The organism is Kribbella sp. NPDC104218 (assembly GCF_055584105.1).
Genome location: NZ_JBVJMQ010000001.1, coordinates 1,564,907 through 1,618,165 on the forward strand (window position 1 = coordinate 1,564,907; position 53,259 = coordinate 1,618,165).

At 69.4% G+C, this 53,259-nt stretch carries 59 protein-coding genes and 1 riboswitch (2 of these 60 only partly in view); of the genes, 26 read left to right on the plus strand and 33 right to left on the minus strand.

Going from position 1 to position 53,259, the window contains the following annotated elements; all coding sequences use genetic code 11:
* Positions 1 to 914 carry the 5' portion of a histidinol-phosphate transaminase gene (gene hisC / locus ACZ6ZD_RS07410; RefSeq protein WP_465669330.1) on the minus strand. The gene continues 187 nt to the left of window position 1, outside the view, so only the first 914 of its 1,101 coding nucleotides appear in the window; it begins with the start codon at positions 912 to 914; its stop codon lies beyond the left edge, outside the window.
* A 109-nt stretch (positions 915 to 1,023) separates the two neighbouring features.
* On the opposite strand from hisC, the gene ACZ6ZD_RS07415 reads away from it, so the two are divergent.
* Complete coding sequence (locus ACZ6ZD_RS07415) at positions 1,024 to 1,896, plus strand: dimethylarginine dimethylaminohydrolase family protein (RefSeq protein WP_465669332.1); 873 nt, start codon at positions 1,024 to 1,026, stop codon at positions 1,894 to 1,896.
* 41 nt (positions 1,897 to 1,937) lie between these two features.
* On the opposite strand, the gene ACZ6ZD_RS07420 is transcribed toward ACZ6ZD_RS07415, so the two are convergent.
* Together ACZ6ZD_RS07420 and ACZ6ZD_RS07425 are read right to left on the minus strand one after the other, a co-directional pair.
* Positions 1,938 to 2,552 (minus strand): PEGA domain-containing protein, encoded by a 615-nt coding sequence (locus tag ACZ6ZD_RS07420; RefSeq protein WP_465669334.1) that lies wholly within the window; start codon positions 2,550 to 2,552, stop codon positions 1,938 to 1,940.
* Between the two features lie 13 nt (positions 2,553 to 2,565).
* On the minus strand, positions 2,566 to 4,140 hold the full coding sequence (locus tag ACZ6ZD_RS07425; protein WP_465669336.1) for a phage tail tip lysozyme: 1,575 nt from the start codon (positions 4,138 to 4,140) through the stop codon (positions 2,566 to 2,568).
* A gap of 139 nt (positions 4,141 to 4,279) precedes the next feature.
* On the opposite strand from ACZ6ZD_RS07425, the gene ACZ6ZD_RS07430 reads away from it, so the two are divergent.
* Complete coding sequence (locus ACZ6ZD_RS07430; protein WP_465669338.1) at positions 4,280 to 4,948, plus strand: GntR family transcriptional regulator; 669 nt, start codon at positions 4,280 to 4,282, stop codon at positions 4,946 to 4,948.
* Between the two features lies 1 nt (position 4,949).
* Here the strand turns inward: ACZ6ZD_RS07430 and ACZ6ZD_RS07435 are convergent, their stop codons facing one another.
* The 8 genes from ACZ6ZD_RS07435 to ACZ6ZD_RS07470 are packed head-to-tail and all read right to left on the minus strand — an operon-like array spanning position 4,950 to position 13,693.
* A complete protein-coding gene (locus ACZ6ZD_RS07435; protein ID WP_465669339.1) occupies positions 4,950 to 6,986 on the minus strand; it encodes a glucosidase family protein in 2,037 nt (678 codons plus the stop codon).
* Positions 6,983 to 8,197 carry an enolase C-terminal domain-like protein gene (locus ACZ6ZD_RS07440; RefSeq protein WP_465669341.1) on the minus strand — a complete coding sequence of 405 codons (1,215 nt, stop codon included), beginning with the start codon at positions 8,195 to 8,197 and terminating at the stop codon, positions 6,983 to 6,985. Before ACZ6ZD_RS07440 ends, ACZ6ZD_RS07435 begins: the two co-directional genes overlap by 4 nt.
* Positions 8,194 to 8,943 (minus strand): SDR family NAD(P)-dependent oxidoreductase, encoded by a 750-nt coding sequence (locus ACZ6ZD_RS07445; RefSeq protein ID WP_465669343.1) that lies wholly within the window; start codon positions 8,941 to 8,943, stop codon positions 8,194 to 8,196. The genes ACZ6ZD_RS07440 and ACZ6ZD_RS07445 overlap by 4 nt, the downstream gene beginning before the upstream one ends.
* Before the next feature lie 10 nt (positions 8,944 to 8,953).
* The gene (locus ACZ6ZD_RS07450; protein WP_465669345.1) at positions 8,954 to 9,763 is read right to left on the minus strand and encodes a carbohydrate ABC transporter permease; all 810 of its coding nucleotides are present in this window, start codon (positions 9,761 to 9,763) and stop codon (positions 8,954 to 8,956) included.
* Complete coding sequence (locus tag ACZ6ZD_RS07455) at positions 9,750 to 10,625, minus strand: carbohydrate ABC transporter permease (protein WP_465669347.1); 876 nt, start codon at positions 10,623 to 10,625, stop codon at positions 9,750 to 9,752. The genes ACZ6ZD_RS07450 and ACZ6ZD_RS07455 overlap by 14 nt, the downstream gene beginning before the upstream one ends.
* Positions 10,622 to 11,887 (minus strand): ABC transporter substrate-binding protein, encoded by a 1,266-nt coding sequence (locus tag ACZ6ZD_RS07460; RefSeq protein ID WP_465669349.1) that lies wholly within the window; start codon positions 11,885 to 11,887, stop codon positions 10,622 to 10,624. Before ACZ6ZD_RS07460 ends, ACZ6ZD_RS07455 begins: the two co-directional genes overlap by 4 nt.
* 22 nt (positions 11,888 to 11,909) lie before the next feature.
* Positions 11,910 to 12,605 carry a FadR/GntR family transcriptional regulator gene (locus ACZ6ZD_RS07465; protein ID WP_465669351.1) on the minus strand — a complete coding sequence of 232 codons (696 nt, stop codon included), beginning with the start codon at positions 12,603 to 12,605 and terminating at the stop codon, positions 11,910 to 11,912.
* Positions 12,602 to 13,693 carry a DUF4185 domain-containing protein gene (locus tag ACZ6ZD_RS07470; RefSeq protein WP_465669353.1) on the minus strand — a complete coding sequence of 364 codons (1,092 nt, stop codon included), beginning with the start codon at positions 13,691 to 13,693 and terminating at the stop codon, positions 12,602 to 12,604. The genes ACZ6ZD_RS07465 and ACZ6ZD_RS07470 overlap by 4 nt, the downstream gene beginning before the upstream one ends.
* Before the next feature lie 101 nt (positions 13,694 to 13,794).
* Between ACZ6ZD_RS07470 and ACZ6ZD_RS07475 the strand changes: the two genes are divergently transcribed.
* Together ACZ6ZD_RS07475 and ACZ6ZD_RS07480 are read left to right on the plus strand one after the other, a co-directional pair.
* Complete coding sequence (locus tag ACZ6ZD_RS07475; protein WP_465669355.1) at positions 13,795 to 14,181, plus strand: phage holin family protein; 387 nt, start codon at positions 13,795 to 13,797, stop codon at positions 14,179 to 14,181.
* A gap of 11 nt (positions 14,182 to 14,192) precedes the next feature.
* The gene (locus ACZ6ZD_RS07480) at positions 14,193 to 14,603 is read left to right on the plus strand and encodes a low molecular weight protein-tyrosine-phosphatase (protein ID WP_465672640.1); all 411 of its coding nucleotides are present in this window, start codon (positions 14,193 to 14,195) and stop codon (positions 14,601 to 14,603) included.
* Here ACZ6ZD_RS07480 and ACZ6ZD_RS07485 read toward each other — a convergent pair.
* Positions 14,600 to 15,811, minus strand: a complete 1,212-nt coding sequence (locus ACZ6ZD_RS07485) for a pyrophosphate--fructose-6-phosphate 1-phosphotransferase (RefSeq protein ID WP_465669357.1) — start codon at positions 15,809 to 15,811, stop codon at positions 14,600 to 14,602. The two genes, ACZ6ZD_RS07480 and ACZ6ZD_RS07485, sit on opposite strands and share 4 nt — an antisense overlap.
* Before the next feature lie 203 nt (positions 15,812 to 16,014).
* On the opposite strand from ACZ6ZD_RS07485, the gene ACZ6ZD_RS07490 reads away from it, so the two are divergent.
* The 5 genes from ACZ6ZD_RS07490 (at position 16,015) to ACZ6ZD_RS07510 (ending at position 21,071) form a co-directional block, all read left to right on the plus strand.
* The gene (locus ACZ6ZD_RS07490; RefSeq protein ID WP_465669359.1) at positions 16,015 to 16,707 is read left to right on the plus strand and encodes a response regulator transcription factor; all 693 of its coding nucleotides are present in this window, start codon (positions 16,015 to 16,017) and stop codon (positions 16,705 to 16,707) included.
* Entirely contained in the window at positions 16,704 to 18,269 is a 1,566-nt protein-coding gene (locus ACZ6ZD_RS07495) for a sensor histidine kinase (protein WP_465669361.1), read from the plus strand. The genes ACZ6ZD_RS07490 and ACZ6ZD_RS07495 overlap by 4 nt, the downstream gene beginning before the upstream one ends.
* 96 nt (positions 18,270 to 18,365) lie before the next feature.
* Entirely contained in the window at positions 18,366 to 19,763 is a 1,398-nt protein-coding gene (locus tag ACZ6ZD_RS07500; protein WP_465669363.1) for a S1C family serine protease, read from the plus strand.
* A 95-nt stretch (positions 19,764 to 19,858) separates the two neighbouring features.
* A complete protein-coding gene (locus ACZ6ZD_RS07505; protein WP_465669365.1) occupies positions 19,859 to 20,368 on the plus strand; it encodes a DinB family protein in 510 nt (169 codons plus the stop codon).
* 4 nt (positions 20,369 to 20,372) lie between these two features.
* Positions 20,373 to 21,071, plus strand: coding sequence for a pirin family protein (locus ACZ6ZD_RS07510; protein WP_465669367.1), 699 nt, complete (start codon positions 20,373 to 20,375; stop codon positions 21,069 to 21,071).
* Here the strand turns inward: ACZ6ZD_RS07510 and ACZ6ZD_RS07515 are convergent.
* Positions 21,068 to 21,397 (minus strand): L-rhamnose mutarotase, encoded by a 330-nt coding sequence (locus tag ACZ6ZD_RS07515; protein WP_465669369.1) that lies wholly within the window; start codon positions 21,395 to 21,397, stop codon positions 21,068 to 21,070. The genes ACZ6ZD_RS07510 and ACZ6ZD_RS07515 overlap by 4 nt on opposite strands.
* Before the next feature lie 129 nt (positions 21,398 to 21,526).
* On the opposite strand from ACZ6ZD_RS07515, the gene ACZ6ZD_RS07520 reads away from it, so the two are divergent.
* From ACZ6ZD_RS07520 to ACZ6ZD_RS07555, 8 genes are all read left to right on the plus strand, one after another.
* The gene (locus ACZ6ZD_RS07520; protein ID WP_465669371.1) at positions 21,527 to 23,434 is read left to right on the plus strand and encodes a penicillin-binding transpeptidase domain-containing protein; all 1,908 of its coding nucleotides are present in this window, start codon (positions 21,527 to 21,529) and stop codon (positions 23,432 to 23,434) included.
* Between the two features lie 61 nt (positions 23,435 to 23,495).
* Entirely contained in the window at positions 23,496 to 23,837 is a 342-nt protein-coding gene (locus tag ACZ6ZD_RS07525; protein WP_465669373.1) for a TFIIB-type zinc ribbon-containing protein, read from the plus strand.
* Between the two features lie 21 nt (positions 23,838 to 23,858).
* A complete protein-coding gene (locus tag ACZ6ZD_RS07530; protein ID WP_465669375.1) occupies positions 23,859 to 24,323 on the plus strand; it encodes a GNAT family N-acetyltransferase in 465 nt (154 codons plus the stop codon).
* Positions 24,324 to 24,397: 74 nt separating this feature from the next.
* Complete coding sequence (locus tag ACZ6ZD_RS07535) at positions 24,398 to 25,384, plus strand: ABC transporter ATP-binding protein (protein ID WP_465669377.1); 987 nt, start codon at positions 24,398 to 24,400, stop codon at positions 25,382 to 25,384.
* A complete protein-coding gene (locus ACZ6ZD_RS07540; protein WP_465669379.1) occupies positions 25,381 to 26,193 on the plus strand; it encodes an ABC transporter permease in 813 nt (270 codons plus the stop codon). The genes ACZ6ZD_RS07535 and ACZ6ZD_RS07540 overlap by 4 nt, the downstream gene beginning before the upstream one ends.
* Positions 26,190 to 26,975 carry an ABC transporter permease gene (locus ACZ6ZD_RS07545; RefSeq protein WP_465669381.1) on the plus strand — a complete coding sequence of 262 codons (786 nt, stop codon included), beginning with the start codon at positions 26,190 to 26,192 and terminating at the stop codon, positions 26,973 to 26,975. The genes ACZ6ZD_RS07540 and ACZ6ZD_RS07545 overlap by 4 nt, the downstream gene beginning before the upstream one ends.
* A gap of 50 nt (positions 26,976 to 27,025) precedes the next feature.
* The gene (locus ACZ6ZD_RS07550; RefSeq protein WP_465669383.1) at positions 27,026 to 28,096 is read left to right on the plus strand and encodes a DNA polymerase IV; all 1,071 of its coding nucleotides are present in this window, start codon (positions 27,026 to 27,028) and stop codon (positions 28,094 to 28,096) included.
* A gap of 38 nt (positions 28,097 to 28,134) precedes the next feature.
* Complete coding sequence (locus ACZ6ZD_RS07555; protein ID WP_465669385.1) at positions 28,135 to 28,968, plus strand: alpha/beta hydrolase family protein; 834 nt, start codon at positions 28,135 to 28,137, stop codon at positions 28,966 to 28,968.
* Between the two features lie 10 nt (positions 28,969 to 28,978).
* On the opposite strand, the gene ACZ6ZD_RS07560 is transcribed toward ACZ6ZD_RS07555, so the two are convergent.
* The gene (locus ACZ6ZD_RS07560) at positions 28,979 to 29,626 is read right to left on the minus strand and encodes an ANTAR domain-containing protein (protein WP_465669387.1); all 648 of its coding nucleotides are present in this window, start codon (positions 29,624 to 29,626) and stop codon (positions 28,979 to 28,981) included.
* A gap of 70 nt (positions 29,627 to 29,696) precedes the next feature.
* The gene (locus ACZ6ZD_RS07565; protein WP_465669389.1) at positions 29,697 to 30,383 is read right to left on the minus strand and encodes a GAF and ANTAR domain-containing protein; all 687 of its coding nucleotides are present in this window, start codon (positions 30,381 to 30,383) and stop codon (positions 29,697 to 29,699) included.
* A 214-nt stretch (positions 30,384 to 30,597) separates the two neighbouring features.
* Between ACZ6ZD_RS07565 and ACZ6ZD_RS07570 the strand changes: the two genes are divergently transcribed.
* From ACZ6ZD_RS07570 to ACZ6ZD_RS07580, 3 genes are read left to right on the plus strand one after another with little or no spacing between them, the layout of a single operon-like run.
* Positions 30,598 to 31,011 carry an STAS domain-containing protein gene (locus ACZ6ZD_RS07570; protein WP_465669391.1) on the plus strand — a complete coding sequence of 138 codons (414 nt, stop codon included), beginning with the start codon at positions 30,598 to 30,600 and terminating at the stop codon, positions 31,009 to 31,011.
* Entirely contained in the window at positions 31,008 to 32,303 is a 1,296-nt protein-coding gene (locus tag ACZ6ZD_RS07575) for a PP2C family protein-serine/threonine phosphatase (protein ID WP_465669393.1), read from the plus strand. The genes ACZ6ZD_RS07570 and ACZ6ZD_RS07575 overlap by 4 nt, the downstream gene beginning before the upstream one ends.
* The gene (locus tag ACZ6ZD_RS07580) at positions 32,300 to 33,313 is read left to right on the plus strand and encodes a cobalamin B12-binding domain-containing protein (protein ID WP_465669395.1); all 1,014 of its coding nucleotides are present in this window, start codon (positions 32,300 to 32,302) and stop codon (positions 33,311 to 33,313) included. Before ACZ6ZD_RS07575 ends, ACZ6ZD_RS07580 begins: the two co-directional genes overlap by 4 nt.
* Here ACZ6ZD_RS07580 and ACZ6ZD_RS07585 read toward each other — a convergent pair.
* The 6 genes from ACZ6ZD_RS07585 to ACZ6ZD_RS07610 are packed head-to-tail and all read right to left on the minus strand — an operon-like array spanning position 33,256 to position 39,994.
* Positions 33,256 to 34,140, minus strand: a complete 885-nt coding sequence (locus ACZ6ZD_RS07585) for an amidohydrolase family protein (RefSeq protein WP_465669397.1) — start codon at positions 34,138 to 34,140, stop codon at positions 33,256 to 33,258. The two genes, ACZ6ZD_RS07580 and ACZ6ZD_RS07585, sit on opposite strands and share 58 nt — an antisense overlap.
* Positions 34,137 to 35,654: a sugar ABC transporter ATP-binding protein gene (locus ACZ6ZD_RS07590; protein ID WP_465669399.1), complete on the minus strand. Its 1,518-nt coding sequence runs from the start codon at positions 35,652 to 35,654 to the stop codon at positions 34,137 to 34,139. The genes ACZ6ZD_RS07585 and ACZ6ZD_RS07590 overlap by 4 nt, the downstream gene beginning before the upstream one ends.
* A complete protein-coding gene (locus tag ACZ6ZD_RS07595; protein ID WP_465669401.1) occupies positions 35,651 to 36,646 on the minus strand; it encodes an ABC transporter permease in 996 nt (331 codons plus the stop codon). The genes ACZ6ZD_RS07590 and ACZ6ZD_RS07595 overlap by 4 nt, the downstream gene beginning before the upstream one ends.
* On the minus strand, positions 36,643 to 37,809 hold the full coding sequence (locus tag ACZ6ZD_RS07600; RefSeq protein WP_465669403.1) for an ABC transporter permease: 1,167 nt from the start codon (positions 37,807 to 37,809) through the stop codon (positions 36,643 to 36,645). The genes ACZ6ZD_RS07595 and ACZ6ZD_RS07600 overlap by 4 nt, the downstream gene beginning before the upstream one ends.
* Complete coding sequence (locus ACZ6ZD_RS07605; protein WP_465669405.1) at positions 37,806 to 38,894, minus strand: mandelate racemase/muconate lactonizing enzyme family protein; 1,089 nt, start codon at positions 38,892 to 38,894, stop codon at positions 37,806 to 37,808. The genes ACZ6ZD_RS07600 and ACZ6ZD_RS07605 overlap by 4 nt, the downstream gene beginning before the upstream one ends.
* A complete protein-coding gene (locus ACZ6ZD_RS07610) occupies positions 38,891 to 39,994 on the minus strand; it encodes a sugar ABC transporter substrate-binding protein (protein ID WP_465669407.1) in 1,104 nt (367 codons plus the stop codon). Before ACZ6ZD_RS07610 ends, ACZ6ZD_RS07605 begins: the two co-directional genes overlap by 4 nt.
* Positions 39,995 to 40,117: 123 nt before the next feature.
* On the opposite strand from ACZ6ZD_RS07610, the gene ACZ6ZD_RS07615 reads away from it, so the two are divergent.
* The 4 genes from ACZ6ZD_RS07615 to ACZ6ZD_RS07630 all read left to right on the plus strand — a co-directional run bounded on the left by ACZ6ZD_RS07615 (position 40,118) and on the right by ACZ6ZD_RS07630 (position 42,752).
* On the plus strand, positions 40,118 to 40,813 hold the full coding sequence (locus ACZ6ZD_RS07615; RefSeq protein ID WP_171674134.1) for an FCD domain-containing protein: 696 nt from the start codon (positions 40,118 to 40,120) through the stop codon (positions 40,811 to 40,813).
* A 28-nt stretch (positions 40,814 to 40,841) separates the two neighbouring features.
* Complete coding sequence (locus tag ACZ6ZD_RS07620; RefSeq protein ID WP_465669410.1) at positions 40,842 to 41,690, plus strand: fumarylacetoacetate hydrolase family protein; 849 nt, start codon at positions 40,842 to 40,844, stop codon at positions 41,688 to 41,690.
* Between the two features lie 82 nt (positions 41,691 to 41,772).
* Complete coding sequence (locus ACZ6ZD_RS07625; RefSeq protein WP_465669412.1) at positions 41,773 to 42,378, plus strand: class I SAM-dependent methyltransferase; 606 nt, start codon at positions 41,773 to 41,775, stop codon at positions 42,376 to 42,378.
* Complete coding sequence (locus ACZ6ZD_RS07630) at positions 42,375 to 42,752, plus strand: VOC family protein (RefSeq protein ID WP_465669414.1); 378 nt, start codon at positions 42,375 to 42,377, stop codon at positions 42,750 to 42,752. The genes ACZ6ZD_RS07625 and ACZ6ZD_RS07630 overlap by 4 nt, the downstream gene beginning before the upstream one ends.
* On the opposite strand, the gene ACZ6ZD_RS07635 is transcribed toward ACZ6ZD_RS07630, so the two are convergent.
* The 6 genes from ACZ6ZD_RS07635 to ACZ6ZD_RS07660 form a co-directional block, all read right to left on the minus strand.
* Positions 42,745 to 43,113 carry a hypothetical protein gene (locus tag ACZ6ZD_RS07635; RefSeq protein WP_465669416.1) on the minus strand — a complete coding sequence of 123 codons (369 nt, stop codon included), beginning with the start codon at positions 43,111 to 43,113 and terminating at the stop codon, positions 42,745 to 42,747. The genes ACZ6ZD_RS07630 and ACZ6ZD_RS07635 overlap by 8 nt on opposite strands.
* Positions 43,110 to 44,183 carry an alpha/beta hydrolase gene (locus ACZ6ZD_RS07640; RefSeq protein ID WP_465669418.1) on the minus strand — a complete coding sequence of 358 codons (1,074 nt, stop codon included), beginning with the start codon at positions 44,181 to 44,183 and terminating at the stop codon, positions 43,110 to 43,112. The genes ACZ6ZD_RS07635 and ACZ6ZD_RS07640 overlap by 4 nt, the downstream gene beginning before the upstream one ends.
* Before the next feature lie 10 nt (positions 44,184 to 44,193).
* Positions 44,194 to 44,739 carry a histidine phosphatase family protein gene (locus ACZ6ZD_RS07645; RefSeq protein WP_465669420.1) on the minus strand — a complete coding sequence of 182 codons (546 nt, stop codon included), beginning with the start codon at positions 44,737 to 44,739 and terminating at the stop codon, positions 44,194 to 44,196.
* Positions 44,736 to 45,491, minus strand: coding sequence for a CbtA family protein (locus ACZ6ZD_RS07650; protein ID WP_465669422.1), 756 nt, complete (start codon positions 45,489 to 45,491; stop codon positions 44,736 to 44,738). The genes ACZ6ZD_RS07645 and ACZ6ZD_RS07650 overlap by 4 nt, the downstream gene beginning before the upstream one ends.
* A gap of 4 nt (positions 45,492 to 45,495) precedes the next feature.
* Positions 45,496 to 45,693: a CbtB domain-containing protein gene (locus ACZ6ZD_RS07655; RefSeq protein ID WP_465669424.1), complete on the minus strand. Its 198-nt coding sequence runs from the start codon at positions 45,691 to 45,693 to the stop codon at positions 45,496 to 45,498.
* 50 nt (positions 45,694 to 45,743) lie between these two features.
* A riboswitch (cobalamin riboswitch) is annotated at positions 45,744 to 45,812 on the minus strand.
* Between the two features lie 50 nt (positions 45,813 to 45,862).
* A complete protein-coding gene (locus tag ACZ6ZD_RS07660; protein WP_465669426.1) occupies positions 45,863 to 47,077 on the minus strand; it encodes an MDR family MFS transporter in 1,215 nt (404 codons plus the stop codon).
* Positions 47,078 to 47,150: 73 nt separating this feature from the next.
* On the opposite strand from ACZ6ZD_RS07660, the gene pdxR reads away from it, so the two are divergent.
* Complete coding sequence (pdxR, locus tag ACZ6ZD_RS07665) at positions 47,151 to 48,539, plus strand: MocR-like pyridoxine biosynthesis transcription factor PdxR (RefSeq protein ID WP_465669428.1); 1,389 nt, start codon at positions 47,151 to 47,153, stop codon at positions 48,537 to 48,539.
* 10 nt (positions 48,540 to 48,549) lie between these two features.
* Here the strand turns inward: pdxR and ACZ6ZD_RS07670 are convergent, their stop codons facing one another.
* The 6 genes from ACZ6ZD_RS07670 to ACZ6ZD_RS07695 form a co-directional block, all read right to left on the minus strand.
* Positions 48,550 to 49,170: a DNRLRE domain-containing protein gene (locus ACZ6ZD_RS07670; protein WP_465669430.1), complete on the minus strand. Its 621-nt coding sequence runs from the start codon at positions 49,168 to 49,170 to the stop codon at positions 48,550 to 48,552.
* 89 nt (positions 49,171 to 49,259) lie between these two features.
* A complete protein-coding gene (locus ACZ6ZD_RS07675; protein ID WP_465669432.1) occupies positions 49,260 to 49,856 on the minus strand; it encodes a hypothetical protein in 597 nt (198 codons plus the stop codon).
* An 85-nt stretch (positions 49,857 to 49,941) separates the two neighbouring features.
* Positions 49,942 to 51,309: an MFS transporter gene (locus ACZ6ZD_RS07680; protein WP_465669434.1), complete on the minus strand. Its 1,368-nt coding sequence runs from the start codon at positions 51,307 to 51,309 to the stop codon at positions 49,942 to 49,944.
* Positions 51,310 to 51,347: 38 nt separating this feature from the next.
* The gene (locus ACZ6ZD_RS07685; protein WP_465669436.1) at positions 51,348 to 51,716 is read right to left on the minus strand and encodes a DUF1304 domain-containing protein; all 369 of its coding nucleotides are present in this window, start codon (positions 51,714 to 51,716) and stop codon (positions 51,348 to 51,350) included.
* Positions 51,713 to 52,615 (minus strand): phosphotriesterase family protein, encoded by a 903-nt coding sequence (locus ACZ6ZD_RS07690; protein ID WP_465669438.1) that lies wholly within the window; start codon positions 52,613 to 52,615, stop codon positions 51,713 to 51,715. The genes ACZ6ZD_RS07685 and ACZ6ZD_RS07690 overlap by 4 nt, the downstream gene beginning before the upstream one ends.
* Positions 52,612 to 52,974, minus strand: a complete 363-nt coding sequence (locus ACZ6ZD_RS07695) for a carboxymuconolactone decarboxylase family protein (RefSeq protein WP_465669440.1) — start codon at positions 52,972 to 52,974, stop codon at positions 52,612 to 52,614. The genes ACZ6ZD_RS07690 and ACZ6ZD_RS07695 overlap by 4 nt, the downstream gene beginning before the upstream one ends.
* 62 nt (positions 52,975 to 53,036) lie before the next feature.
* On the opposite strand from ACZ6ZD_RS07695, the gene ACZ6ZD_RS07700 reads away from it, so the two are divergent.
* Positions 53,037 to 53,259 carry the 5' portion of a CGNR zinc finger domain-containing protein gene (locus ACZ6ZD_RS07700; RefSeq protein WP_465669442.1) on the plus strand. 332 nt of this gene lie beyond the right edge of the window, so only the first 223 of its 555 coding nucleotides appear in the window; the start codon lies at positions 53,037 to 53,039; its stop codon lies off the right edge, out of view.

The following is a 53,259-nucleotide window of genomic DNA, read 5'->3' on the forward strand; positions in this document are numbered from 1 at the left end:
CGCCAACCGGCCGCGCGCAGCTCGGTGACGACCCGGGTCCGCTCGATCACCAGCTCCTCGACGCGGGCGAGCAGCTCGTCCTCGGCCCGCAGCGACGCGAGCGCGGCGGCCTGGGCGATGAAGCTGACCCCGAACGGCAGCGCGCACTTGCGGATCGCGGTGACCACCGACGGGTGCCCGATCGCGTACCCGATCCGGAAACCGGCCAGGCCGTAGGCCTTCGAGAACGTCCGGAGGACGACGACATTCGGCCGGTCCCGGTAGACCTCGACCCCGTCGACGACCTCGGGATCGCGGACGAACTCCCGGTACGCCTCGTCGAGCACGATCAGCACGTCGGACGGCACGGCGTCGACGAACGCGAGCAGCTCGTCGCGGTGCACGACCGGGCCGGTCGGGTTGTTCGGCGTACAGACCAGGACGACCTTCGTCCGGTCGGTGATCGCGGCCTCCATCGCCTTGAAGTCGTGCCGCGCGTCCTCGGTCAGCGGGACCTGGACGGATGTCGCGCCGGTCAGCTGGACCGCGATCGGATAGGCCTCGAACGAGCGCCAGGCGTAGACGACCTCGTCGCCGTGGGTGACCGCGGCCTGGAGCAGGTGGTAGAGCAACGCGACCGAGCCGGTCGCGACCGCGAGGTCGTCGACCGGGACGCCGAGCCGCTCGGACAGCGTCTCGAGCAGCTCCACCGCGCCCATGTCCGGGTAGCGGTTCATGTGCTGCGCGGCGTCCGTCGCGGCCGCCAGCACCCCCGGCAACGGCGGGTACGGGTTCTCGTTACTGGACAACTTGTACGACGGCCGGCCGTCGGAGGTCGCGGGCGGACGACCGGGCTTGTAAGCCGCGACGTCGTCCAGGCACCCGCGGAAACGGACGCCGCTGTCCGGAATCCGTACACCATTGTCAGGAGTCATGGCCGCAGGTTAGTCCTGACAGCCGGGGAGCGGAACCCGTTGTTGCGGAACCGACGACGAAGCCTCAAACTGACTGATTGTCGGACAATCAGGCAGTGGAGGGGTGTTCATGAGTCAGCCGTTGGAGTGGGGTCGCCGGTATCTGATGGTCCGTCCGGACCACTTCCGGATCGACTACGTGATCAACCCGTACATGTCGACGACCGACCAGCCCGATCCGGAGCTGGCGCTGAAGCAGTGGGACGCGCTCCGGCAGGCGATCGTCGACGCCGGCGGCGAGGTCGAGGTGCTGGCCCAGCGACCGGACTCACCGGACATGGTCTACGCGATGAACCTCGGGTTCGCGACCGCCGAGGGCCGCGCGATGCTCTCGCACATGCGCTTCGAGCCGCGCCGCAAGGAGTCGCTGACCGCCGCCGAGTGGTTCGTCGGCCAGGGTTTCGACCTGGGCCGGACCGGCGGGGACGACGTCGGCCCGCACTTCGAGTCCGGTGACGCGTTCGTCTTCGGCGACTCACTGGTCGTCGGCTACGGGCCGCGGTCCGAGGCCGAGGCGCTCAAGCATCTGGCCACCGAGTGGGACATCCGGGTCCGTGGTCTGCGGATCGCCCACGAGGGGATGTACCACCTCGATCTGCCGTTCTGCCCGGTCGACAGCACCCACGCGATGATCTACCCGCCGGCCTTCGACGCCGCCAGCCAGGCCGAGCTGGCCGGGATCGTGCCGGACCCGATCGTGCTCACCGACGAGGAGGCCTTCGCCTTCAGCGGCAACTCGCTGGTCGTGAACGAGACGATCATCATGCCGGCCTGCTCACCGCGGCTGCACGACATCATGACCGGCCTCGGACTGCGGGTCGTGCTCGTCGATCTGGACGAGTTCCACAAGGGCGGCGGCTCCGCCCGCTGCCTGACCAACCCGCTCGACTTCCCGCTGACCGGCATCACCACCCCCGGCGGCGAGCTGCACCTGCCCGCCTGAGCCATTGACCCTGCGGCCGTCCACACCCCGTGTGGACGGCCCTATTTCAGTGGGGTGAAGACGAGGTCGAGGGTGCTCGCGTCCCAGCCGTTCTGCTGGATCCACTCCAGCGCCTTCTCCTTGGCGTCCGGCGCGTAGGTCAGGATCGTGACCGAGATGGCCTCCGGGTTGTTGGGGTCGGTCTTCGAGCTCGTGTAATCGGCCTTGAAACCGACGCCGATGAACGGCAGCGACTGGATGATCGGGTACTTGGCGACCAGCCGCTGCTGCGTCTCGTCGTACTGCCGGCCGGCCTCGCGCTCGAGCTCCAGCTCCTGCTCGGGGTTGTTCTTCGTCCACTCGCGGCCCTCGGGGCCGTTCGCGTAGAGGTACATCTTGATCGCGAGCTCGTCCCCGTCGGCGGTGAAGGTCGTCGAGTAGGTCTGGAACCCGCGCCGCTCACCGGTCAGCGTGTGCGTGCCCTTCTTGACCTTGAGCTCACCGGACGCCGCGATTTGTTGCCCGTCGAGCGTCAGGGTCAGGTCGTTCGGGATCGAGGTGATGGTCAGCTTCGCCTCGGAACCGCCACGCAGGATCAGGAAGCTGCCGATCACCACGATCGCGACCGCGAGCGCGATCGCGCCGAGAATCAGCGGCCGCCGGCCTTCGTCCTCCATGTCGCTCCCTTTCTCAGGCTTCCGGAACCGGGGTGGTGCCCGCGGCGGGCTTCAGCCGGAACACGGTGAACTGACCGCCGACGCCGTACAGGTAGCCGGCCTCGGGAACGTGACCGCCGAGCGATCCGGACGCCGCGGTGTAGCCCTTGTCCTTCTGGCCCCAGGGGCCGACGTACAGGTAGGTGTGACCGGGGCCGTTCAGGATGTCGCCGGGTTTCATCCCGCCGGGTGGTTCGCCGTGCCAGGAGTTGTACTTCCCGGAGGTCATCATGTAGTCGAACTGCACGCCGGTCGAGACCTTCGGGAACTTCGTATCGGCGCCGCTCATGTGCATCACGGTAGCGACGAACCGGCCGCAGTCGGTGTAGGCCTGTTGGCCGTTCGGGTCGTTGTACTTCTTCATCGCGGCGACGAACTCCGGCTTCGCGGCGGCTTCACCGCCGTTCAGGTTGCCGGAGGTGTTGTGCCCCGCATCCGGCCAGGCCAGGGTCTTGGCGACCTCGGCGATCTGTCCGCTGCCGGCGAGGCAGCTGCCCGCGCCGCCGCCGTACGTCTCCAGGACCTGTCGGGCGCCCTGCTTGCGGACGGTGTACGCGTTCGGGTCGTCCTTGGCGCCGAAGCGCTCGTAGTAGTAGCCGAAGGCGTAGGTCGCGTCGTCGACGGTCTTGGTGGCGCGGAGCTTGTCACCGGCGAACTTCTCCGGCGATTTGGTCTCGCCGATCAGCTGGCGGCGCAGGAAGTCGAGCTGGTAGGCCAGTGTCTCGATCGTCTCGTAGGAGACGCCCGCCTGCCGGGACTGGGTGATGAGCTTGCCGGCCGGCGTCCACTGGACGATGCCGTAGCCCAGCTCGCTGCCCTCGGCGGCCTGAGCTCTGGTCTTCTGACTGGCCGGGGTGTTCTGCAGGATCATCGGGTGCACACCGGCCGACTCGACGATCATGTTGCCGACGACACCGGCCGCCTGCTCCTTGGAGTAGCCGTGGTCGACCAGGTAGTTGAACGCCTGCTGCTGCTCGTTGCTGCCGACCAGCGAGCCGTCGCCGCAACAACCGGCACCGGTGCCGCCGCCGGTGTTCGACTCGCCGAAGGAGTCTTCCTTCGGGTCGACGCTCTCCGGCCCGTTGCCCTGGTCGACCCAGAGCTCGAAGTGCAGGTGCTCGCCGCTGGCGCCGTGCTCCTCGTCGCCGGAGCCGGAGGTGCCGATCTTCTGGCCGCGGGTGACCTGCGCGCCGACCTGGGCGGTCAGCTCCTTGAAGAACTTGTACCGCGTCTCGACGCCGCTACCGTGTTTGATCCGGATCTCGTTGTTGGCGTTGTAGATGACCTCACCGGACTCGGCCGCGTAGACCGGGGAGCCCTCGTCGACGTCGAAGTCGACGCCCTTGTGGTCGGTGGACCACTCCTCGTCGAACTCCCGCTCGTCGGTCGGCCAGCCGAACGCGGAGCTCTGCCCGCTGCTCGTGCCGCAGTCGTCGGCCGAGGCCTCGATCCCCATCAGGCTGCCGGCGACCAGCGCGAACAGCACGATGAACGGCAGGATGGCGCCGCCGAAGCTGAGCCCGATGAACTGGGGGACCTTCGAGGTCATCGGTCACTCCTCGGGCTGGGCGGCTGCTGAGGAAAATCCTGCCTCAGATCGAGGTCATTGTGTCGTGAGTTATCCACAGGCGACCAGTCCGGGCCGTGGCGCGCGCGACAACGCGAGCGGTTTGGAAGAGAATCTATGGATGTACGAACGGCTGCGGGTGGACCGCTCGACCACGGTGGACCGGGTGGTCGACGCGCTGCGGTCGGCCCTGTTCGCCGGCGATCTGGAACCCGGCACACCGCTGCGGGAGCAGCCGCTGGCCGAGGCGCTGGGCGTCGCCCGGAGCACCGTGCGCGAGGCGATGACGATGCTGGTCACCGAGGGCCTCGCGATCCGCGAGCCGAACAAGGGCGTCAGCGTCGCGATCCTGGCGCCGGCCGCGGTGGCCGACATCTGCCGGGCCCGCTTCGTCCTGGAGTCGGCCGGGATCCGCGCCTGGTTCGAGGCCGACGAGCCGGCCCGGGAGCAGGTCCGCGCGGCGATGCGGACGTTCGCCGCCACCGCCAAGGACGGCGCCGACCCGGAGGCGATGACCGAGACGCACCTGGCCATCCACCGCAGCCTGGTCGCGCTGACCGGCAGCGACCGCCTGATCGCCACCCAGGACTCGATCACCGCCGAGGCCCGTCTCGCCCTGGCCCGCGTCGACGCCCTGCGCCAGGACGCCACCCAGCAGGTCGCCTCGCACCGCAAGCTGATCCGCTTCCTCGAGCGCGGCGAGCTGGACGAATGCGTCGACGAGCTCCGCCGCCACCTCGCCGGCGCCGAGGAGTCCCTCCTCGAAGCCATCGCCACCCCGCCCAGCTGAGTCACTCGGCTTCGACGTCCGGCGCTCCTGCCTGGATCCCCTCGGCGGTGACTTCGTACGTCGTACCGCCGACGCGGAGGCCGTGGAGTCGAGCCGTGGGGTCCAGGGCGGCGAGCTGCGGGCTGGCGGTGACCGTGCCGTCGAGGGCGACCTCCACGCCGAAGATGCCTTCGAGGACGAGCGAGACCCAGGCGCCGGACGACGAGCAGGCCCAGTCGATCAGGTAGGGGTCCTGCGGCGGGGCCTTGCGGGCGCCGCCGGCCAGCAGCGGTGCGCCTTCCTCCACGAAGTGCGCTTGGCCGCAGGGGCCCTGGTTGGCTGAGCGCGCCAGACCGGGAAGCCAGTCGATCAGGATGTCCGGACGGCCGAGTGCGATCAGCGCTCGGCCCGCATCGGCGGGCCACGCCGGGTAGGCGCCGTTCCACTGGTGGTCCGGTCGCAGACTGAACGAGGCGTCGGCGTCGTACGGCGAGAGCGCGCGCATCCAGGTCGGGGTCTGGAGCTCCCGCTGGAAGAAGGCGACCATCTCGGCGCGCTGGTCGGGCGACAGATCCGCGGCGATGGTCGTGCCGACGATGTTGAAGTCGTAGCAGTGCCGGACCGGGATCAGCTCGCCGTCCGGCTGGCGGGCGTTCCAGTGACCGGCGCCGTCGATGTAGAGCTCTTTGACATGGCCGGCGAGCTGGTCGGCTTCCCGACGCAGGTCGTCGTCCCCGGTGATCTCGGCGGCGACACGCAGGCACCAGACGTTGGCGGCGTTGAAGCTGGCTACCTCGTGCACGTAGCTGCTGACGCACTCCAGCAGGTTGTCGATACCGCCGTAGTCCGCCAGTGCGTGTTTGCCGCGCAGCCCACGCCAGGCGGTCGCCCAGTCGGTCAGGTGCTCGGCGACGGACTTCGCGCCCACTGTGGTCTTCAGAAAGCCGGAGTCCCCGGTGAAACGTACGTAATCGCGGACCAGGCGTGTCATGGCGAAGTCGTTCACGGAGTACCACTGGCCGACCGGACCGCCGGTCAGCCACTCCGTCCCGAAGTGCTCATGGATGTCGAGGTCGATCCAGTGCTCGATGTGCTTCCGCATCGGCTCCGGGTCGAGAAGCGCGTGGGTCAGCGAGGAGAGGCTGTAGTCCCAGATGAACGTCGTCGTCGCCCAGTGCCGCGGCATCAAGGTGTCGTAGGCCCGTCCGAGCACACTGGCCGGGTTGTCCCGCCGGAACCAGATGACACCGAGAACGCCCCACCAGTACAGCTTGCGCAGCGCTTCGTTGCTGGTCTCGAGAATCGGCAGCGAACCGCTGAAGCCGTCGCCGTCCGGGTCGAACGCGTCGGCGAGCGCCATGTCCCAGACACCTTCGGCCACTGCGAGCACCGAGGCCACGTCGGATGCGCAGACCGTGAAGTGGTCCTCGGCCTCGGTCAGGTCCCGCGCCAGCACGTGGACGTAGCCGACGCGGCCGACACCGTCGTCGTCCAGGACCAGCGTGGTCTTCACCATCGCTCTGTCGATCTCACTCGGCACATCGAGGCCTTGCAGGCTCACTGCGGACCCGGACTCCCCCACTCCGAGGACTCGGCCGTCCACGGCGTGCAAGGTGTTCGGCTCCGACGGTGGCATGTACTGCGACCAGCCTCCGGCCGCACCGGTCGCCGTACTGGCCAGAGCGAAGCCCAGCTCGACAGTGCGGCCCGGAGCGCCAGTGACCTCCAGCTGGACGACGACCGCGGGACGGCCGGGAGCGCAGGCGGTGACCGAGCGCAGCGTGAGGCCATCGACCGTGGTGGACCGGACGACGTGGTCCGGCCGCCACAGCACCTCGACGACACCGCCGTACGAGCGGACCAGTCGACCGTCGACGTACAGCTGGCCGGTGATGCAGTCGCCGTGCGAGAACGGCGGGAAGTTAATACTGCGGACGGCGACGAGGTCGTGGTCGACCTGAGCAGTACCGAGGAAGTTCGTCAGGCCGGGCGGGTTGAACATGTCGTCGTAGGTGTGGGTCAGGACGTCGCTAGCGAGGTCGGCGCAGCGCGGAATCATGAGGGGTCGGCCCAATCGGTGTTCGGGAGCAGGGGGTACCAGTCCGGTCGTGCCGGATCACGGTCGTAGGGGTAGTTACCGAGTTCGCGGTACAGGGCGGCGTACTCGGCGAGCTTGTCCCGGTCGAGGTCGACGCCGAGCCCTGGTCCGTCCGGGACGGCGATCGCGCCGTCGGCGTACGGGAGCTTGCCGCCGGTGATGATGTCGTCGCGCAGGTGGTGGTAGTGCGCGTCGGCGGCGAAGGCCAGGTTGGGGACGACGGCGCCCAGGTGCAGCATGGTCGCCAGCTGGATGCCCAGCTCACCGGACGAGTGCACCGCGACACCGAGTTGGAAGGTCTCGCAGACGCCGGCGGCCTTCACACACGCCCGGATGCCGCCCCAGAACGTGGTGTCCAGCAGGATCACGTCGACGGCGGGGTCGCGGATGTTCGCGGCGAGCTGCTCGAAGTTGACCACGACGGTGTTGGTGGCCAGCGGGATGCGGGTGTTGGCGCGGACGCGGCGCATGCCGTTCAGGCCCCAGGTCGGGTCCTCGAGGTAGTCGTTGTCGAGGTCCTCGATACCGCGGGCGAAGCGGATCGCCTCTTCGACGCTGAAGGCGCCGTTCGGGTCGAAACGGACGCGGTGGCCGGGGAACGCGGCTGCGAGCGCTCGGAAGCACTCGCGTTCGTAGTCCGGGGCGAAGACCCCGCCTTTGAGTTTGTGGACGGTGAAGCCGTGCTGGTCGACCAGACTGCGTGCGTGCGCGACCAACTGGTCCGCAGTGCGGATCTCGCCGGTTCCGTCGTCCGCTGGGTGCCGGAAGAACAGATAGCTCGCGAACGGCACGCGGTCGCGTACCTTGCCACCGAGTAGCTCGTGCACCGGGACGCCGAGCGCCCGGCCCTGCAAGTCGAGACAGGCGAACTCGATCGCGGCCAGGAGCTGGGTGCGGTTGTTGTAGAGGCTCGCAGTGGGGTTGGCGAGCATCCAGCGCAGCGCTTCGGTCCGTGCGGGGTCGTGGCCGAGCAGATAGGGCTTGAGACCGGCTACGGCGTCCTCTGCGCTCTGACCGCCACCGCCTAGCTCCCCCAGACCGATCAGACCGTTGTCCGCCTCGACCTCGACCACTGTCCGGACGAACCGCCCCCAGTGAGCGCCGTTGCTGTGCCGCAGTGGCGCCTCCAATGGGACCGTCACTGTGGTGGCGCGGATGTCGACGATCTTCACAGCGCCACAGCCAGCTGCGCGGTCAGGCCGCCGTCGACTTTCACATCGGCTCCAGTGACGAACGCGGCCGCTGGTGTGGTCAGAAAGTGGATGACGTCCGCCACCTCACTCGCCTTCGCCACTCGGCCCAGTGGATGCGACCGGCCCCAGTCCGCGAGCACCTCATCCGTCGTCCGCCCGCCGCCGAACTGCTCGGCCGACGTCCGCAGCATCGGCGTATCCACCGAGCCCGGGCACACCGCGTTCACCCGAACCCCGTCCGCCGCGTGGTCCACCGCCATCGCCCGGACCAGGCTCAGCAACGCTCCCTTCCCCATCGAGTACGCCGCCACCCCCGTCTGCGCTCCGTACGCCTGCACCGACGCGACCACCACCACACTCCCCCCACGCGGCAGCCGCGGGACGAACGCCTGGCAGGCGAAGAACACGCCCCCGACGTTCACACTCATCACCTCGTCGTAAACCTCCTCCGACGTCTCCACAACCGTCCCGTACCGCTGCACCCCAGCAGCACAAACCAACGCATCAACACTGTCGACCTGAGCTGCTGCCGTGGCGAGAGCTTCGCGGTCGCTCACGTCTACGACCAGCGTGGTCAGCTTCTCCGACAGTTCGGCGCGTAGCGCTGCCAGTGCGTGCTCGTCGCGATCGAGGGCGATGACGTGGTCGCCGGTCGTGACGAAGCGGTGTACAGCGGCTCGGCCGATGCCGGCGGCGGCTCCGGTGACTACGACTGTGCGGGGCATGGAGGTCCTTTCAGAACTGGCCGAGGGAGAGGCCTCGGGTGAAGAAGCGCTGGGCCGCCAGGAAGAGGACGACGGTGGGGAGGGAGACGAGCAGGCCACCGGCCAGGACTGTGGGCAGGGCGGCGCCGCCGTACGTCGATTGGAGGCCGGTGAGGGCCGGCATGATCGGACGGACCGACTCGGACTGGCTGAGGGTGAGGCCGAGGAGGAGGTCGTTCCAGACGAAGGTGGCTTGCAGGATGAAGATCGCGGCCAGTGCGGAACCGGCCATCGGCAGGTAGATGCTGCGGAAGATGCGGAACAGACCACCGCCGTCGACCACCGCGGCCTCGAAGACGCTGCGGGCGATCCCGGTGAAGAAGTTGCGCATCACGAACGCCGCGAACGGCACGCTGACCGCGGTGTAGACGATCACCAGCCCGGTCCGGGTGTCGTAGAGCCCAGTGTCGGCGTACCCGGTGAACAGCGGCATCAGCACCATCTGCAGCGGGAAGATCGTGCCCCCGAAGACGAAGACGAACCAGGCGAACCCGTGCCGGAGGCGCAGGACGACGATCGCGTACCCGATCGCCGCACCGACCAGCACGGCGAGCAGCGGCGACACCACGCTGTAGAGCGTCGTCGCGACCAGCGTGTCGCCCAGTGCGGCCTTCGACCACGCGTCACCGAAGTTGGCGAACAGTGCGAACCCGGCCGGCTTCCAGACCGCCTTGGCGTCGTACCCATCGACTGCCTTCGACGCGTTCACCACCAGCAGGTAGACCGGTGCCAGCCACAGCAGACCCAGTACGACCAGGAACGCGGTCTTAACCCTGTTCACGCGACTCCCCCAACTGATAGCGCAGATACAGGACCGACGCGGCGAACGTGACCAGACTGAGGAACAGCGCGATCGCAGCGCCCTGTCCGTAGTCGTTCAGCACGAACGTCTCCTTGTACATCGACAGCGCCAGCGTCTCGGACGACGTCCCCGGACCGCCCTGCGTCATCACCCAGACCACGTCGAACGTCTTCAAGCTGCCGACGATCGACAGCCCGACGACAACCGTGGTGATCGGCCGCAACTGTGGCCAGAGCTGATGCCGGAACAGCTTGAACCCCTCCGCGCCGTCCAGCCGCGCAGCCTCCAACGGCTCACCCGGAATGGACTGCAGGCCGACCACGAACAGCAACGCGTTCACACCCGCTGCCTGCCAGGTAACGGCGACGATCATCATCAGCGTGCTGCCAGGACCGGACTGCAGCCAGCCGGTGTGTGCACCCGGCAGTCCGAAGAAGCCGAGCGCCTGACCCAGCGCGCCGTCCGGCTGCAACACGAAACCCCAGATCACCCCCACAGCGACGCCGGAGATCGCGTACGGCAGCAGGAACGGCAGCCGTAGCCAGGTGCCCCACCGATGTCCGTAGGTCAGTACGGCGATCAGCAGGCCGAGCACGACCGGCAGCGTCACCATGCCAACCACCCACAGCAGCGTGTTGGTCAGCGCGCCCAGGAGGTCAGGGTCGCTGAACATCGCCTTGTAGTTGGCCAGCCCGGCCCACTCCGGTGCGGCCAGCCCGTCGTACGAGGTGAAGCTGACGTACGTCGTCCACAGGAACGGCAGGTAGAGGAGGAGCGCCACGATGCCCACGGCCGGCAGGCCGAAGAGCGGCGCCGACCGCGCACCGGTGCGGGCGCTCACTTCTGTTTGGCCCAGTAGGCGTCCGCCTCGGCCTGGATCTTCTGCAGGCCCGGCATCGGGTCACCTGGTTTGGTGACGAAGGCGCCGAAGACCTCCAGCGCCTTGTTGGCCACCGGCACCGGCGTCGCCTCGAACCAGCGGTTGATCAGCCGGAAGCCTTCGACGTCCTTGTTCAGCTGGGCCAGCCCGGCGTCCTTGACCTCGGCCTTCGGATTGAAGGACAGGTCACCGCGCGAGTTGGCCCACGCGGTCTGGGCCTGCGGCGTCAGCCACCAGTCGGTCCACTTCTTGACCGTCGACGCGTGGTCACTCGCGGCGGCCGAGCACAGTGGCCCGGTCTCGAAGATCATCGACGTCTTCGGCAGCGCCGGGTTCGCGTTCGGGATGATGAAGAAGTCGTAGTCGGTCCCCGGCTTCATTTTCAGCGTGTTCAGCGAGCCGCTGAACCAGGTCCCGAAGTTCACCATCGCAACGTCACCGCTCTTCAACTGCGCCTGCGGCTCGGTCTTCGCGCCGGGGTCGCTGAAGTTGCCCGCGTCGATCAGCTGCTTCCAGTCGTTCATCACCTCGACCACGCCGGGGTCGGTGTACTTCGCCTTCCCGGCCGCGAGCGCGTCGTACAGATCGGGGTCCTTGCCGGCCAGCAGGGTCTCGAACCAGACGAAGCTGAACAGGATGCTGGTCTGGTAGAACGGCTTCACGCCAGCCGCCTTGACCTTGTCGGCGACAGCGAGCAGCTCGGTCCAGGTCTTCGGGTTCTGCGTGACGCCGGCCTTCTTGAAGACGGCCTTGTTGTAGTACATCACCCAGTAGCCCGCGTTCAGCGGAACGCAGTACTGCTTGCCGTCGAAGGTGAAGTACGGCTTGAGCTGTTCCGGAACGTTGCCGTCGGCAATCGCTCTCGTCCATTGGTCGGTCGTTTCGGCGACCAGTTTGTTGTCGACGAGGTCCTCCAGCTCCTTTCCGGTGTGCCAGCTGAACAGATCCGCCTTCTCCTTGGTCCGGAACGACGAGCGGATGAACGCCGTGTAGGTGTTGGAGTCGGAGTAGCCGACCGGCTCCATCCCGACGCCGACGTCCTGTTTGCTCGCGGCGCCGACCTGGGCGAACGCATCCTTCCAACCGCCCTTGTCGTTGTAGAACTTCAGTGAGTCGACGGGCTTGTCGGCGCTCGGCTTCGCGGCGCCGCCGCAGGCGCTGAGGGCGAGCGTTCCGGTCAGGGCCAGCGCGGTGAGCGCTTTCCAACGGCTGATGCTTCGCATGGCGGTGCGTCCTCCAGAGAGCTCAGGGGTTCACGCGGGCGTTGATGACGGCGAGGACGCCGTCCAGGTGCGCGCGGGTCAGCTGCTCGGCCAGCGCATGGTCACCGGCTCGCACCGCGGCCAGAATGGCCCGATGCTCGGCCAGGTCGGTCTCACGATCGCCGTGGATGTGCAGGATCTCCAGCTGCTCACGGACGTTCACCACCGTCACCGACTCGACCACCTCGGCGAGAGTCGCGTTGCCGGCCGCCTGCGCCAGGGCGCGGTGGAAGTCCATGTTGATCTCGGCCAGCCGGTCATGGTCGCCGGAGGTGATCAGCTCGGCCGCCTGCGCCAGATCGTGCTCCATCTGCACGAGGGCGCTCTCCACCCGAGCCTTCGCCGCCAGCGCCGCGACCGGCGGTTCAATCAGCGCACGGGCCTGTAGCAGCTCGACAAGTCGGCCTGCGGTCGGTTTGAGCGGCAGGGGGTTGGCCAGCACCATCCGGCCCACGTTCGGCCCGATGTACACACCAGAGCCGTGGCGGAGCTCGAGAGCACCGATCGCCTCCAACCGACGCAGCGCCTCTCGCACCGTCGGTACGGCGACCTGGAAGCGCTCGGCCAGCGACCGCACCGACTCGAACTGATCGCCCACCGCGAGTTTGCGATCCGCGATCAGGTCGAGCATGGACGTCGCCAGGTCGTCCAGCAGACTCCGGCGGACGACGGCGGTCATCGGGCGGCTCGCAGCGTGACGCCGACGAACCGGGGCCGGTAGATGCTGACGTCGTCGTACAGCTCGTCGCTGACCAGGCTGTTGACGTTGTAGCTCACCAAAAGCTTGCTGCCGCTGCGCAGCTGCGGATGCTCGTGGGAGTTGTAGGTGATGTGATTCCCACCGGTCTCCGGGGTTTGGTAGAGCTCGACCGGTTTCACGAACGGCCCGGTCGGCGAGCAGCCGAAGTACCCGACCACTCGCTTGCTGAACAGCTCTTTGGTGTCGTGCGTGACGAGCAGGTAGCCATCGCTCCAGCGCGTGACGCTGTGCTCGTTGGCGACGCCTTCGAGCACTCTGGACGACGCAGTCTCGTCTGCAGACCACGCAGTCCCCGTCCAGTACTGCCATGGCTGTGCAGTCAGGTCGTCACCGCGGACTCGGGCCACGTGCTGGTACTTCGCGGCACCGAGGTCCTCAACGCCATACACGTAGGTGTAACCGCCGTCGCGCAACAGCCAGCCGGACCACTGCACGTTCGCCCGGGACGGGAGCGGCTTCAGCGACTGCAGCTTGTACGTACGGCTGTCGAAGCGTGCCAGGTAGTTAGCGGCCCAGCGCCAGTCCCACCGGCCGCTACCGGTCTTCTCGAACCGCAGCGCGACGACATCCAGATTCCGCCCGGCATTGCTGGTCTGCGCGGCGCCGAACCAGTACCAGCCGTTGGCCGGCGGCGGTACGAGCGCAGTCGGGCTGGACGGCGTACCGCCGGTGACTGTGGTCAGCTTCGCACCCTGCTGGACGACGAACGAGTTGTTCAGGAACGGCGTCGTCCGGGGTCGACTGCCGTCCGGATTGACCGGGCCGAGGAAGGTGTCGGAGAAGATCCACGCCGTCCGGCCGCCGGAGAGCTGGACCGAGTAGGTGCTGTCAGCACCGGTCCAGCCTTTGCCGGTGTCGCTGTAGGCGTTCAGCAGACCTTCGGGCGCGGCGTGCGGCTGCGCCTGCGCGGCCCAGTCAGTACGAACCGCAGCGCAGTCAGCTGCCTGAGCCGCCGTCGGCACGCCCAGACCCGCCACCACCAACGAGACCGCCAGGAAGCTGCGCATAAATTGATCTGATCACTTGGTCATTTACGTGTCAAGAGTTCAGGGACCGCTCAGGGCGTGTACGGAGCATGCGATCCGGATCGGGGTGGAAGGATCGAGATATGAAGAATCTGATCATCAGGCTGCTGGCCAACGCGATCGCCCTGGCCGTCGCGGCCTGGCTCGTCGGCGGGATCACGATCGAAGGCGCCACCCGCGGCCGGCAGATCCTCACGCTGCTGATCGTCGCGGCCGTCTTCGGCGTCGTGAACGCGGTCGTGAAACCGCTGGTCAAGCTGGTCTCGCTGCCGCTGCTGATCCTGACCCTGGGGCTGCTCACCTTCGTGATCAACGCCGCGATGCTGCTGCTCACCTCGTGGATCACCGGCAAACTCGACGTCCAGTTCCACGTCGACGGCTTCTGGTCCGCCCTCTTCGGCGCGCTCATCATCAGCATCGTCGGCATGATCATCAACACCGTGCTCCCCGACAAGGCCGAGCTCCGCTGAGACACGTCGAGATCGTCTGCACCGGCAACATCTGCCGCTCGCCGATCGGCGAGGTCGTCCTCCGGGCGAAGCTCGCCGCGGCCGGGATCGACGACGTCACCGTCACGAGCTCCGGCACCGGCGGCTGGCACGCGGGCGACCCGATGGATCCCCGTGCCGCCGCGGCCCTGCGCCGCCGTGGGTACGACGGGAGCGCGCACCGGGCCCGCCAGTTCCGGTCGGCCTGGTTCGGCGAGCGGGATCTGATCCTCGCGATGGACGCCGGGCACTACGCGGAGCTGAACACGGGCCTGGGCACGGTCGAGATGTTCGCGGACGCCGACGTCCCGGATCCGTACTACGGCGCGGACGCGGGGTTCGACGACGTACTGCTGCAGATCGAGCAGGCGGCCGACGTGATCGTCGGCCGCCTCCAGGACTAGCTCTGGCCGATCGCGGCCTTCAGCTCGACGAACCAGTCGACGGTCGGGTCGAACTCCTTGCCGCCGGCGATCCGGGGGAACTCGATCGCGCGGAGCTCGTCGCCGCGCTCCTCGTCGTGGCCGACGACCCCGCTCTCACCGCGCAGCGCCGCGTCGACGGCGTAGTCGGTGCACTCCTTGATCAGGGCCAGGTCGGCGTCGTTGGCCGCGGCCGAGCGGCTGAAGTAGCCGCTCTTCTGGACCATCGTCTTCTCGGCGCCGATCCGCTCCGCGAACTGCTTGGCGAACCAGGCGCCCGGGTTGATCGTGTCCAGTTTGACGTGCCCGAACGGGTCCCGGCCGACCTCCTCGCCGCGGGCCTCCAGCTCGGCCACGATCGACGAGACGCCGGCGCCCTCGGACAGGAAGATCGTCACGCAGTCGTTCGCGTCCATCACCTTGCGCAGCCGCTCGGCCTCGGCGTCCAGATCGATGGTTGCCTCCGGCACGTAGACGGCGTGTACGTCCCAGCCGCCCTGGTCCAGGCCGATGCCCGGGTTCCACTCCTGCTGCTCGACCCACTGGTGGTAGGCCTGCGCGGTCGCCGCGGTCAGCCAGCCGCAGTTGCGGCCCATCACCTCGTGGACGATCAGCATCCGCGGGTTCGAGCTGTGCTCGGCGACGACGTTCCGGGCGAACAGCGCGCCCTGCTCGGCCGCGGTGTACGCGCCCAGGCTCTGCCGGATCGGGATCACGTCGTTGTCGATCGTCTTCGGCAGGCCGACCACGGTCAGGTCGTAGTCGTGCTCCTGCAGGTACGCCGCCAGGTCGGCCGCGGTGGTGTTGGTGTCGTCGCCGCCGATCGTGTGCAGGACGTCGACGCCGTCCGCGACCAGCCGCTCCGCGGCGACCTGCAACGCGTTCTGCCCGTCCTGGATCAGACCGCGCTTGACCAGGTCGGCCGTGTTGGTCAGCTTGACCCGGCTGTTCCCGATCGGGCTGCCGCCGAACTTGTGCAGCAGCGCCGCCTTCGCCCGGACCTCGGGCGTGACGACGACGTGGCGGCCGCTGAGCAGGCCGTGGTACCCGTTCAGGTATCCGATGATCTCCACGTCGGGCGCCACTTCGGTGTAGCGCTCGATCAGCCCGCCGACGGCGGACGACAGGCACGGCGCGAGGCCGCCGGCCGTGAGCAGGGCAACTCTGCGGACAGACTTGTCGGCAGCCATGGGTCAGGGTCCTTCCGAAGGTCGCTGAAGTCACCTCCAGCGTAGTGAGGTAGACCACTCTCCACGGTGGTCGGTGCCCGCCCTTCGGACATCGGGTTCCTTCGCAACCGGTCAGCGGGTTCTCAGGCGTTTCTCAAGCGGACGGCCTACGCTCGGTATCCGCGGTGGTCTGCGGTGGACCGCCCAGTGGAGCGGGGAGCGAGATGCGCGTACTGGTGGTGGACGACGATCGCGCCGTCCGGGACTCACTGCGCCGTTCCCTGGAGTTCAACGACTTCGAGGTGGTGACGGCGTCCGACGGCGCCGAAGCGCTCGCCGTGATCGGCAACGTCGACCCCGACGTCGTCGTGATGGACGTGATGATGCCGCGCCTGGACGGCCTGGAGACCACCAAGGCCCTGCGCGCCGCGGGGAACAACGTGCCGATCCTGGTGCTGACCGCGCGGGATGCGGTCGCCGACCGGGTCGACGGGCTGGATGCCGGCGGCGACGACTACCTGACCAAGCCGTTCGCGCTGGAGGAGTTGCTCGCCCGGCTGCGCGCCCTGCTCCGGCGGAGCACGGCGCCCGGTGAGGGCGGCCCGCGCGGCGAGGTCCTGCAGTACGCCGACCTCGTGGTGGATGTCGACGCCCACGAGGTGCACCGCGGCGACGTCCCGATCCAGCTCACCCGCACCGAGTTCTCGCTGCTCGAGCTGCTGATCCGCAACCCGCGCCGCGTCCTCGAGCGCGCCGTCATCCTGGACGCCGTCTGGGGCTACGACTTCCCCACCACCGCGAACTCGCTCGAGGTCTACATCGGCTACCTGCGCCGGAAGACCGAGGTCAACGACCTGCCCCGGCTGATCCACACCGTCCGCGGTATCGGCTACGTACTCCGGGACACCCCGCCGTGAGCAGTCCCGAGGACTTCCCGTCGTACGCCCGCCGTGCTCCGCAACCGCAGCCCCGGCCGGACGCCGTTGCCAGCAGCAACAAACCGGCGCCGGCCGCCGCGCGACCGAGCTGGTGGCAGGAGAAACTGCATCACCTGAGCCTGCATGCCCGGGTGACGCTGCTCGCTGCCGTCGCGGTCGGGCTGGCCGTGGCCTTCGTCAGCATCGCGGCATACGTGACCGTGCGTCAGCAGATGTACCAGAACCTCGACGACAGCCTTCGCGACCGCGCGACGCAGGCCGCTCAGCAGCGGCAGCTGACCGACCAGGCGGTGCTGCAGGCTGTCTCGGCGGAGGCGCTGGGGCTGAGCGACATCCTGCTCGGGGTCTACACCGTCGATGGTCAGCAGCTCGGCGCCAAGAAGAGCACTCTGCCGCCGATGGAAGGTCCGGAGCTGGCCGTCGCGGAGCAGCAGGACATCATCAGCACCCGCACGGTCGGCGCCTCGATGGAGGGCGACCACTACCGCGTGGTCGCCGTCCCGGCGCAGTACTGCCCGCAGGTCAACCGGGAGTGCTACGCGGACGAGTACGTCCCGTCCGCTCTGGTGGTGGCCCAGTCGCTGAAGCCGATCGACCGGACGCTGCACAACATGGGCATCGTGTTGTGGGCGGTCGGGCTGCTCGGCGTGATCGGCGCGGCGATCGCCGGTAACGCGATCGCCGTCTCCGGGCTGCGACCGCTGCAGCGGCTCTCCGGCGCGGCCGAACACGTCGCCCGGACGTCGGAGCTGAAGCCGATCCCGGTCAGCGGGTCGGACGAGATCTCCCGGCTGGCGATGTCGTTCAACGCGATGCTGGCCGCGCTGGCCCGCTCGCAGGACCGGCAGCGCCGCCTGATCGGGGACGCCGGCCACGAGCTGCGGACGCCGCTGACGAGTATCCGGACGAACCTCGACCTGCTCGCCCAGGCGGACAAACGCGGCGGCCTCCGGCCGGAGGACCGGCAGCAGCTGCTGGACGACGTCCGCGCGCAGATGGACGAGCTGACCACGCTGATCGGCGATCTGACCGAGCTGGCCCGTGATACCCCGCAGGTCCGCAATGCCGAGCTGCTGGAGCTGTCGAACGTCGTCGAGGACGCGCTGATCAAGGTCCGCAGGCGTGCGCCGAACCTGGAGTGGGACGTGAAACTGGCGCCCTTCCCGGTCTGGGGCGACGAGCGGCTGCTCGGCCGCGCGGTCACCAACCTGCTCGACAACGCCGCGAAGTACAGCGTCCCCGAGGACGCCGCGCCGCGGAGCGACGGCGCCCCGGCCGGCCGGGTCCGGGTACACCTGCAGGACGGCGTCCTCCAGGTGACGGACTCGGGGCCCGGGATCGCGGAGGCGGACCTGCCGCATGTGTTCGAGCGGTTCTACCGCTCCAGCGAGGCGCGCAGTCGGCCGGGCTCCGGGCTCGGGCTGGCGATCGTCAAACACGCCGCCGAGCAGCACGGCGGGATGATCTACGCCCGGAACGCGCCGGGCGCGGGCGCGCAGTTCACGCTCTGGCTGCCGCACGCCGCCACGCAGACCAGGTAGCTGTGAAGATTCCTTCAGGGGATCTTCATGGAGTTCTTCGGGAGCTCTGCAGCGATCTTCAGGGGGTTCTCAGGTCCGGCGGCCAAAGTACTTCTCATGACCGACAACCAGCCGCCTCAGCCGCAGACCGGTGGTCCCGCCAACAGCGGGCCGTCCTTCGGCGCGAACCCGCCGGAGCGCACGCAGCAGTTGCCGATGTACGGGCAGCATCAGCAGCAGCAGTTCGCTCCGCAGGGCGGGTCATCGCAGCTGGGTCAGCCGGGTCCGCACCCCTCAGGTGGGAGTGCGTACCCGCAGTTCGGGCAGCCGGGTGCGCATCAGGGGGCGTCACCCGGCCCGAGCTGGCCGTTCGGTCCGCAGCAGCAGCCGGCGCCTCCCGCGCCGTCGAAGCCGAAGCGGGCAGGCCTGGCGATCGTGGCCGCTACCGCGCTGCTGGTCGGGGCGGCCGGCGGAGTGGGTGCGGCCGCGGTCTACTCGGCGACGAACGACACCGCCGCGAACCCGTCGGTCACTGCGCCGCTGAGCGGTAACCAGGCCGCTCCGGCGTCCGCGCCGGACGGCTCGGTGCAGCAGGCGGCCGCCAAGGTGCTGCCGAGCGTCGTCAAGATCGCCGTCAGCACCCAGCAGGGCGCGGGCACCGGCTCGGGCATCGTGATCAGCAAGGACGGCCTGATCGTCACCAACAACCACGTCGTCGGCAACGGCGGCGCGGGGGCGAAGATCACCGTCATCCTGAACGACGGCCGCACGGTCCCGGCGACGATCAAGGGCACCGACCCGCTGACCGACCTGGCCGTGATCAAGGCCGACGCCACCGATCTGACCCCGGCCACCCTCGGCTCGAGCGGCAAACTCGCCGTCGGGCAGGGCGTGGTCGCGATCGGCTCGCCGTTCGGGCTGCAGTCGACCGTGACGAGTGGCATCGTCTCGGCGCTGGACCGGCCGGTCACATCGGGCGACCAGCAGCAGGACCGTAGTACGACAGTCTTTCCGGCAATCCAGACGGACGCCGCCATCAACCCGGGTAACTCGGGCGGCGCTCTGATCGACCTCGCCGGCCAGGTGGTCGGAATCAACAGCGCGATCAAAACCGCCGGCGGATCGGGACAATCCGAGGGCGGCAACATCGGCCTGGGCTTCGCAATCCCGATCGACCAGGCCAAGCCGATCATCGACGAGCTGGTGGCCAAGGGCAAGGCCACACATGCGCGGCTCGGGGTGACGGTAGGTGACGCGCAGTCTTCCGACGGGCTCCCGAACGGAGCACGCCTCGGCGAGGCCACGCCGGGCGGTGCAGCGAACAAAGCAGGTCTGCAAGCGGGCGATGTGGTGACCGCTGTGGACGGCAAGGTGATCGCGTCAGGGGACGCGTTGGTCGCCGCAGTTCGCTCGCACCGCCCGGGCGACGAGGTCAAGGTGACCTACGTCCGGGGCGGCAAGTCCCAGACCATCACCGCCACCCTCGGCTCCGACAACGGCAACCCCACTGGCTGATATCCGCCCAAGTCAGGGCTCCGGCCGCCCACCGAGCGGCCGGAGCCCCTTTTTATGCCGATGCGACGCCGGACGGCAGCAGCTAGGTTCGCCGGATGGATTTCTACGCGGAACGACCGCCGCACGCGGCGGATGAACGGACGCAGCTGATCGGCTGGCTGGACCTGCAGCGGAAGCTGGTCCGGCACAAGCTCGAAGGACTCAAGCCGGACGACGAGTACCGGGCGGTGTTCCCGGATTCGCCGTTGATGACGCCGGCCGGGCTGGCGTCGCACCTGAAGTGGACCGAGCACAGCTGGTTCAAGGTCATCTTCCTGACCGCGGAGCGGGAGCTGAACCCGCAGTTCGACCAGTCGCTGCCGGACGACGCCGAGTGGCTGATCGAGGGCGTGCCGCTGGCCCAGCTGCTGGACGAGTACGACGCGCAATGGGCCGAGTCGAACGAGATCGCCGCCGCCCACGCGCTCGACGACTTGGGGAAGCAGGCCGACTTCGCACCGTCGATGCGGTGGATCCTGCTGCACATGGTCGAGGAGACCGCGCGGCACGTCGGGCAGCTGGACACGATGCGTGAGCTGCTCGACGGGCAGAGAGGGTATTACTAGGGGTATGGAGATCCGGCGGGCGGACGATCGATTCGGGACGGCCGAGGGGTGGCTGGAGTCGCGGCACTCGTTCTCGTTCGGGCCGTACTACGACCCCGCGAACGTGGGGTTCGGCTTCCTGGTCGCGCACAACGACGAGACGGTTGCTCCGGGCACCGGGTTCGACCCGCATCCGCATCAGGATCTGGAGATCGTCACCTGGGTGCTGCGGGGCGCGCTCGCGCATCGGGATTCCGAGGGCAACAGCGGCGTCGTCCATCCTGGGCTCGCGCAGCGGATGAGCGCCGGCTCGGGGGTCCGGCACTCGGAGTGGAACGACGCCGACGAGCCGGTGCGCTACGTGCAGATGTGGGTCCGGCCGGATCGGCTCGACCTGCCGCCGTCGTACCAGCAGGCGGAGCTCGATCTGACGACCGGTGAGCTGGTCCCGGTCGCCTCCGGGCTACCGAAACACGCGAGTACGACGGCCATCCGGCTACACCAGCGAGCCGCGGGGCTGTCCGTGGCCCGGCTCGCGACCGCGCAGCCGGTCACCCTGCCGGCCGCGCCGTACGTGCACGTCTTCGTCGCCGACGGCTCAGCGAGCGTGGAGGGCGTCGGCGAGCTGAGTACGGCGGACGCCGTCCGGCTCACCGACTCAGACAGCCGGCGGCTGACCGCCGGCCCGGCGGGCGCCGAAGTGCTGGTCTGGGAGATGTACTAGTCGCGCTGTTCGCTCATCGTCCAGACGTGGTTCAGGGCTTGGCCTGCGACGCCCTCGGGGTTCTGGGCGAAGCCCTCGACGAACTGGCTCATGTGCTGCTGCCAGCGCTGGTCGGTCGGGTCCTCGCGGAGCTGCGCGACGGCGGCCTCGAAGTCGGCGCACTCGACCAGATGGAACAGGTCGCGACCGCTGCGCCAGATCGACCAGTCGGTGATACCGGCGGCGCGCATCACGGTGATGAGCTCCGGCCAGACGCGGGCGTGTTCGAGCTGGTACGCCTCTTCGGTGCCGGGGAGCAGCCGGCTGTGCAGGGCTAAACGGGTCACAATCGGGCAGGATACGCGGTCTCTATGGCAAAGCCGGGTCAACTTTCCACCCCGGTACTGGCGTCGTACTTGGGTGGGTTGAGTAGTTTCGCCCGTGTGTTTGCCAATCGTCGTGCGAGAGTTGGAACCGTGAAGCGAACCGCTGCTGTCGTCTGTGTAAGTAGTCTGCTGATCACCGCTGGTTGCTCCGACAGCAAGTCGGGCGACGGCGGGAAGGCGGACCCGGACAACGAGAAGCAGGCATCCGCCCAGGTGGTGAAGCAGTTCGCGGACGCCTGGGTGAAGGCCTGGGCGCCGGACGGCAAGCCCACCGAGGCCGCCGCGCTCACCGACGACCCGACCGCGTTCGGCAAGCGGCTGGACGACGTCGACTCGGCGCTCGCGGCCAGCTCGGCCAAGGTCACCCCGCAGGGTGAGGTGAACTGCTCGGACGACGCCACCTGCACGCAGGAGCTGGCCGTCGAGGCGGAGCTGCGCGGGATCGGCACGATGAAGTGGACCAGTACGGCGACCGCCGTGAAGGTCGCCGACACCTGGAAGGTGAAGGCCGCCGGCGACACCATCTACCCGGGGCTCGGCGACGCGAACTACCTCAAGCGCACCCGGAACCTGCCCTCGCGGGCCTCGATCCAGGACCGGCACGGCGTCGCCCTGACGTCGAACCGGCCGATCGTCATCGTCGGCGTCGCCTCCGGCACGGCCGCCACCGCGGCGACGTACGCCGCCTTCACCAAGAACCTGGACGTCGACGGCGCGAAGCTGGCCAAGCGGGCCAAGGCCGCGCCGGCCGGTCAGTTCGTGGACGCGATCACGATCCGCGCCGAGCAGTGGGAGAAGCTGCGGCCGACGATGGGCAAGCTGCCCGGCGTCCTGACCATGGGCGGGACGGCGTCCCTGGCGGCCACCCCGACCTTCGCGCGCTCGGTGCTCGGCACGATGAAGCAGGCCAACGAGGACACCCTGAAGAACGCGGGCCCGACCGCCTCCGCGCAGGACCAGGTCGGCGTCAACGGCCTGCAGTACGCGTTCCAGCAGCAGCTGGCCGGGACGCCGGGCGGCATCGTCTCGCTGCGCGACGGCAAGACCAAGCTGACCATCAAGGAGATCTTCACCCAGAAGGGCACCCCCGGGAAGCCGGTGAAGACGACGCTGGACACCAAGATGCAGCAGGCCGCCGAGGCCGCGCTCGGGGCCCAGAAGCTGCCGGCGTCGCTGGTCGCCGTCCAGGCTTCCACCGGGCAGATCCTGGCCGTCGCCAACGGGCCGGACGTGACCAGCTACAACCGCGCCTTCCAGGGGCACTACGCGCCGGGATCGACGTTCAAGACCGTCACGTCGGCGGCGCTGCTCGGCAGCGGCCTGACCACCAACAGCTCGGTCCCCTGCACCGACACGATCAACGTCTTCGGTAAGACCTTCAAGAACTACGACGCGCTCGCGGCGTACGGCGCGGGCCCGATGCAGAAGGCGTTCAACCAGTCCTGCAACACCGCGTTCATCTCCCAGCACGGGCGGCTGCCCAAGGACGGGATGACCAAGGCCGCGGCGATGTTCGGGATCGGCCGCGACCTGAACCTGTCGATCCCGGCGTACGGCGGCGAGGTGCCGGCGCCCAAGGACGACGTCGAGGAGGCCGCCTCGATGATCGGCCAGGGCACCGTCACCGCCAGCCCGCTGGCGATCGCGCTGGTCGGCGCCGCGATCGACCACGGCACCGCGATGAAGCCGGTGCTGGTCCCGGGCAAGGACGCCGCCGGCACCGCGGCCGCTCCGTTGCCCGCGGCAACCGCTGCGGCGCTGCGGACGTTCATGCGGACCACCGTCACCGGCGGGACCGCGCACCTGCTGGCGCAGAGCGGCACCGTCGGTGCCAAGACCGGTACGGCGGAGGTCGTCAAGGACGGCAAGGTCGTCACCAACGGCTGGATGGTCGGCTACCGCGGTGACGTCGCGTTCGCGGTGATCGTCGAGGGCGGCGAGTCCGGCGGCAAGGCGGCCGGGCCGATCCTGAAGAACTTCCTGTCCAAGTTCAAGTGAAGATCCTGAAAGTTCGCTGAAAGCGCGGTGTTCCGGGGTTTTCGTCACCTAGGGTTGCCGGATGGAGACCCTGATCTGTCCGAAGTGCCGCGGCGCGATGCGCACCTACGAGCGCAGCGGCCTGAGCATCGACCAGTGCACCGAGTGCCGTGGAATCTTCCTCGACCGCGGTGAGCTGGAGCACCTGGTGGACGCCGAGCTGCGCTACAACGCACCGCAGCAGCCGCGGCGCGAGGAGAAGCGGTACGACGACGATCGCCGCTACGACAACGACCGTCGGTACGAGGAGAAGAAGCGGTACGACGACGACCGCCGCTACGACGAGCGGAGCGGCTACTCCGGCTCCGGCCAGTACCACCATAAAAAGAAGAAGAAATCCTTCCTGGAGGAGCTCTTCGACTGATGCGGGTTTAGGGTCACCGGTGTGAGCGCACCGCTGGTGACCCTTCGCCCGACCACCGAGGACGAGTTCCCGGAGACCTACCGTCGCGCCGTCGAGTCCTACGCGGCCGGGATCGGCCCGGCCCGGGATCTCGATCCGGCCGGCGCGCTGGAATACGCCCGGACGGCGATCGAGAAACAGCTCACCGACGGCCTCCGGAGTCCGGGGCACCTCTTCTACACGGCCTGGGCCGGGGCGGACGAGGTCGGCAGCGTCTGGATCGGGACGTCGGGCCCGGCGCCGTTCATCAACAGCATCGAGGTGCTCGCCGACCGGCGCGGCCAGGGCTACGGCCGCGCGATCATGCTCGCCCTCGAACAGGAGTGCCGCGCGCTGGGCTACCAGCGGATCGACCTGAACGTCTTCGGCGACAACCCGACCGCGATCAACCTCTACACCTCACTCGGCTACGCGATCGTCGCCCAGCAGATGCGCAAAGAGCTCTGAAAACCCGCTGGACAGTGCTTTCCGGCCGCGTCTACGGTCGAGAGATGCAGAATGAGTACGGTTGATATCCGACAGTGATCGCGGCTCGCGAGCTGACCAAGACCTACACCTTCCATCAGCAGCGCGCCGGTCTCGGCGGAGCGCTGAAGAGCCTCGTCCGGCGTAACTACGAGACCAGGCTCGCGGTCGACCGGATCGGTTTCGAGATCGGCCGCGGTGAGGTCGTCGGCCTGCTCGGGCCGAACGGCGCCGGGAAGACGACGACACTGAAGATGTTGTCGGGGCTGCTGTACCCGACGTCCGGCTCGCTGGAGGTGCTCGGGTACCGGCCGTCCGAGCGCAAACACGACTACCTGCGCCGGATCGCCCTGGTGATGGGGCAGAAGTCGATGCTGTGGTGGGACGTCCCGGCGATGGAGAGTCTCCTGCTGCACAAGGAGATGTACGGGCTGTCGACGGCCGAGTTCGAGCGGAACGTCGGCGAGCTGGCCGAGCTGCTCGACGTCCGGCAGCTGCTCGACGTCCAGGTGCGGAAGACGTCGCTCGGCGAGCGGATGAAGCTGGAGCTGTTGACGGCGCTCGTGCACGGGCCGGAGGTTCTGTTCCTGGATGAGCCGACGATCGGGCTGGATGTGGTCGCGAAGGCGCGCGTTCGCGGTTTCCTCGCCGATGTGAACAGGCTGCGCGGGACGACGATCCTGATCACCAGCCACGACATGGACGACATCGAGGCGCTGTGCTCGCGGGTGATGATCATCGACCACGGGCGGCTGCAGTTCGACGGCGCCCTGGACGAGCTGGTCCGGACGGCGCGGCCGCGCAAGCTGGTCCGGGCGACCTACGCGGAGCCGCCGGGCGACGGCGTCCTGGCCGGGGTCGAGGGCGTCAGCGGGGTTGTTTCCGACGGGCTGACGGTCCGCCTCGAGGTGGATCGCGACCGGGCGGGCGACGTCCTGGGTGCGCTGACGCGGCTCGGCCCGCTGGTGGATCTCGACGTGGCGGACGCCGACGTCGAGGACATCATGCGGGATCTGTTCGAGCGCCGCGGGGAGGCGTCGTGAGCAGGCTGAGCCGCACTCTGCGCGTGCTGCGCCGGATGACGGCGGCCGAGATCGCCCAGCAGTCGATCTACCGCGGCTCCTGGGTGATCTTCATGCTGGCGAACATCTTCGTCCCGATCACGTCGTTGCTGATCTGGCGGACGGCGCTCACCCACGGCGCCCGGCTCCCGGTCGACGAGCGGTACGTGACGACGTACTTCGTCCTGCTCGGGTTCGTGACGATGGCGACGTCGTCCTGGGCGGCGGGGTTCATCGCCAGTGACATCCGGCTCGGGACGCTGTCCAGCTGGATGGTCCGGCCGGCGTCGCTGCTGCTCGGGTTCGTCGCGAACAACCTGTCGGAGAAGTTCCTCAAGCTGATCGCGCTGGTCCCGATGATCGGGATCGTCTGGTGGTTCTTCCGGGCATCGATGGTCGTGCCGGCCGGTCTCGGGCGGTGGGCGCTGTTCGCGATCGCCGTCCTGCTCGGGGCGGTGCTGGTGTTCACGATCGACATCCTGATCGCGGCGCTCGCGTTCTGGCTGGACGACGTGAGCGCACTCGTGCAGGCGCGGGTGATCATCGCGAGTGTGTTGTCGGGGGCCGTCGTCCCGCTGGCGCTGATGCCGTCGTGGTCGCGGTCCTTCGCCGATTTCCAGCCGTTCCGGTTCACGGTGTCGTTCCCGGTGGAGATCGTGGCCGGGCGAATGTCGGGGGCCGAGCTCTGGATGGGGTTCGGGCTTCAGGTCGGGTACGTCGTCCTCGCTGGGGTCCTGGCCCGGGTGGTGTGGGCCGCCGGGTTGCGGGCCTACTCGGCGGTGGGCGCATGAGGTACGCACGGTTGTGGCGGCGGTTCTTCGCGCAGGCCGTCGTCCGGGAGACGCAGTACCGGGCGCATTTCCTGACCACGCTGGGGGTCGGGCTCGTCCAGCTCGGGCTGGGGATCGTGCCGACGCTGCTGCTGTTCGGGTTCACCGCGGAGTTGCGCGGGTGGTCGCGGGCGGAGGTGATCGCGCTGGTCGGCGTCCACCAGATCTGCACCGGGCTGATCGCGGCGTTCGTCGCGCCGAACCTGAACCGGATGACGAGCTACCTGACCGAGGGCGAGCTCGACACGGTGCTGCTGCGGCCGGTTTCGAGCCAGTTCTACCTGACCTTCCGCTGGATCAACGTGGCCGAGCTGAGCAACGTCGCCAGCGGGATCGGCGTCCTGGTCATCGGTCTGGTCCAGTCGGAGCTTCGCCCGGACGCCGGCCACGTCGCCCAAGCCGTCCTGCTCGCGGGCTGCGGTCTCGTCCTGCTCACCGCCGCCTGGTCGACGCTGGCCTACCTCGCGTTCTGGCTGCAGTCCGTCGGCCCGATCGGCATCGTCTACACCAGCCTCGCCGAAGCCGGCCGCTACCCACTCGCGTTCTTCCCCGTGGCGGTCCGCACCTTCCTCACCTTCGCCTTCCCCGTAGCCTTCGCCACCACCTTCCCCATCCAAGCCCTCGCCGGCGGCCTCCCCTGGCACTACCTGGCCCTGGCCCCCGCCCTAACCCTCGCCGCCCTCCTCCTCAACCGCCTCCTCTGGTCCCAAGGCCTCCGCACCTACTCCAGCGCCTCCAGCTGACCCCCGTTTGTCCGTCGCGTGTGGTTTGGTGGTGCTGACGGGAGGTTGAGATGACTTGGTGGGTCCTGCACGTGGACATGGACCAGTTCATCGCGGCTGTGGAGATCCGCCGGCGGCCGGAGTTGCGCGGGGTGCCGGTGGTGGTGGGTGGGTCGGGTGATCCGGCGAAACCTCGCCAGGTGGTGGCGACGGCGTCGTACGAGGCGCGCGAGTTCGGCGTCCACTCGGGGATGCCGTTGCGTGCGGCGGTCAAGAAGTGTCCGGACGCCGTGTTCCTGCCGTCCGATCCGGGGGCGTACGAGGCGGCGTCCGCCGAGGTGATGGACACGCTGCGCGAGTTCCCGGTGGTGGTCGAGGTCTGGGGGTGGGACGAGTGCTTCGTCGGCGCCGAGACCGACGACCCGGAGGCGCTCGCCGCGGCGCTGCGGGCGGCGGTGGCGGCGAAGACCGGGCTGACCTGCTCGATCGGGATCGGTGACAACAAGACCCGCGCGAAGCTGGCGACGACGTTCGCCAAACAGCCGCGGTCACATGCGGCGCCGTTCGAGGGCGCCAGTGCGGAAGCGCCGGGCGTCTACCGGCTGACCGCGGCGAACTGGCGCGCGGTGATGGACCATCGCCCGGTCCGCGAGCTATGGGGGATCGGCAGCCGGATGGAGCGCAACCTCAACGAGCTCGGCCTGACCACGGTCGCCGAGCTGGCCGCGGCCGATGTCGAGATGCTCCGCGAGCGGTTCGGTCCGAAGATGGGCGCCTGGTACGCCGCTCTCGGGCGCGGCCTCGGCGACACCGAGATCACCGAGGTCCCGCGGGAGCCGGTCTCGCGCAGCCACGAGGAGACCTTCGAACGCGACCTGGCCGAACCGGCCGAGATCGCCGCGGAGCTGCGCCGGATCGCGGTCGCGGTGACGCGCGAGGTCGTCGCGGACGGCCGCAGCATCCAGCGCGTCTGGGTCAAGGTCCGGTTCACGAGTTTCTACACCCCGATCAAGAGCCGCAAGCTGCCCGCGATCACCCAGGATCCGGAGGTGGTCGCCGCGACGGCGCTCGCTCTGCTGGAGAAGTTCGAGCTCCGGCGTCCGGTCCGGCTGCTGGGCGTGCGGGTCGAGTTCGCGGCGTGAGCCATCCGGAGCGAGGTCGGCGCCGAAGAGCCGTCGTGATGTCACGACGTACGCTCCTCGCGGCCGCCGCCAGCCTGAGCCTGGGCGGCTGCTCGAGCGAGCCCATGGCGTCCGACGGGGTGGTCAAGGTGCGGTACGGCGACGACGAGTCGCAGATCGCCGAGCTGCATCTCCCGCCTGGCGCCGCGCCGGTGCCGGCCGCGGTGGTCATCCACGGCGGCTTCTGGCAGAGCGGGTACGGGATGAGCCTGGCGACGCCGCTGGCCGCGGATCTCGCGCGGAACGGGATCGCCGGGTATGCCATCGAGTACCGCCGGGTCGGCAACGGCGGCGGCTGGCCGGCCACGTTCGAGGACGTCGCGGCCGCCATCGACGCGCTCGCCGATCAGCCGCGGATCGAGCTCACCAAAGTCGTCGCCGTCGGCCACTCGGCCGGCGGTCACCTCGCGGTGTGGGCGGCCGGCCGATCCGCGCTGCCGCCCTCGGCTCCCGGCGCGACACCGCGTGTCCAGCTCCGCGGCGCCGTCTCCCAGGCCGGCGTCCTCGATCTCGCCACCGCGCACCGCGAACAGGTCGGCGGCAGCGCCGTCCAGGAGCTCCTCGGCGGCACACCCGACTCCCATCCCGACCGCTACGCCCTCGCTTCGCCGTCCGAGCGGCTGCCGCTCAAGGTCCCGGTCGCGCTCGTCCACGGAACGCGGGATGCCGCCGTACCGCTTGCCCAAAGCGCCGATTACGCGGCCGCCGCCCGCAAGGTCGGCGACCCGGTCACCCTCACCGAACTGCCACACGTCGGCCACTTCGAGCTGATCGACCCGCGGCACCAGGCCTGGCAGACCTGCCGCTCCGAAGCCGCCCGCCTGCTCGGCTGAGGCGCCGCGATCACTGCGTCGTCGGCGACTCCTCGCGGAGGTGCTGGACGACGTCGCGGAGCCGAACGCTGTGTTCGACAGCGGTTTGGGCCATGACGTCGTACGCGGCGGCGCGGTCGAGGTTGTAGCGCTCCATGAGGATGCCGATGCCGGAGCCCACGGTCGTGTGTGAGGTCATCGAGCGACGGAGGCGGGTTTGGTACCAGAGGCCCTCGAGCGCGATCCCGGCGTACGTGCAGAAGTTCGGCAGTCGGTCCCGGCCGGGCGTCTCGGCCGGGAGATAGAGCGACAGGACGCCGCGCGGACGACCGGTCCCTGGGAACACGGGAGCGTGGACGACGGTGCTGACATCTGCGGGCTGTGTGGGCAGCGCACTGCCCTCGACGATGGTCCGGTCTCGGACCGCAGCCCACCAAGGACCATCCGGGACGGCGACCTCGGCACGGACGAGGTCGGCCGCCGCGCCGGCGATCGCACCCAGCCGCTGCTGGGAGTCGATGGTCGCCAACGCGGGCAAGGCGCAGTCGAAGGCCTCGGCCGCTGCGTCGGCGACGGCGTCCAGCAGCTCCTCGAATTGCTGGATGCGGTGCAGCCGGAGGGCGAGATCGGCGAAGTACGCGGCTTCGTCGTGGCGACCGTGCGCGGGGGAAGCGGGCAATGGGCTCTCCAGTCAGGGCATGTGGGCAGGCTCACGCCGTGACCCCGCACTGCAGGAGGCCGCGACCAGCCTACTCGGCCCGGGACTCCGAGTCGGCCACGATCCCCGCGGCGACGTCGTACAGCTTGATGTTGCCGGTCTGCGACGTCCGGACCAGGAAGGCGAAGGCACGGCGCTGATCGAGCCGGTAGCGCTCCATCAGGATGCCGATCGCCTGACCGATCGTCTGCCGGGAGCTGAGCCCGATCGTGAGGGTTTCATGGGTCCGGTTCCAGCCCAGCGCGGCGGCGGCGAAGTTCGCGAACAGGTAGCCGAGCTGGACGTCGTCCGGGCCGATCACCCCGACCCCCTCGGCGAACAGATTCACCGCGCCCCGGACGTGGGACTCGGAGCGGAACTGGAAGGCCAGCTGCGATCCGATCCCGAGCTCGGCCGCCCGCGGCCCGAACCGCGGCCAGCGGCTGTCGGCGCGCAGGTCGTCGGAGCGGACGATCGGATCATCGGTCACGGCGTCCAGGCAGGGCCCTTCGGCCAGCGAGTACTGCAGCTCGTCGACCCGCAGCGCCAGCGGGCCGGTCGGCGCCAGCGTCCGGATCTTTCCGTCGGCGCCGGTGATCGAGATACTCGCGTGGTCGATCGCCGGCATCGTCCGGACGGCGGCGGCGGTGATCTCGTCGAGCGCGTCGTCGATCGAGATCGGCACCTGCAGCGAGGCCGTCACACGGTCCATCGCGGCGACAAGTTCTCGGGTGTTCATGAGCCCCCCCTGGGCAGGTCAACAGCGGGTCGCGATCGGTGGTCGAACCGGTAACCGTCGGTCACGGTTGTTGCTCCGTCCCCCACACGGTGATAGGTGTAGCACGGCCGAACGGTTCTGCAAGGTAGCCGCTCACCGGCCGCGCCCTGCCGTGGCGCCCTTGATCGAGCCGTCCCGACCCTGGTGGTCACGGACGGTGAGGAGACGTTCCGTCATGATCGACGACGACGACCTGACCATCCGGACCGCCGAAGCGGCCGACCACCTGTTGCTCACCGTGATCGGCGACCTCGATCTCGAGAACGCCCCCGCGATGACCGCCGCACTCAAGGACGCGATCGGCGTCCGGCCGGTGATCCTCGACCTGGCCGGCGTCGACTTCATGGACTCCAGCGGCCTCGGCGTCCTCGTCGGCGCCCACAAGGAGGCCGCGGCGCACGGCGCCGCGCTGCTGCTGGCCGCGCCCGGGCCCCGGCTGCAGAAGATCTTCAAGATCACCAAGCTGCACAAGGTGTTCGCGGTGTACGAGTCCGTGGCCGCCGCGGTCGCCGCGCTCGGTGAGCCGCTGCAGGTCGAGGCCGCGCCGCCCGAATCCGTCGTACCGGGCTTCGATGCGGCCGGCCCGTGAGCGGGCTCGGGCCGGCCGAGCTCGGCTCGTACGCCGTTTCCGCGGCCGGCCGGATCGATGAGCGTCCTGGACTCGCGGAGGAGATCGGACTGGCGATGGCGGGCTCACTGAACGTCCGCCGCTCGGTCCTGCAACTGCTGGACCGGCTGTGCCCCGAGTTCGCGGACTGGGCCGTGGTCGCGCTGACCAATCCGCGCACCGGCGGCGTCCAGCTGTACGGCGGCGCCGACGTCACCTCGGTGGTCAAGGTGTCCCGCCGCGCTTTGGCCGGTCAAGCGCTCGAACGGGTGCTGGCCACGGGCCGGTCCGAGCTGCTGCACGTCTCGTCCGACGACCTGGGCGACGGGCTGACCGGCCTGATTCCGCACCAGGCGCTCCGCGACCAGGCGGCCGCCTTGCGACCGGCCGACGTACTCGGCACCGGCTTGACCGCCCGAGGGACGGTGGTCGGCGCGCTGATCACCGTGCGCGGCCAAGGCCGCGGATTCGGGGCGACAGACACCGCGCTGGCCGAGCAGATCGCGGCGCGCGCGTCGTTGGCACTTGATTCGGCTCGCTTGTACGAGCAGCGCAGCCAGATCGCGAACGCGCTGCAGAACAGCCTCCTCCCGCCGGAGCTGCCGGCCGTGCCAGGTCTCGATCTCGGGGCTCGCTACCGGCCGGCGCTTGAGCAGCTCGATATCGGCGGCGACTTCTACGACCTGTTCCAGCGCGACGGCGAGTGGCTGGTCGCGCTCGGCGATGTGGCCGGCAAGGGCGTCGAGGCCGCTGTGCTGACCGGCCGCGCCCGCCAGAGTCTGCGGACCGCGGCGCACTTCGTCACCGACCCCGGTGCCTTGCTGGCCGCGCTCAACGCCGTCTTCGCCGACGACATCTCGCACCGCTTCGTCACGATGATCTGCCTCCGCGTCCGGCCGCAGGCCGATGGCGGGTTGCTGGTCGATGTCGCCGTCGCGGGGCACACGCCGCCGTTGGTGGTGCGCGCGGACGGCGATGTCGACGCGGTGGCGTGTGACGGCGCCGTCCTCGGAGTCGTCCCGGTGGCGGAGTACCCGGTGACCACTGTTCGGCTCGCTCCCGGCGACCAGATCGTGCTGTTCACCGACGGCGTCGAGGAAGCCCGCGGCGAGAGCGGCTTCTACGGCGAGGAACGTCTGCGCGACCTGCTCGGCCGGTACGCCGGCGCCGGCGCGGATGTCACTTGCGCGGCGATCGAGCAGGACGTGCTGGAGCACTTGGACGGTCGCGCCCACGACGACATCGCCGTCCTCGCGCTGGGCTGCACCGGATGATCGCCGACCTGACACCGACGTTGACCCGGTTCGAACACGCGGTGGCCGCGATCGACGTCACCGCGGCGCTTGCCGTGGTGGACGAGGCGCTCGCGTCGGGTGCGGACCCGATCGCGCTGCTGACCGAGGTGATCGGCGCCGCCCAGCGTGCCGTCGGTGACCGCTGGCAGCGCGGCGAGTGGTCGGTGGCCGAGGAGCACGCCGCGACCGCCGTCGCGACCGCGGCCACCGAGACCATCACGCGGGAAGTACGCCGGGCGCCGATCACTCGCGGCCGGGTGGTCGTCGCCTGCGCCGAGCGAGAGTGGCACGCGCTCCCGGCGATGATCATCGACTGCGCGCTGCGCTCGGACGGCTGGGAGACCACGCTGCTCGGCGCCTCCACACCGGCGCTCCGGCTCAATCAGTACCTCCAGGATCTCGGCCCGGACGCGCTCGCCGTCAGTTGCTCGATGCTCGGCTCGATCCCGACCGCTCGCCGCTTCGTCGAGGCCGCCACGGCAGCCGGCATCCCGATCCTCGTCGGCGGTCCGGCGTTCGGCTCGGACGATCTGCGCGCCCGTACGCTCGGCGCCACCGGCTGGGCTGCCGACGCGACCGGTGCGATCACTGCGATGCGCGAGCTGCCGGCCGTCGTCCCACCGGCTCAGCCGTTGGCAGACGGGCCAGTCGAAGAACAAGCCGCGTTGGAGCTCAACCACAGCGAGCTGGTGGCGACTGTGACCAGCCACTGGCCGCGGCTCGACGGAGTGGGTCTGGCGGCGTTCGATCCAGCGCTGGCGAAGGATGCCGTCGAGCTGATCCTGCACGCGATCTGGGCCGCCCTGCTCACCGCCGATCCGCGCGCGATCACCGATACGGCTTGGTGGATCCGCGCGCTGCTCGAACACCGCGACGCCCCGGTCGCGCTCGTGGCGACCCTGCATCAGGAGGTCTCCGGGGCGATCCGCGACTATCCGCTGGCCGCGGCGCTGCTCGACGACTCGTGGCCGTCGGCGGAGAGGTTGTAGGTCTCGGTCGCGGTGGTCGCGAAGACGGCTGAGCGCTCGGCCGGGGTCAGGTGGGCGGTCAGGGCCTCGGCGGCTTCGACGACGCCCGCGTAGGGAGCGGCGAGCAGGCAGACGGGCCAGTCGGAGCCGAACATCACTCGCTCCGGTGTGAAGGCTTCGAGGACGGTGTCGGCGTACGGCTTGAGGTCGGCGACGGTCCAGCTCGCCCAATCGGCCTCGGTGACCAGGCCGGAGAGCTTGCAGGTCGTGTTGGGCAGGGCCGCGAGCTCGCGGAGCTGGGTGGCCCACGGATCGAGTGGGCCGCCGATGACCGGTTTGGAGATGTGGTCGACGACGAAGGTGAGCTGGGGCAACGCCTTGACCGCTTGGACGGCGGCCGGGAGATGCGGGGTCTTGGTGAGCAGGTCGTAACCGAGACCGGCCTCGGCGACGGCGGCCAGACCGCGCTGGACGTCGGGGCGCAGCAACCATTCGAGATCAGGCTCGTCGTGGACCTGATGCCGGATGGCCTTCAGATAGCCGCCGTCCGGCCGGGCCTGCAGCTCGGCCAGGACGTCGGCGATATCGGGCGCGGTCAGATCGACCCAGCCGACCACGCCCGCGACCAGGTCGTTGCTGTTGGCAACTTCAAGGAACTCGCGGGTCTCGTCGAGGACGCCGACCGTCTGCACGAGCACGGTCGCGGTGATCCCGGCCGCGGCCGCGAGTGGCGCCAGGTCGTCGATGCCGAAGCTGCGCCGGATCGGGGCGAGCTCCGCGCCGACCATCCAGGTCTGGTCGCGGACGCTCAGATCCCAGACGTGGTGATGCGCGTCGACTCTGCTCATGCCGCTGTGGTCCCTTCGGCGTGGATGAGGCGGATGACCTGCTGACTCATCTGGTCGTAGTCATGGTTGTTCGGCAGCTCGCCGCGGATCCGGTGGTCGCGCATCACGACCACCCGGTCGGCCAGCGTGATCATCTCCGGCAGGTCGGAGGTGATCAGCAAGATGGCGAGGCCGTTCGCGGCGAGATCCCAGATCAGCGTGTGGAAGGCGTCCTTGGTGCGGACGTCGATCCCCACGGTCGGCTCGTCGATGATCAGGATCTCGGTCTGGGCGGCGAGCCACTTGGCCAGCGAGACCTTCTGCTGGTTACCGCCGGAGAGCGTTCCGGCCAGCTGGGACGGCGACGCGATCCGGATGCCCAGCTGCTCGACGTACGACGTCACCATCGCGGTCTCCGCCTTGGCGGGGACGTAGCCGAAGAGCTTGCGCAACCGGTCCCAGATGGTGACGGCGATGTTGCGGGTGATCGGCTGCTCGAGGAAGACGCCCTCCTCCTTGCGGTTCTCGGTCACGTAGCCGATCTTGTGGTTGCGCAGGGCATCGCGCACGGTGCGGATCTTGACCGCCTCGCCACGCACCCGCACCTCACCCGCGGTGATCCGGTCGAGCCCGAGCAGCGCCTTCGCCAGCTCGCTGCGACCGGCGCCGACGAGCCCGTAGAGCCCGACGATCTCCCCCGGCCGGACGGCGAGATCGACGTCCGCGTGACCGGTCGCCGTCCCGACACCGCGCAGCTCCAGGATCGGCGCGACCGAGGTGTCGACCGCGCGTTCGGGCAGGCTGAGCGCTTCGTGGACGCGACCGACCATCAGGTCGACGACCTGGTCCCGGGTCAGGTCGGCGAGCGCGCCGCCGGACAGCACCGAGGCGCCGTCCCGCAGGACGGTCACGGTGTCACAGATCTGGAAGACCTCCTCCAGTTTGTGACTGACGAACAGGACGGCGCGCCCGTCGTCCTTGAGTTTCTCGACGACGCGGAACAGCAGCGCCGCCTCGTTCGGCGTGATGGACGCCGTCGGCTCGTCGAGCAGCAGCACGCGGCTCTCGACCGACAGCGCCTTCGCGATCTCGACCAGCTGGGCCTGGGCGACGGACAGCTCGGTGACCGGTTGGTCCGGATCGAGGTCGAGCTCGAGCTCGGCGAGCCAACGGGCCGCCTCGGAGCGGATCGCGGATCGGTCGACCAGGCCGCGCGAGGTCGGCAGCTTCTGGAGCAGGATGTTCTCCCCGACGGTGAAGCCGGGAATCAGGTTGCGCTCCTGGTGGACGACGCCGATCCCGGCCGCGGCCGACTCGTGCGGCGAGCCGAACGACATCTCCCGGCCGTCCATCAGCAGGCGGCCGCCGTCGGGCCGGTAGAGGCCGGTGATCACCTTGATCAGCGTCGACTTGCCGGCGCCGTTCTCGCCGAGGAGCGCGTGTACCGAGCCGGCCTCCAGGGCCAGCGTCACGCCGTCGAGTGCGCGGACGCCGGGGAAGACCTTGACGATCTCGGATGCCTCGAACAACGTCATGACACACCTCCGGCGACGGCCGCATCGGGCGCTTTCACCACGGCGCGGCGCTCCTGGCGACGCGCCCGGACTTGACCGAGGACGACGGAACCGAGCACGACCGCGCCGACCACGAAGTTCACCCAGGACGGCTCGAGCGAGAACTCGGCCCGCGCGGTGTCGACGAAGCGGACGATGAACGCGGCCAGCACCGTCCCCAGGACGACCGCCGAACCGCCGGTGAGCAGCGCGCCGCCGATGATCGGCGCCGCGAACGACGGCAGCAGCCAGTCGCCGCCGATGCTCTTGTTCACCCCCGGGGACGACGCGACCGTCAGGATCGCGGCGACGCCGAGGATCGCACCGGACAACGCGTGCGCGACGATCACCGAGCGGTCGTTGGAGATTCCGGACAGCCGGGCGGCGATCGGGTTCCCGCCGGAGGCGAGTAGCTGCCGGCCGGGCACCGTCCGTTTCAGCAACAGCGCGAGCAGGGCGGCGACGATCAGCGCGACCACGAAGATCCACGGGACGACGCCGAACAACGCGGCCGAGCCGAACGTCTTCAAGCCTTGCGGATAAGCGTCGACCGTCCGCGTACCGACCAGCCGGTACTGGACGCCGAGCAGGATCGTCATCGTCGCCAGCGTCACGATGAACCCGTTGATCCGGGTCAGCACCACCAGGACGCCGTTCAGCAGCCCGGCCGCACCCGCCAGCACGAACCCGATCAGCAACGCGAGCGGCACCGGCACCCCGTGGTCAGCCATCAACACCCCCATCGCCGCCGCCGCGAACCCCCCGATCGCCCCCACCGCAAGGTTCAACTGCCCCACAGCAAGTACCACCATCTGCGCCAACCCGATCAACACCGGCACCGCCAAGAACTGCAACAACACCCGAACCGAGTTCCCCGCCAACAACTCACCCCCAGACGCAACCACCAACCCCACAAAAAACACGAGCCCAATAACCAGCAACGTCATTTCAGTAGACCGAACAAACCGCTTCATCGCGCACCTCCCGAAGAGCCCGCCGCCTTCGGCGGCGGGGAAGCGGAGGAGACAACCGAGGCGCTCGGCCCGGAGGGCGGGGTGCCGGCTCCGGCGACTGCTTGGCGGGTGGAGAGGAGGGTTCGGAGGCGGTCGGTGGAGAGGGCTAGGAGGAGGATGAGGCCTAGGTAGATGTTGAGGCTTTCCAGGCCTACGCCTAGGAGGTCGAGGCCTTTGCGGATGACGGTGGTGAGGGCGGTGCCGAGGAGGGTGCCCCAGATGGAGACGAAGCCGCCGGCGAGGAGGGTGCCGCCGAGGATGGGGCCGAGGAAGGAGGGGAGCATGAACTCTTCGCCGATGGTGGCTTTGATGGAGCCGGTGGAGACGGCGAGCATGAAGCCCGCGAGGGCGGCCAGGCAGCCGGACATGGCGTGCGCGATGATGACGCGGCGCGCGGTGGGGATGCCGGAGAGCTCGGCCGCGCGGACCGACGAGCCGGTCATCAGGAGTTCGCGACCGAGCCGGGTGCGAGCGTAGATCCAGCCGACGACGGCCATCGCGACGACCGCGAAGATCGCCAGCTGCGGGACGGCGGGTGAGCCGCAGACGTTACCGACGCAGACGTCGGCGAGGGAGTAGTTGCGCAGCTCGCGCATCCCCGGTGGTTTCGTCACGAACGCCGCGTTCTCGGTCAGCGAGGTGTAGACGAGCGGAATCATCCCCAGCAGCAGGAAGTCCAGCGCCAGCGTCACGACGAACGAGTTGACCCCGGTCCGCGCGATCACCCAGCCGGCCAGCGCGCCGATCGCCGTCCCCGCCACCAGCCCCACCAGGAGACCGGAGTACAGGGTGAAGTGCCACAGGTCGTACGAGATGCCGGTGATCATCATCGAGAACGCCGCCATCCGGCCGACGGCGAGGTTCATGTGCCCGATCGACAGCACACACAGCTGTGCGAGCCCGACCACGGTGAACATCGCGATATCGCGCAACAGCGGGAACACCACGAGCTGCTGGTTGAAGAACGCCGGCCGCAGTACGCCGAACAACGCGCCCAGCAGCACCACCAGGATCAGCAGCCCGACCCGCTGGTTCGCCCACCACGGCGTCCCCCTCGGCGGCTTCTCGACCGGTGCGTCCTCGCGCAGCGCCTCGGTAGCCGTCGACGAGACCGGCGCGCTCACGACACGCGCCGATCGTCGATCGCGTCCTGGTCCCAGTCGATGCCCAGCCCGGGGACGTCGGGCGCCACCGCATGCCCGTCCGCGATCTGCATCTCGGAGCGGGTGATGGCCCGCAGCTGCGGGATGTGCTCGACGTACCGTCCGTTCGGCACCGCAGCGGTCAGGCTGACGTGCAGCTCCATCAGGAAGTGCGGACAGACCTCCAGGTTGAAGGACTCCGCCAGATGCGCGACCTTCAGCCACGGAGTGATGCCGCCGACCCGTGCGACGTCCACCTGCACGATTCCGGCGCCACCGGCCGCGACGTACTCGCGGAACTGCGAGACCGAGTACAGCGACTCCCCCACCGCGATGGGGATCGAGGTGGACTCCGCCAACCGCACGTGCCCGGTTACGTCGTCCGCCGGCAGCGGCTCTTCGAACCACGACAGGTCCACCGACTCGAAGGCGGCCGCCCGGCGCTTGGCCTCGGCGTACGTCATCGACTGGTTGGCGTCGACCATGATGTCGAGCGAAGGCCCGACCGCATCCCGTACGGCGCGCAGCCGGTCCAGATCCTCGTGGACGCGCGGTTTACCGACCTTGAGCTTCACACCGGGCCAGCCGGCCTTCTGCGAAGCCAGTGCGCCCGCGACCAGCTCGTCGGTGGTCAGATGCAGCCAGCCGCCCTCAGTGTCATAGAGCGGCACCTCACGCCGGTGGCCGCCTGCCAGCCGCCACAGCGGCTCACCTGCCCGCAGACAGCGCAGATCCCACAGCGCGGTGTCCACAGCCGCCAGCGCGAGCGAGGTGATCGCACCGACCGTGGTGGCGTGGGTGGACCAGAAGAGGTCCGACCACGCCGCCTCGACGTTCCGTGCGTCCACTCCGAGCAGTCTGGGCAGCAGGTTGTCGCGCAGCAACGCCAGTACGGCGGTGCCGCCGGTGCCGATCGTGTACGAGTAGCCCAGCCCGGTCAGCCCATCAGCTGTCTCCAGCGAGACGAAGATCGTCTCCTGCTTGAGGAAGGACTGCACGGCGTCCGTGCGGACCGTCTCGACCTCCAGGTCGACCAGGTACGCCTCAGCCCGCGTAATTGCGCTCACTGGCAGCTCAGCTGCTTGGCGAACTCGGTCTCGAGCTCCTTGGTCTTCGCCTTGCGCTCGTCGTCGTACGTGTCCACGTTGTCCTTGGTGACGACGAACGAGCCGGAGTCGACGATCACGCCCGGGGTCTTCATCGTGCACTGCTTGGACTGCAGCAACGCGAGCAGCCAGCCGCCGACGTACGCCTGACCGACCGGGTTCTGCGTGACGGTCGCGGCGACGCCGCCGGACTTGATCCCGGACAGGATCTTCGCGTCGTCGTCGATCGCGACCACCTTGATCGGAAGCTTGCTCGAGGCAACGCCGTCGGCCGCGGCCACCGCGGGGTTGTACGCGGTCGTGACGATGCCCTTGATGTCCTTGCCCTTGGACGCCAGCAGGTCGGCGACGGCCTTCTGCGCGGTGGACAGGTCCTTGTCGATATCGGTGATCACCGGCAGCTCGGTGACCTTGCCGTTGGTCTCGGCAACGGCCTTCTTCACACCGGCGATCCGGCGCTGGGTGTTGGAGTCGACGTTGTTCCCGGTCAGGTGCACGATCGCGCCTTCGCCGCCGATCGCCTCGATCGTCGCCTTGGCCGCCTTGTACGCCGCCGCCTCGACATCCGTGGACAGGCAGAAGTCGGCCGAGTTCGTGTCACCGGCCGGGCAGGAGGCCAGTGAGCCGACCGCGAACCCCTTGGCCTTCAGGTCCTCGAAGGTGGAGTTGATATCGGTCGGCGACACGCCGAAGATGCCGAAAGCGTTGTAGCCCTGGGCGGCCAGTGAGTTGATCACGTTGTTCTGTTTGCCCTGGTCCCACTCGCCGGTCTCGTTGAACGTCACGTCGCCGAGTTTGAAGTCGGCCTTGTCGACGTCCGCGGTGGTTTTCCAGGGCTGGAAATAGGGGTGTGCGCCCCCCGGGATCAGCGCTAGCTTGACCTGGGAACCGTCTTTCAGCGTGACCGGTCCCGAGCTGGAACCGGTGGAGGCGTCGTCCTTCGGGCCGCCGGCAGAGCCGGAGTCGGCGGGTTTCGTCGTACAGCCGGTGGCCACGAGGGCGACGGCGGCCAGGCAGAGGGCGGTCCTACGGAGAGCGGCGCCGGCGGGGGCGAGGGTCATGAGCGGACTCCAGATCCTATAGGATATTGCGAAGCTGATGCTGCCGCCTCACACTGGAGCCGTCAAGACTCGTCGAGGTAACGATGACGAGTCGGGCAGAATAGGGTTCGGGAGGAGTGCACTGTGACTGATGCGCATGTGGGTCTCGCGGGGCAGTTGACTCGCCTGCCGCAGCGGCAGGTGCTGAGCGACGACGTCTACGAGACCGTCAAGGGCCTGATCATGGACAGCGTCGTCGAGCCGGGCACCCGGCTGAACATCGACGCCCTGACCCGTGAGCTCGGCATCTCGCAGACCCCGATCCGGGAGTCGCTGGCCCGGCTGGAGTCCGACGGCCTGGTGATCAAGGAGCCGCTGCGCGGTTACCGGGTGTCGTCGCGGCTGAGCCGGCCCGAGTTCGAGGACCTGTTCGAGTTCCGGCTGCACATCGAGCCGTGGGCGGCCGGTCGGGCCGCCGAGCGGGCGGCGGCCGACGATCTGGTCCGGCTGAAGGACGAGATGCTCAGCTACACCGACGTCCCCGACCGGCCGGCGTACGAGAGCTACCGGGCGATGGCGGCGCACGACCAGCGCTTCCACGATCTGGTGCTGGAGCTGTCCGGTAACGAGACGGCCCGGCTGTCCTTCGCCCGGACGCACTGCCATCTGCATCTGTTCCGCTTGTACTACGGCGGTGGGATCGCGACCAAGGCGCTGCGCGAGCACAAGAACGTCGTGGCCGCCGTCCGCAAGGGCGACCCGGTGGAGGCGGCAGCGGCGATGCGGGCGCATATCGAGGCGTCCCGGGAGCGGCTGCGACCGATGTTCGACCAAGAGTGATTTCTTCCGTCCGAATCAGGAGACATCTGTGGAACTGCTGCGCCTCGGCGCGGTCGGCGAGGAGCGCCCGTACGTGCGCGCCGCCGACGGCGTCGTCTACGACCTGAGCCCGCTGACCGCCGACCTCGACGGCGGCTTCCTCGCCGCCGACGGCATCGCCCGCACCCGCGCCGCCCTGGACGCCGGTGAGCTCACCGCGGCCGACACCGACGGCCTCCGCATCGGCGCGCCGATCGCCCGCCCGGGCGCCGTGGTCTGCATCGGCCAGAACTACGCGGCCCACGCCGCGGAGTCCGGTGCCGAGCCGCCGAAGCAGCCGATCGTCTTCTTCAAGCACCCGAACACCGTCGTCGGCCCGAACGACGAGGTCCTCGTCCCGCGCGGTTCCACGAAGACCGACTGGGAGGTCGAGCTCGCCGTCGTCATCGGCAAGCCCGCCCGCTACCTGGAGACCGACGAGGAAGCCCTCGCCTGTATCGCCGGCTACACCGTCTCGAACGACGTCTCCGAGCGCGCCTTCCAGCTCGACGTCTCCGGCGGCCAGTGGTCCAAGGGCAAGTGCTGCGAGACCTTCAACCCGCTCGGCCCGGCCCTCGTCCCCGCCGACCAGGTCGACCCCACCAACCTCGACCTCAAGTCCTGGGTGAACGGCGAGATCCGCCAGGACTCCAACACCCGCGACATGATCTTCCCCGTCGCCACCCTGATCCGCGACCTCTCCCACTACATGGTCCTCAGCCCCGGCGACATCGTGAACACCGGCACCCCCCAAGGCGTAGCCCTCTCCGGCCGCTTCCCCTACCTGTCCCCCGGCGACACCATGGAAATCGAGATCCAAAACCTCGGCAAACAACGCCAACCCCTCGGCAAGGCCTAACCACCCCCAACCGGCGTCGCCGTCCACACAGTGTGAACTCGGGGGTCCGAGTTTGTCGGTGGGGGTGCTTAGGGTCGCGCGTATGACAGAGGAGTTGGCGCGGATTCGGGCTTCGTACGACACGGTGGCGACGTCGTATGCGGAGTTGGTGGTGGAGGGGCCGGAGTGGGAGGTTGCGGCTTTTGAGCTGGTTGTAGGGGGCGCGGCGGGGCGGGCGGTGCTGGATGCCGGGTGTGGGCCGGGGCGGACGACTGCGCTGCTTGCCGAGCGCGGTGGGCAGTCAGGTTCTGGTGTGGTTGGGCTCGACTTGTCGCCTGGGATGCTGGCGGTCGCTCGGCGCGATCATCCCGCGCTCGATTTTCGGGTGGGGTCGATGACCGCGCTCGAGTTTCCCGATGAGTTCTTCGGGGGTGTGGTGAGTTGGTGGTCGATCATTCACTTGCCGCGGGAGTTGGTGTCGGTGGCGTTGGGTGAGTTCTATCGGGTGCTGGCGCCGGGTGGGGTGTTGTTGCTGGGGTTTCATCTTGGGGAGGGGTCGACGCACCTGACGTCGGGGTACGGCGGGCTGCCGATGGATGTGCAGGTGCACCGCTGGCGGCCGGAGGAGCTGGTCGAAAAGGCGGTCGCGGTTGGATTCACGCCCTGTCAGACTGATTTACCCGACGATTGCGTGGTGTTCGGCAAATGACTTCTCGCGTGCGGACGGTGACGTTCGATACCCATGATCCGTACGAGTTGGCCGGGTTCTGGTTGCAGGTGCTGCGGGCGCCGCGGCCGGACTACGACCACCCTGGCGACCCGGCGGCGGAGGTGGTGACCGACGGGATGACGTTGTTGTTCGAGCAGAACGACGACGTGAAGTCGGTGAAGAACCGGGTGCATCTGTGTCTGGAGCCGGATGGGCCGCGGGATGCCGAGGTCGAGTGGTTGCAGACGCTCGGGGCGACCGTCGCGAACGACCTGCGGAACCCGGACGGGACGGGCTGGGTGGTCATGCTCGATCCGGAGGGGAACGAGTTCTGCGTCCTGCGGAGCGCGGCCGAGCGGGCTGCGACTAGCTGACCGGCGCCTCGCCGGTGAGCGTGATCCGCCAGTCCGTCGTCCAGGCGTGGACGGCGACGTCCAGGCCGTCGCGGGTCGCTGTCGCGCGGTAGTGGCCGTCTTCCGCGGGAGCCACGGTGACGGTCCAACCGCGGGCGCGGAAGGCCTCGGCCGCGGCGCGGACGGAGGCGGCCGGGTCAGGCGCGGCGGGGTTGCCGGTCTCGACGGTGATCCGGGCGATGGTGGCGGCGCCGCGGCCGTCGAAGAGGACGCCGGGGTTGATCGGGCCGGGGTCGTGCGTGACGACGGGCTGCTGATCCGGTACGACAGCGGCCGCGACGGCGAGTAGCTCGTCGCGCAGGGTGTCGCGGGGTGTGGTCATCGCCGGGGTCCTTCGGTGGTTCGTGGTCGGTGGGCTCCGCCGGGGCGGGCGCCCGCGGTGCGAGTGGCGGATGCGTCGGTGGGCGGTCTGGCCGCCTGGGTGGGTGGCGCGAGGCCGCCGTACACCTTGGCCGCGACGCCGGCGGCTCGGTTGAGTACCGTCCCCCAGGCCAGCTTCGTCTCTTGGGCGCGGGTGGTGTCGGTGGTGGTGATCGACGTCAGGTCACCGCGGACGACGCGGCCGATGTTGCGCAGCGCCTCGCTGTTCACGCGGTAGTACTCGTTGTGCCAATGCACGGAGACGGATTCGTCGCTGTTCGTCGCCATCCGGATCGCGTCCGGGAAGGTGGCCGGGTCGGGGCCGTGCCATTCGGAGTACGAGACGTAGTCGCCGGGCGCGCGTTCGACGTACAGGCGGGTCGGGGGCTGGACGAAGTCCGCGGCCTCGTCGACGTACTTCGTGATGCCGGGCGAGCCGGTCAGGACGACGCGGTCGGCGCGGGCGCCGTGCAGGAGGGCCTGACCGACGACGTCCGAGCCGTAGGAGTGGCCGACGAGCGTCGTGGTCGCGTCGGTCAGGTCGTCGAGCTCGGTCAGGAAGGCGGCGAGCCGCGGGCCGCCGTCCAGCGCGGCCTGTTTGCTCGCGGCTGCGGCGAGGCCCTGGGGTGATTCGTAGTCGAGCCAGGCGATCGTGACCGTCCCCGGGCCCGCCTCCTGCCGGATCAGGTCGGCGCGGTCGGACTGGCCGCGGAAGGTGTCCAGGCTGTTGCCCATCCCGGGGACGAGGACGGCGACGTTCCGCGCCCGGTCGAGATCGCCGAGCACCTCGACCGCCCGGCCTTGTCCCTCGGGGTCGATCTCCAGGAACTGGCGGGGCCGCCGGACCTCGACAACCTTGCCGTCGGCATCGATCGCGGTGCCCTTGACCGGCGTGAGCAGCTCGGCCACGGTGTCGAGGCGTTTGCGGTCGGCTGCGGTCGCCGTCCCCGTGGCCACCGCGGCCTGCAGGCGGTCGCGAGCCGCGAGCAGGCGTGCGTGGTTGGCACGGAACCGCTCGGCGAGCTCGCTCATCCGCACTCCGTCAGTGGAAGGCCAGGGACCAGCTGCCAGTGTGGTGGGACAGGTTCACCGTTGCCAAGGGCCGGACATCCACATGCCGCAACGACTCCGCCGGAGCATCGAGCACATACAGAACGATCGCCCGGAACACCGACGGGTGCACAACCGCCACAATCCGCTCCCGGTCAGTGGTGGTGATGTCGGCTAGCCAGTGGGCTGCTCGGGCCAGGACGTCGTTCTCGGTCTCGCCGTTGGGGGTGGCGGTGTGGGGGCGGTCGAGCCAGGCGGCTACGCGGGTCGGGTCGGCCGCCAGGAGTTCTTCGAGGGGGCGTCCCGACCAGTCGCCGTACTCGCGGTCGCGGAGGGCCGGGTCGACGATCGGCGACAGGCCGAGGGCCTCCGCGGTGGCGATAGCGGCCGGCTCGGGACCGGCGTAGGTGGCGTCGGCGTCGAGCTTGAGCTCGTGGGCCGCCGCCAGGCTCGCCGGGTCCGGGTCCGGGGCGCCACCGAGGACGAGGCCGCGCAGCGCGGGGGTCAGTGCGTGGGCGACCAGCGTCAACGAGCTCAAGCATTCACCTTCTGTTCGGATGGCCGGCGGGCCACCGCGGCCGCGTACCCGAATCCGAGCAGGAGCCACAGCGTCGCCTGCGTACCGAGCGAGGCGAACCGGAACTGCCACAGCAGCGTAGCGGGGAACGCGTCCGGAACCTCGTTGATCCGCGGCAGGATCAGGTACGCCGCCACGACCGTCACGAGCAGCCCCGCGACGAACCCGCCCAGCCGCGCGATCTCGCCGTACCGGGCCGCCCAGCGCGACAGCGCGACCCCGGCCCAGACCGCGAGCAGGCCGAGCACGATCGTCAGCAGGTAGGTGAGCGTCCGCCGCGTGATCGTCTCGGGATCGCCGACCGCCGGCGGGTTCGGCGGGTACTTGAGGAACGGCACCAGCACGATGCCGACGAACCCGGCCGCGGCCAGGCCGAGCGCGGCGTACCCGTCGTTCGGCGTCCGCAGCTTGCGCCGCAGCAGCGTGAAGCCGACGGCGAAGATCCCGCCGAGGGCGACGCCGTACAGGCTGGTGGCCAGGAAGAGACCCGCCTTCTGGCCGGTCCGGCTGACCAGCGGCTCTTCTTCTTCGGCGGCGGGCGTCGCGTGCTCGTCGCCATGGTCATGGGTGTGCCCGCCCGATGCCGCCTCTTCGATCGCGATCGCGGCGTCCACGTGTGGCTCACCGGTGACGTACGCGAAGGTTCCGGCCAGCAGGCCGGCGAAGAGTCCGACGATCAGGCCGCGCACCAGGAGTGATCCGAAGGTGCGCATCTGATCAGTGGCAGGGGACGCCGAGGAGGTGCCGGCCGTCGTGCATCAGCTCATGCAGGAACATGCCGGACTGCGACACCGCGCCCTGGTCGAAGCCGACCAGGTACGCGAGCAGCAGCATCAGGGCGACGCTGACGGCCGAGAGAACGAGCAACCGGGGTGAGATGGCCGGTACGGCGACCGACTGGGCAGGAGCTGCCATCAGAACCTCCTGGGGAAGTGCGCGTCCCCTTCGAAAGGCTGCTGATATCCGGGCATCCTGACTCACGAGCAAGCTCGCTCACAGTGGCGCGGCCGTGCCGGATTTTCACCGGCTTCCCCCGGATATCGCAGGTTGTCCCTCGAACCGTAGCCGCCGGTCCGTTGAAGGGTCAACGGGCCGTGAGAATCGCCTCGGTCCGCCGGTCCCGGGCCTTGGCCGTGACCAGATAGCCCACGCTGGTCGCAACGCCGAGGACGAAGCAGAGCACCCACAGGCTCTGGCCGTGGTGCTGCAGCAGGTAGCCGGCCAGCAGTGGCGCCGCCAGCCTGGAGGCCTGGCTCGTTGCGCCGAAGAAGCCGAAGTACCGACCGCGCAGCGCGGCGGGTGCCATGGTCCCGACCGTACTGTCGAGGACGGCGAAGTACGCCATCTCGCCGCAGGTCCAGATGGCGACCGTCAGCGCGTAGAACCAGACCGTGTCGGCCGCACCGGTCAGCCCGAAGCCGACGCCGACCAGCAGCGCGCCGAGCGCCAGCACCTTCGAGTACGAGCGGTCCCGGATCAGCCGCGGGAGGAAGAGCTGGCCGACCACGATGAGCAGCGTGTTGACCGCGTAGATCCGGCCGTAATCGGCGGCGTCCAGACCGTCGTGCTGGACGGCCAGCGGCAGCCCGGCGTTGCTCTGCTTGAAGATCAGCTGGAAACCGATGAAGAGCAGCACGAAGGTCAGAAAGGGGCCGTCGGCAAGGATCGTCCGGATCGCGCCGCGGCTCGGGCCCTGCTGCTCGGCCGTCGCCGGCTCCGGCGTGGTGTTCGGGACGAAGTACCACAGGATCGCCGCCAGCAGGACGACGCCGATCGTGTCCAGGATGAAGATCGTGGCGAAACCGGAGCGCATCGCGAGCGGCGCGGCCAGCGCCGCGATCGACGTCCCGACGTTGATCGCCCAGTAGTTGATGCTGTACGCGCGCGGCCGGTCGGCCGGCGGGACGACGTCGGTGATCATCGCGCTGACCGCCGTCCCGGCGAACGACATCCCGACGCCGAACAGGGCCATCGCCGCGGCGATCGCGGGCAGGGTCGTGCTGACGGCGGCGCCGACCAGGGCGATTGCCGTGAGCAAGTATCCGGACAGCGCGGTACCGCGCCGGCTCCAGCGGTCCGCGAGGGCGCCGCCGGCCAGCCCGCCGACGATACTGCCCGCGCCGGAGATGGCCAGGATGACGCCGATCTCGGCCGGGCTGGTCCCGCGTTCCTCGCGCAGGTAGAAGGTCAGGAAGATCAGGACGAACGACGCGATGTTGCCGACCAGCGTGATCGTCCACAGTGACCAGAAGGCGGCCGGCAGCCCGCCGGTCAGTTCGCGCCAGCGGCGACTGAGCATGGAAGCACCTTTCGGGAAGAAGTTCTCCCGAGTAGTCTGTGCGCGAAGTGGTACAGGGGTAAGATCCACCTTGATGACAGATACTTGGACCACTTTGCGCGAGGTACTGCTCCCGGACGGCGAACCCGGGCGGCAGCCCGGTCGTGAGCTGGAGCGCCGCCTGCGCGAGGCGATCCGCTCCGGCCGGCTGCGCGCGGGCGAGCGGCTCCCGTCGAGCCGCGACCTGGCCGGGCAGTTCGGCATCGCCCGCGGGACGGCGGTCGCCGTCTACCGCCAGCTGGGCGCCGAGGGGTACGTCGTCTCCCGGCACGGCTCGGGCACGAAGGTGGCCGACAGCGTCGCCGAGGCCGCCGTCCAGGCTGAGACCGGCCCGGCCCGGAGCTGGCGGTACGGGCTGGGCCCCGGGCTGCCGTCGCTGGCCGCGTTCCCGCGCAGTGCGTGGCTGGCCGCGCTCCGGAAGGGCCTGGCCGATCTGGACGACGTAGAGCTCGGCTACCCCGATCCGGCCGGTCTGCTCCCGTTGCGCGCTGAGCTGGCCGGTTACCTCGGCCGCGTCCGCGCGGTCGTCGCGGAGCCGACCGACCTGGTGGTTACCCACGGCACGTTCGACGCGCTCGGCCTGCTCGCGGGTGCGCTGCACGCGGAGGGGCACCGTGAGATCGGGCTGGAGGACCCGGGGAGCCAGGAGCAGTACGAGCTGTTCGCCAACCGCGGGCTGACCGGTCGGCCGATCCCGGTGGACGACGAGGGCATCCGGGTCGACGTCCTGGCCCGCAGCTCTTGCCGCGCGGTGCTGATCACCCCCGCGCATCAGTACCCGCTCGGCGTGAGCCTGAGCCCGGACCGCCGACGCGCGCTGCTGCAGTGGGCGCGGAGCACGGACAGCTTGGTGATCGAGGACGACTACGACGCCGAGTACCGCTACGACCGCGCGCCGGTCGGAGCGCTGCAGTCGATGGACCCCGATCACGTCGCCTATCTGGGGACCCTCAGCAAGACGCTGGCTCCGGCGCTGCGGCTCGGCTGGATGGTCCCGCCCGCCCGGATGCTGACCGAGCTGGTCCGCCGCAAACGCCTGGACGACCGCGGCTGCGGCTCGCTCGAACAGGCCGCCCTGACGCGTTTCCTGTCGTCAGGCGGCTACGACCGACACCTCCGCCGGACCAGGCTGCTCTACCGCGACCGCCGCGACGCGCTCCTCGAAGCCCTCGCCCGCGACCTCCCCAGCTGGCGCCCGATCGGCATCGCGGCGGGCCTGCACGTCGTCCTCCAGCTCCCGCCGGGCACCGACGACCGTGCCCTGACCACCCGCCTCGCCGACCACGACATCCGCGTCGTCGCGCTCTCCCGCTACTCCCACACCGGCCCGGCGACCCCCGGCTTGGTCCTCGGCTACGCCGGCCTCACCCCCGATCGACTCCGCGCCGCCGTCCGCGCGATCGCCGTCCAGACCCGGGGGTGAGACCCGGCGCTCAGGCGGTCGTGACCTCCAGGCCCGCCGAGGCTCCGGCGAACTTCTTCCACTGGTTCTGGTTGTTCTCGTCGGGAGCGCGCAGGCCGAAGTGCAGGTACTGCGCTCCCGCGTCGGCCGCGGCCTGGATCGCCTCGTGCACCGGACCGTCGATGGCCGACGTCCGCGCCGCCACACCGCCGAACCGCAGCACCGTCGGCGCGGTACGCGCGGCCCCATAGGCGGTCCCGAGCGGCCGAAGCCAGGTCTGCGCGTCGGCGGCGTTCTCCCAGGTCATCGACGGGCTGAGCTCCCGAACCGCGAACAGCTCCACCGGCTGCGCAGCATGCGTCGGTGTATAGGTGAGCTGAATCGTGAAGGACGCCGAGGTGATCGTCGCACCGGCCAGCCCCGCGACCGGCACCCGCACGAACGACCGCCAGACACCGCTCCCGCCGTACTCACGGCCGACCAGCAGCGCCGTGTTACCCCAGTACGACGTCCGCGGCCACTGACTGGCCACCTGCGTCCAAGCATCCGCCGCAAAGAACGTCGTCGCCCGCGCCGGGAGCGCAACCGCCAAAGGCGCCACCGCCGCAGCGGCCGCAATACCGAGCATCGAACGCCGTGACAACTGAGTCATGAGAACTCCCTTTGATCGTGAGGTGCGCACACCGTGACACCCGCCGAAGGTGAGCAACAGCTATTCGAAACGCCTCGAAACACCCAGCCTCAGGCGATGCTGACGTCGAGCGCGGTGGAGGCGGGATCGAAGTACTTGCAGTGGTACCTGTTCCACTCGTCGGGGGCGCGGAGACCGAACGAGATGTACGGCGACCGCGCGGTCGCCGCGGCCTGGATCTGCTGCCGGACGGCGTCCGCCGCGAAGCGGAGAACCGGCTGCGGCGGGGTGGTTTCGGACGTCGCCGACAAGGTGTCGAGATGCCTGAGCCAGGTGTTCGCGTCACTCGAGTTCGCCCAGCTGACCGGCTCCGCGGGATCCAGATCGCGGAGGCCGTAGAGGTCGACCGGGTACGGGTGCTTGCTCGTCGACGCGAGCAGCTTGATCGTGAACGCGGCCGCGGTGATCGTCTTGCCGGCCAGCCCGGCGATCGGCACCCGGAACATCGCCCGGCAGCTGCGGGGCCCGAGCGTCTCGACCCCCACTTGCGCGTACGAACCGTGGTTCCAGTAGCCAACTGGAAAGTTCTGAATGATCGAGGCCCAGTTGTCGAGTGGGTATCTGGTCGCCGCCTGCGCGGGGAGCGCGGCGGCGAGTGGGGCGGCAGCGGCGATGCCGAGCACCGCGCGGCGGGTGAGGTGGCTCATCGGGTGTCCCTTCGTCGAGTGAGTTGGGGAAACCGTTCCAGCCGGGTTCGCCGGGCAGAAGCTGTTCGAGGCGATTCGAATGGCCTCAGGTGAGCGCCGTCCGGCGGGCTACCTGGACGCCGATCAGCGCCAGGACGGCCGGGACGCCGAAGGCGACCAGGTAGGCCGTGACCGGGGAGTGCGGCTCGATGGCGGCGAAGAGCGAACCGCCGATCGCGAGAACTGTTGCTGTGGACAACGAATCGCTGAGCTGTAGTGCGGAGCTGTTGGCGCCTTGCTGGGAACGCTCGGAGTACTCCAGGACGAGGACGGACAAGGTCGGGAAGACGGTGCCCATGCCGAAGCCGGCCAGGCCCCAGCCGAGGATGCCGATCGCGACCGGGACCTGCGGGCTGAGGGTGAGGACGGCGATGCCGATGCCGAGCACCAGCGCGATCATGCCGATCTGCAGGAAGCCGGAGGCGCCGATCCGGTGGTTCGGCCGGCCGCGCCACCAGGAGGCGAGCACCCAGCTCAGCCCGCTGATCGTCAGCACCAGACCGGCGACCGCCGGCGAGAGGCCGCGTTCGCGGGTCAGCATCAGCGGCAGGAAGACCTCGGCGCCGAACCCGGCCGCCGCGACGAGTCCGCGCAATGCGATCACGGCCGGCAGGCCTCGGCGTACGGTGAAAGTCCCGCGTGGCAACAGCTTCGGTGCGAACCCGGCGATGCCGGCCAGGCCGATCAGCAACAGGACGACTTGGAGGACGCCGTGCTGCTGGCCGCCGAAGTGCAGGACGCCGACGCCCACAGCGGCCGCCGACGCCCAGAGAGCGCGCTTGTCCCAGAGCCGCCCGGCGCGGACTTCGTACGCGTCGCCGCGGGCCAGCCCGGGTCGCATCACGAACGCGGCCGGGATCGCGAGCAGCGGGACGGCGAGGAAGACGATCCGCCAGTTGGTGTGCTCGACGATCAGCCCGGCGACCGCGGGGCCGACCAGAGCGGGAATCGCCCAGCCGGCCGCGAACCCGGCGAAGATCCGCGGGCGGAGCTCGGCGGGGTAGAGCTGTCCGACGACGACGTACAGGGCCACGGTGAGCAGGCCGGAGCCGAAGCCCTGGATGATCCGCCCGGCGACCAGCACCTCCATGGACGGCGCGAGCCCGGCCACGACCAGCCCGCCGAGGAACCACGCCGTCCCGTGCCAGAGCGGCCGGGTCGGCCCGCGCAGGTCGCTCCAGGTGCCGGAGACGACCATCCCGACCACGCCGGAGGCGAGCGCGCCGCCGAACGCGAGCGCGTACAGGTACAACCCGTCGAGCGCGACCGCGACCGTCGGCATCGCGGTCGTCACGGCCAGGTTCTCGAACGCGACGAGCGTGATCAGCGCGATCATGCCGATCGTCAGCGCCCGGTACTGCGGCGCGAGCACTCCGGTGCGCTGATCCGCTCGGGGTTCGGCTGTCGTAGTCATGCCGAACACCTTCGGACTTAAAGCGCGGTTGAAGTCAACTACAGGACGGCGGCCAGCACGATCGCGGCCAGCGGCGGCAGCGCCTGGGTCGCCGCGGCCTGGACCATCCGGCGGTCGGAGGCGACCAGCACCAGACCGGCGCCGGCCATACACGCGCAGCTGAACAACGCGATCGCGTGGCCCTTGTCACCGCCCGCGAGCAGCCCGCCGAGCGCGCCGGCCGCGAGGAACAGGTTGTAGAAGCCCTGGTTGAACGCCCACGGCTTCGCGACGGCCGCCTCGGCGTCGTCCTTGACCAGGAAGCGCTGGTACGTGCTCGGCTTGCGGAACAGCAGGCTCTCCATGACGAAGATCGCGACATGGAACAGACCGGCGACGACGACGAAGACCTGTGCGACGACACTCATGCCGGAACCGTACCGCGATCGGCCCACCGAAACGCGCGCGCCGGGTTGTCGCGGAAGATCGCGGCGGCGGCGTCCGCGCCGAACTCGCGCGTGATCCGCGGCCGGAGCCGGGTCAGCAGGTACCGCATCCCCGGCCCTTCCCCGGTCACGCCCCGGGCGCGCGCGGTCGTCGTGTCCCCGCCGAGCAGCAGCCGATCGGCGTACCCGGCGTCGATCAGCGCGCCAAGGCAGTCGAACAGCCACGGGTCGGTCGCGTGGTTGGCCCGCGACGGCCCGTCGAACGCCAGCCAAGCCCCTCGGCTCGCGAGGTCGAGGTGCGCTCGCCGGTCCGGGAACCGGTTGAGATGCCCGAGCAGCACGCTCGCCGGCGGTACGCCGAGGCTCGTGAGCAGTTCGAGGACGTCGTCCGCGGCGGAGCCCAGCTCGTGGTGAACCGCGATCGGTGCGCCGGTCGCAAGCTGCGCCTCCGCGGCCGCCGCCAGGACGAACCGCGCATGCGCATCCAGGCCGTGGAACCCGCCGGCCACCTTGATCAACCCGGCCCGCGCCGCACTGTTGCCGATGCCAACGGTCAGCTCGGCATGGAACGTCTCCGCCAGCTTCGGCCACACCGAACCCGCCGGGTAATGCTCAGCACGATGCAGACCAGTTGCCGCGACCAACGAAACCCCGGTCCGCCGCGAAATCTCCACCAACGCCTCGACCCGCCGCCCCAACCCATACGGCGTCCACTGCACAATCGCGTCACCACCAAGCGCCTTGAAGTCAACCACCTCAGCCAGCGCCGCCGCCGCGTCGTCCAACTCCTCCCCCACCAACCGCGCCGACCTGAAGAACAGATGGTCATGCGCATCCGTAACCCCAAGCCACTCAACATCCCCCAAAACCGTCCGAATCACGCGTCCTCCTCAGCGAAGACAGCCGTCGCCAGCCGCAGCCCGGCGAGCGCCTTCGGCAGCCCGACGTACGGCGCGAGATGGACGAACGTCTCGGCGATCTCGGTCCGGCTCATGCCGATCCGGCGGCTCGTGCGGACATGACCGGCCAACTGCGGCTCGACGCCGCCGAGCGCGGTGAGCGCGGCGAGGTTGAGCAGCTGGCGATCCCGCAGGGCCAGGCCGGCGCGCTGGTAGGTGCCACCGAACAGCGAGTCGACGATCCAGGCCGGGAATCCCGGCGCGAGCGCTTCGAGCGGCTCGAAGGTCGCCGCCTGCTGCGCCGGGTCCTGCAGGTGATCGAGAAGCTCGTGAGCGTCCATCAGGTCTCCTTGTAACGGTTGAGGCGTTACCAACGTAATGGGTGGGGCGTTACGATGTCCAGATGGGTGATCGACGGGAGTTTCGGTTCGACCTGGGGGCTACGTGGTTGAACCTGCTGGCGACGCGCGGGACGCATTTCGGCGCGCACCCGGTTGAGCGGCTGGACTCGGTGGAGCGGCTGGTGGAGTGGCTTGAGCGCGTCGAGCTGATGCCGGTGCGTGGTGTGACGGCGGCTGATCTGTCGTCGGTCTGGGAGTTGCGCGAGGTACTCCGGCCGCTCGCCC

Bases quoted from the DNA above. Each gene is read 5' to 3' on its own strand.
- ACZ6ZD_RS07415 (WP_465669332.1), top strand. From the start codon at position 1,024: ATGAGTCAGCCGTTGGAGTGGGGTCGCCGGTATCTGATGGTCCGTCCG.
- ACZ6ZD_RS07420 (WP_465669334.1), bottom strand. From the start codon at position 2,552: ATGGAGGACGAAGGCCGGCGGCCGCTGATTCTCGGCGCGATCGCGCTC.
- ACZ6ZD_RS07425 (WP_465669336.1), bottom strand. From the start codon at position 4,140: ATGACCTCGAAGGTCCCCCAGTTCATCGGGCTCAGCTTCGGCGGCGCC.
- ACZ6ZD_RS07430 (WP_465669338.1), top strand. From the start codon at position 4,280: ATGTACGAACGGCTGCGGGTGGACCGCTCGACCACGGTGGACCGGGTG.
- ACZ6ZD_RS07435 (WP_465669339.1), bottom strand. From the start codon at position 6,986: ATGATTCCGCGCTGCGCCGACCTCGCTAGCGACGTCCTGACCCACACC.
- ACZ6ZD_RS07445 (WP_465669343.1), bottom strand. From the start codon at position 8,943: ATGCCCCGCACAGTCGTAGTCACCGGAGCCGCCGCCGGCATCGGCCGA.
- ACZ6ZD_RS07460 (WP_465669349.1), bottom strand. From the start codon at position 11,887: ATGCGAAGCATCAGCCGTTGGAAAGCGCTCACCGCGCTGGCCCTGACC.
- ACZ6ZD_RS07465 (WP_465669351.1), bottom strand. From the start codon at position 12,605: ATGACCGCCGTCGTCCGCCGGAGTCTGCTGGACGACCTGGCGACGTCC.
- ACZ6ZD_RS07470 (WP_465669353.1), bottom strand. From the start codon at position 13,693: ATGCGCAGCTTCCTGGCGGTCTCGTTGGTGGTGGCGGGTCTGGGCGTG.
- ACZ6ZD_RS07475 (WP_465669355.1), top strand. From the start codon at position 13,795: ATGAAGAATCTGATCATCAGGCTGCTGGCCAACGCGATCGCCCTGGCC.
- ACZ6ZD_RS07485 (WP_465669357.1), bottom strand. From the start codon at position 15,811: ATGGCTGCCGACAAGTCTGTCCGCAGAGTTGCCCTGCTCACGGCCGGC.
- ACZ6ZD_RS07490 (WP_465669359.1), top strand. From the start codon at position 16,015: ATGCGCGTACTGGTGGTGGACGACGATCGCGCCGTCCGGGACTCACTG.
- ACZ6ZD_RS07500 (WP_465669363.1), top strand. From the start codon at position 18,366: ATGACCGACAACCAGCCGCCTCAGCCGCAGACCGGTGGTCCCGCCAAC.
- ACZ6ZD_RS07505 (WP_465669365.1), top strand. From the start codon at position 19,859: ATGGATTTCTACGCGGAACGACCGCCGCACGCGGCGGATGAACGGACG.
- ACZ6ZD_RS07510 (WP_465669367.1), top strand. From the start codon at position 20,373: ATGGAGATCCGGCGGGCGGACGATCGATTCGGGACGGCCGAGGGGTGG.
- ACZ6ZD_RS07525 (WP_465669373.1), top strand. From the start codon at position 23,496: ATGGAGACCCTGATCTGTCCGAAGTGCCGCGGCGCGATGCGCACCTAC.
- ACZ6ZD_RS07545 (WP_465669381.1), top strand. From the start codon at position 26,190: ATGAGGTACGCACGGTTGTGGCGGCGGTTCTTCGCGCAGGCCGTCGTC.
- ACZ6ZD_RS07550 (WP_465669383.1), top strand. From the start codon at position 27,026: ATGACTTGGTGGGTCCTGCACGTGGACATGGACCAGTTCATCGCGGCT.
- ACZ6ZD_RS07555 (WP_465669385.1), top strand. From the start codon at position 28,135: ATGTCACGACGTACGCTCCTCGCGGCCGCCGCCAGCCTGAGCCTGGGC.
- ACZ6ZD_RS07565 (WP_465669389.1), bottom strand. From the start codon at position 30,383: ATGAACACCCGAGAACTTGTCGCCGCGATGGACCGTGTGACGGCCTCG.
- ACZ6ZD_RS07570 (WP_465669391.1), top strand. From the start codon at position 30,598: ATGATCGACGACGACGACCTGACCATCCGGACCGCCGAAGCGGCCGAC.
- ACZ6ZD_RS07580 (WP_465669395.1), top strand. From the start codon at position 32,300: ATGATCGCCGACCTGACACCGACGTTGACCCGGTTCGAACACGCGGTG.
- ACZ6ZD_RS07585 (WP_465669397.1), bottom strand. From the start codon at position 34,140: ATGAGCAGAGTCGACGCGCATCACCACGTCTGGGATCTGAGCGTCCGC.
- ACZ6ZD_RS07590 (WP_465669399.1), bottom strand. From the start codon at position 35,654: ATGACGTTGTTCGAGGCATCCGAGATCGTCAAGGTCTTCCCCGGCGTC.
- ACZ6ZD_RS07595 (WP_465669401.1), bottom strand. From the start codon at position 36,646: ATGAAGCGGTTTGTTCGGTCTACTGAAATGACGTTGCTGGTTATTGGG.
- ACZ6ZD_RS07610 (WP_465669407.1), bottom strand. From the start codon at position 39,994: ATGACCCTCGCCCCCGCCGGCGCCGCTCTCCGTAGGACCGCCCTCTGC.
- ACZ6ZD_RS07625 (WP_465669412.1), top strand. From the start codon at position 41,773: ATGACAGAGGAGTTGGCGCGGATTCGGGCTTCGTACGACACGGTGGCG.
- ACZ6ZD_RS07630 (WP_465669414.1), top strand. From the start codon at position 42,375: ATGACTTCTCGCGTGCGGACGGTGACGTTCGATACCCATGATCCGTAC.
- ACZ6ZD_RS07635 (WP_465669416.1), bottom strand. From the start codon at position 43,113: ATGACCACACCCCGCGACACCCTGCGCGACGAGCTACTCGCCGTCGCG.
- ACZ6ZD_RS07640 (WP_465669418.1), bottom strand. From the start codon at position 44,183: ATGAGCGAGCTCGCCGAGCGGTTCCGTGCCAACCACGCACGCCTGCTC.
- ACZ6ZD_RS07650 (WP_465669422.1), bottom strand. From the start codon at position 45,491: ATGCGCACCTTCGGATCACTCCTGGTGCGCGGCCTGATCGTCGGACTC.
- ACZ6ZD_RS07655 (WP_465669424.1), bottom strand. From the start codon at position 45,693: ATGGCAGCTCCTGCCCAGTCGGTCGCCGTACCGGCCATCTCACCCCGG.
- ACZ6ZD_RS07660 (WP_465669426.1), bottom strand. From the start codon at position 47,077: ATGCTCAGTCGCCGCTGGCGCGAACTGACCGGCGGGCTGCCGGCCGCC.
- pdxR (WP_465669428.1), top strand. From the start codon at position 47,151: ATGACAGATACTTGGACCACTTTGCGCGAGGTACTGCTCCCGGACGGC.
- ACZ6ZD_RS07670 (WP_465669430.1), bottom strand. From the start codon at position 49,170: ATGACTCAGTTGTCACGGCGTTCGATGCTCGGTATTGCGGCCGCTGCG.
- ACZ6ZD_RS07675 (WP_465669432.1), bottom strand. From the start codon at position 49,856: ATGAGCCACCTCACCCGCCGCGCGGTGCTCGGCATCGCCGCTGCCGCC.
- ACZ6ZD_RS07680 (WP_465669434.1), bottom strand. From the start codon at position 51,309: ATGACTACGACAGCCGAACCCCGAGCGGATCAGCGCACCGGAGTGCTC.
- ACZ6ZD_RS07685 (WP_465669436.1), bottom strand. From the start codon at position 51,716: ATGAGTGTCGTCGCACAGGTCTTCGTCGTCGTCGCCGGTCTGTTCCAT.
- ACZ6ZD_RS07695 (WP_465669440.1), bottom strand. From the start codon at position 52,974: ATGGACGCTCACGAGCTTCTCGATCACCTGCAGGACCCGGCGCAGCAG.